The following is a 57,671-nucleotide window of genomic DNA, read 5'->3' as shown; positions in this document are numbered from 1 at the left end:
TAAACAACCGGATGTTAAATGGTTCACCGGCGCAAAACTCAACATCACAGAAAATTGTCTTGACAGGCACCTGGGCACGCTGGGCCACCAGCCGGCCATTATCTGGGAACCGAATGATCCCGACGAAAGACATCGTATTCTCACCTACCGCGAGCTGTACACCAAGGTATGCCAGTTTGCGAACGTGCTGAAGAATAACGGCGTGAAAAAGGGAGACCGTGTATGCATCTACATGGGCATGATACCGGAACTGGCCATTGCCGTACTGGCCTGCGCCCGTATTGGCGCTATCCACTCCGTGGTATTTGGCGGTTTCAGCGCCCAATCCATTGCAGACCGCATACAGGACGCACAGGCCACACTGGTGATCACGTGCGACGGGGCTTTCCGCGGCTCAAAAGACATCCCTTTAAAATCAGTAATAGATGATGCGCTGATGGCCTGCCCCAGCGTAAAGAAAGTAATAGTATGCACCCGCACCCGCACGCCCGTAAGCATGCTGAAAGGCCGCGATGTATGGTGGGAAGACGAGATCAAACAGGTGGAGACCATGGGCAACCCCCCGGTGCCGGCTGAAGAAATGGATGCGGAAGATATGCTCTTCATTCTCTACACTTCAGGCTCTACCGGCAAGCCCAAAGGCGTGGTACATACCTGCGCGGGCTACATGGTATATGCCAACTATACTTTTATCAATACTTTCCAGTACAAACCCGGCCAGGTGTATTTCTGCACGGCAGACATTGGCTGGATCACCGGCCACAGCTATATTGTATACGGCCCGCTGAGCGCCGGCGCCACCACGCTGATGTTTGAAGGCGTACCCACCTACCCTGACGCAGGCCGGTTCTGGGACATTGTAGACAAGTTCAGGGTGAACGTTCTTTATACCGCTCCCACGGCCATCCGCAGCCTGATGGGCTTTGGGCTGGGACCGGTGAACCATAAAGATCTCAGCTCACTCACCACCCTCGGCACTGTGGGCGAGCCCATTAACGAAGAGGCCTGGCATTGGTACAAAGACCAGATCGGGAAAGGGCATTGCCCCATTACAGATACCTGGTGGCAAACGGAAACGGGTGGCATCATGATTGCCCCCATTGCCGGCGTCACACCTGAAAAGCCGGGCTACGCCACATTGCCGCTGCCTGGCATTCAGCCCGTACTGGTAGACGAGAACGGGAAAGAAATTGAAGGCAACGGCGTTAACGGTAACCTCTGCATCAAGTTCCCGTGGCCGGGCATGATACGCACCACGTATGGCGATCATGAGCGCTGCCGCACTACCTACTTTGCCACTTTTGAAAATCTCTATTTCACGGGAGACGGTTGCCTCCGCGATGAAGACGGCTACTACCGCATTACCGGCCGCGTAGATGATGTATTGAACGTAAGCGGCCACCGCATTGGCACCGCCGAAGTGGAAAATGCCATCAACATGCACGCCGGCGTGGTGGAAAGCGCTGTAGTAGGCTACCCGCACGAGATCAAGGGCCAGGGCATTTATGCTTTCGTGATTTCCGAAATGCATGTGAAAGACCCGGACCTTACTAAAAAGGACATTATGCAAACCGTGGCGCGCATCATTGGCCCTATTGCCAAACCTGACAAGATCCAGTTTGTAAGCGGACTGCCAAAAACACGCTCCGGCAAGATCATGCGCCGCATTCTGCGCAAAATTGCCGAAGGCGAGCTGGACAACCTGGGAGATACCTCTACCCTGCTTGACCCTGCCGTAGTGGAAGAGATCAAGAGAGGCAAACTATAATATCAACATTTACAATACCCGGAAAAGGGAACTGCATTACTGTGCAGTTCCCTTTTTTATTTGCGGGAACGCGGAGAAGCTGCTATTCGTCTCGCAAAACCTTCACATGATGTAAATAATTTTCTGCGCCGCCTCACGCATTATTTCTTTACATCATGGCACAAAAAATACCGCTCTGCAGCCTGCTGGTCCTGGCCGGTACCGCTGTGCAGGGCCAGCAGATAACGGGTATTGTTCGCAACCATCAGCAGCAGCCGCTTGCGGCCGCTACGGTGGTGCTTTTGCGTACAGACAGCAGTATTGCCGGCACCGTGCGCAGCAACGTTTCAGGGCTGTTCTCATTTGACGGCGTGGCAGCCGGCCGTTACCTGTTACAGGCCAGCCACCTCGGTTACGGAATTTTTTGCTGCGCGCCGGCCGTATCTCCTTCCGCCCAGAACATCATCATTACCCTGCAGCCGCTTGCGCAGCAGCTGGAAGAAGTAGAAGTGCAGTCACAGCGGCCGCCGCCCGTTGAGCGCCGGCTAGACGGGCTGGTATACAACCCGGCCTCGGATGTTGTAGCCGCCGGCAGCAATGCGCAAGACCTGTTGCAGCGGGTACCTTTCATTACCGTTAACCAGGACGGTGAGGTGCTGCTCCACGGCAACAACGTACGTGTGTTCATCAATAACAAGCCTGCGGAATTTTATTCCACCAATGTGCCTGATCTGCTGCGCCAGCTCACAGCCGCAGATATTGCCCGCATTGAGGTGATCACCCACCCTTCCGCCCGCTACGATGCGGAAGGCGCGTCTGCCGTGCTGCAGATATGGCTGAAACGCAACCGCCTGCGCGGCCTCACCGGCACGCTGAACGCCAACGCGCACCGGCTGGAAACGGGTTACACACTGAAACTGAACTACCGCCTCAGCAAAATATATGGTGCTGCGGAAGTACTCCAGGGCTTCTACAATTCGTACAACAATGAAACGTCTGAACGGCACGGGCTGAATACGTTCGCCAACCGGCAGTATACAGACAACACCTCACGCGGGAGGACCAACTTTTTTACACTCGAGGGGGGCTGGGAGCCGGACAGCACACAATCTCTCGATGTACTGTTACGCCTGGGCATATTCCCCGTGAAACGCCGGAATGAGCTGGAGGCGCAGCAGCTAGAGCAAGGCGATGTCAGCCGCGCCTACAGCCGTACTACCTGGCGGGAAGCACACTACCGCTACTACCTGGCCAGCCTTACGTACACCCGGCGTTTCAGCAGGGACCGGGAGCTGTCTGTTATTGCGGGCGCCAACAACCGCGTTAACCGTAGCGGATACACCATGCAGCAGGTGGAAAACGCACAACAGAACTACAGGGAAAAGAACATAAATGCGGGTTCCAACTATGACCTTATGCTGCAAACAGATTACGTTCATCCCTTTTCTTCTTCCGCCAAACTCGAAACCGGTCTCAAATACATAGCGCGGGCGGTAAATTCAGATTACGAACTGTATGCTTTCAACAACAACACCGGGTATCAGCATGACAGTGCCCGTTCGCAACTTTTTGATTTCCTGCAAAATGTGGCCGCGGTGTATGCCAGCTACGAGCAGGGCCTGGGCAAATGGAAAATAAGGGCGGGGCTGCGGTATGAATACACACAGTTGAAAGCCCAAAGGCAGGCCCATGCCGTAGCCTTGCAGCCTTACGGCACACTGGTGCCCAACCTGCTGGTGTACCGGGATATTTCATCTAAAGTATCCACCACGCTCAGCTACGCCCGGCGTATCAGGCGGCCAGATCCTTACCACCTTACGCCTGCGGCCGATTACAGTGATTCGCTGAATATCACTGAAGGCAACCCGGACCTTGTGCCCGAGTTGCTCCACCATGTGGAAGCAGGTTTTTCCGCCCTCTTTGACAATAACAGTTCATTGAACCTGGCGCTCTATTATGACCATGCGGATAACAGCATACAAAGCACCCGTGTTATGCATGCGAACGGCATCATCTACAACAGCTACGCCAACCTTGCCGGCCAACGTAAAGCAGGGGCATCGCTCAATGCGAACATGAACATAGGTCAGTATTTCAAACTGAATACCAACCTCGTTTATAATTACATGGAGTTCCGCTCATCACATACGTTCACCTACAACTACATGGAAGCATCTGCTACGGCCACCCGGCAGTTGCCAAAAGGTTTTGGGGCAGAAGGCAATATTCGCTACTCCACGCGGTACCCGTTTTTATATGGCTACGTGGGCAACTGGTTAACCTATTACCTGGGTGTAAATAAAAAATTGGCCGATGGGAAATATGCGGTCAGTATTCGTTTTCAGAATTTCCTCAATCCCTACAACGTATCGGAAGGGTTCTTTTTTGGCGAGTCTTATACTGAAAATTTCACCCGCAGGTTCCGGAACCCTTTTGTGAGGGCAGGGTTCAGCTACAAGTTCGGGAAGGCCTACAACAACCGGCCCCAGCGGGAGCGGCGGAATGCGGAGGGTTTGTGACCATCACGGGCGGATCACCACCGGGGTACCTACCTTCACTACTTCGTACAACTCGTTCACGTCTGCGTTCTTCAGGCTCACGCAGCCCAGCGTCCAGTTAATACGCTGGTCTACATAATTGTCACGGATGCCGGAACTGTACTCTACGCCGTGAATGCCAATACCGCCGCCAATGTCTGCCCCTTTGCGAATGAGGCCGCTGCTCTGGCGCTGGTGGAATTTCTGGTAAGATTCATCATTGGGGTAGTTGAGGTGCAGGAAGCGGCTCCAGCGGTTGTCGAACCGCTTGGAAAGGATGCGGAAAGTGCCGTTGGGCGTACGGCGGTCTCCCTGCACAAACTTGTCTGAAATATCGCGGTTGCCAAATACTACCTTGTATATCTTGATGAGCGTTACATCCTCATAGAGATACAAACGGTAGTCGCTTTTATCTATGAGCAAAAAAACCTTGTCTGCATCAATCCGGGAAGGGTTCAGCCTTACGGTGTACAGATCGTTGTAATTGTGCTCAAATGCCAACAGCGGTAATAACAGGATCAAACAGCAATAGCGCCACATGTAACACAGGTGATTTTCGACTAGATAAACGGCGGCGGAAACGTGAATATTGTGTTAAAAAAAGAAAGGAGCGCAATTTATCTGCGCCCCTTTCCCGATATGCTGTTGAATGTTTTTAATACCCGAATATTTCTTCCAGGCTTACCTTCTGCACATCGCCGTATTTCTTCAGATCATCCAGGTTTACCTTTTTCTCGGAAGCCAGGATGCAGTATGAATACGGTTTTCCGGCAATATTCTCCGCATGCAGCTTCTTCACGTCACTGAAGCTGAGCTTGTCTATGCTTTCATACACGCTTTTGCGGATGTCTTCATCCAGCCCCAGCTTTTTTGCACTGAGGTAGCTGAAAATAATACCGTCTTGCGTGATGCGTTCTGTTTCTATATCCTTTTTCATGCTGCTGCGCGCGGTCTCGAACGCTTTTTCGGATTCCGGGATAACGGTGAGCAGCTCGTTCATGCCGGCAATGGCCTCATTCATTTTATCTGCCTGGCTGCCTACGTAAGCCAGTACGGCATAACGGTCTGTTCTTTTATTGGGCGCGGCATAATACGCATAGGTAGAATAAGCCAGTGCTTTGGATTCCCGTATGGTCTGGAATACGATGGAACCCATACCACCGCCAAAATAGTTATTGAAAAGGTTCACCACCGCCGTGCTGGCCGGGTCATACACGTTGCCGTTCCGTACCCAGTTCACTTCCGCCTGCACCATGTCATAGTCTGCAAAATAAACCTTGCTGGCCGTTTGCTGCACTTTCTCAAACTGCTTCCCTTTTTCAACCGGCTTGAAAGCGGCCGGCTGGCGGTGCAGTTGCTGAATGTGTGCAGTAGCGCTTTCCAGCGCTTCGGGACCGTAGTAGATCACCGTATGCTGGTAACCGGGCAGTGAATGCAGCAGGTCTACCAGCTCGGTTGCGGTTATGGCGTTCAGCTCATCGTTGCTCAACTGATTATTAAACGGATTCTGGGGGCCGTATGTTGCATAGGAACGCAGGCCGCTCATGATCTGGCCTTTGTTCAGCTTGCTGTCTGCACGGGCCTTTTGCAGCCTGTTTTTCATGCCGGCCAGCACCTCCTCGTTCGCCTTGCAGTTATTGATCAGGTGATCAAACAGCTCCACCGCCTTGTCAAAATTCTCCTGCAGGCCGGAAATGGAAATGGTGGTTTCTTCCGAGGCTACAGATACGTTGAAGCTGCAGGCAATATTGTAGAATTGCTTGCTGATCTCTTCGGAAGAGTATTTGTCCGTACCCAGGTATTGCAGGTACTGCGCCGCCAGGGATAATTTTTTATTGCCCCAGTTGCCCATATTGAAACGGTAATACAGCCGGAACAGGCCATTGTCTTTATTCTGCACGTACAGCAGGTCTGCGTTACCCACCTTGCCTTTGCGGATGTCTTTATCATAGTCCAGCCACTGTGGTTTTACCGCTGTTTCCGGCATGTCCGCAACGGTTTTCAGGAAAGGGGACTGGGCGTTGCGGTTCACTTCCACAGGGGTAATGGGCGGTTTTTCCACTTTCACAATGTTCTTGTCTTCTCCTTTCCTTTTGTAGAGCAGCACGTAGTTATTAACAAGATATTTATTCGCAAAATCCACAATATCTTTTTTGCTCACCTTGCTCATATCTTCAATATACGCCACATCGTACAGCCAGTTGTTGCCCTTGTGCTTGATGAAGCCGTCCATCAGGCTGTTGGCACGGTTGCCGTTGCTTTCCAGGCCCTGTACCTCATACAGCTTGAAGTTGTTGACAATGGCTGTGATCAGGCCTTCATCAAACTGGCCTTTGCGCAGAATGTCAAGCTGTGCCAGCAGCAGGTCCTTCACCTCGTCCAGCGACTGGCCTTGCCTGGCCCTGCCGCTGAGGGCAAATACGGTATAGTCTTTCCATGGCAGCAAGCTGGCGCCCGCGCCCAGTACTTTCTGCTGCTTGTTCAGGTTCAGGTCCAGCAAACCCGCCTTGCCGTTGGAAAGCACCTGGGATACCACGGTCAGTATCACGGCATTTTTGGTGTCCAGCGCACCCGGCATACGAAAAGCGATGTTCACGTTCTCCGCATCGGGCCCAAACACTTCTTTTACAATAGGGGCTTTAATGGGCGCCTCCACGGGGGCCTTGTATTCATTCACCGCCCGGGACCTCATATAGCTGAACTGTTCGTCTATGCGTTTGATCACATAATCCGGGTCAAAATCTCCCGCAAATACAATGGCCATGTTGTTGGGCACATAATATTCATTATAGAACTGGCGGATGGCCTTCAGCGAGGGGTTTTTCAGGTGTTCCACCGTGCCGATGGTAGACTGCTGGCCGTAGTTATGCGTGGGGAAGAGGGTGGCCAGCATGGTTTCATACATTTTACGGCCATCATTGTCCAGCCCGCGGTTCTTTTCTTCGTACACCGCCTCCAGCTCCGTGTGGAAAATGCGGAACACGGGGTCTTTAAAGCGCTCCGCCTGTACGGCCAGGAACTTGTCTACCGCGGTAGAGGGGATATCTTCTTCATATACGGTTTCCTCCACCCAGGTGTGAGCGTTGGTACCCTGCGCGCCCATGCCGGTCATCATCTTGTCGTACTCATTGGCGATGGCGTATTTGGCGGCCAGGCCAGACACGCTGTCTATCTGCCGGTAAATGGCCTTGCGCCTGTCTGTATCGGTGGTTTGATTGTAGGTATCGTACAGCTGCTCAATATTGTCCAGGTAGGGTTTTTCCCTGGCCCAGTCAAGCGAGCCGTATTGCTGCGTGCCCTTGAACAGGAGGTGCTCCAGGTAGTGGGCCAGGCCCGTATGGTCTTTAGGATCGCTGTTGCTGCCGGCGCGTACACCAACAAGCGTCTGGATACGCGGGTCTTTTTTGTTGACGCTCAGGATAACGGTCAGGCCATTTTTAAGGGTATAAAAGCGGGCCTGCATGGGGTCTCCGGTTACGTAACGGTAAGTATACCCGCCGGAGGTGGCTTCTTTCCAGGCATGTTTGTTTTGAGCGGATGCCGGCAGCCAACCTGCCAGCAAAAGGCATAGAAACAGGTTAATTACTCTCATACAGTTGGTTTAAAATTTTTGTGTTTCCAAATATAAATATGTCCCGGCGATATTCCGGGGGAAACCATGAAATTTTGCAACAGGAGAGGATTAACGGCCGAAATCAGCGATGCAGCAGATTGGTGGCAATAATCCGGGTACTGGCCACGGGTATTTGCGGGGTCACGAAGGAAGAATCCGTTTTGATGTAGAGTACGTGGTAATGGTTGGTTACGTAGAGGTTATGATCCCCCCGGTAAGACTGGAAAAGGCTGTCAGGCATAAACACCAGGGCTTCCGTAGCCTCTGGGGCAGGCAATTTGGGGCTGCTGCCGGGTATGGCCAGGTCTGCGGCGGGCTCATTTGCGCTCAGGGGGCTCGGGCTATCAGGTAGTTTTATTCCGCTTGCATGCATCAACACAATTCCACTCACAACAACAAGAAAAGTTAGGATGGATCGCATACTTCTAATGATTTGTGGTATAGTTTTAAATAGGATAAGAACAGCATGATCTATTACCCGGTGTTCTGGAATTAATACTTTTTGCTATATAAATGTCTGTAAATGTAAGACTAGAATCCGTTAAACCGAAATCCGATTGAAAAAGGGTATTGCTCCAGCCCGTAATCATGCAGGGGCGTAAGGGCAAAATTGCTGAACAGTTTGATAGGCCCATACCCCAGTTCTCCCGTTAGGCCAAAGCGCCATTTGTTCAGGTTAAAGTCATCAGACCGCCGCACTTTGCCCCTTTCTTCACTGATCTGCTTGGTACGCGCTTTCAAAAGGTAACCGCCAGACACGCCCAGGCTAAGCTCAAAGGAGCGGCCGGGCCGGGCCGGGTTGGAATTGAAATTCAGCATCAGCGGAATGGTGAGGTATTGGGCCAGCAGCTTGTTTTTGGAGAACTCCACAGAATCACGGACAATAGTGGTGGGGTACCCCGGTACATAAGAAATGCTGCGGGCGTAGCGGTAGTTATTGATCTCCAGCCCCAGGGCGTAGATCAGGTTGAGCTTATGTTTGTGCAGGTTGAGGCGCTGCATCAACACCCAGATGTTGAAGTTGATAGACTTGCCGGTGATCAGCTTGAACTCTGACGGCGTGAGCGGGGCGCTGGCCATGCGGGGCGCCAGCTTGTTGAGCGCCATGCCGGAATAATCGTAGCTGGGGTCAAATACATCGCCGTAAAACTGGTTAGCGGGAATGTTATTGGCGTACAGGGAGCTCACCATGGCGCCGGAGTAGTTACTCCTGTCCCGGAAGTTATTGAAGCCCACATCCAGCACCAGCCATTTGGTATGGAGGTTCTTTTTGAGCTTCTGCCGGGCATAAGCAGTATCCTGATAAGCCTTGAACACGCTCTTCCCTTCCGCATTTTTCCCTTTCAGGATGATCAGGCCCTTGATCTGGATGGTGTCTATAGCAGCCTGCTGCGCAAAAGCGCCTATAGACAGGAAGACGGCCAGGAAGGTGAGTAAAAATCTTTGCTTCATATTCTTATATGACTATGCCTGTTATTTATTTCTTTTTCTTGAAAACAGCCTGGCCACGTTGGTTACTTTATCAAGCACCTTGCTTTCTATGCCATTGCCGGTTACCGACATGATAAGCTCGCCGGGCGGCGGGGCGGTAGCCAGCGCTACATCCCGTTGCGGCTCTAACGAAGGCGGGCGGTTGGCAACTGCCGGGGCGTTGGTCTCCGGCATTTTTTTCGGGACGGCGGCCAGCTCTGCCGGCGGCTCAGGTTTAGCCCTATGCTCGGTAACTATGCCGGCCAGGGCAACAGGCGGCTGTTGTTGGGCCGTTTCCTTTTCAACAGAGGGGGTGTTTGCGGCCAGCGTAGTTTCCTGCTGCGGGCGTTCGGGTGTTGCTTCCGCGGCGGGGGGCGTTTGCTGCGCCAGCGCCCGGGTGGCTGCACGGTCTGCTGACTGCCGGGCAGCGGGTACCCGCGCCGGGGCGGGATGGGTCACATCCTTACCGGCAGGCGCGGCCTGTGCCAGATCTTTCCCTGCAGATGCGGCGGATTGCCCGGCTGGCCCGGTGGCTACATCCTGGGCGGCAGGCTGCTGCTGTTGTTGCGGCGCATTCTGCTCTCCGGCCTGCGGCGTGGGTGTTACAACGGCCACGGGCGGCTGGTTAACGGGCCTGTCAGTACCTGGCAGCAGGAAAAAGACAGCGCCGGCCACCACGGCTGCGGCTGCCGCCCACCAATAGGCGGGGCGCATACGCCGTACAGTAGTGGTATGGCGGTACAGGGCGGCCTTATGCTCAAAACGGATATTCAGGTCTGGCTGCAGGCGGGTAGCCTTCCAGATCTCCAGCTCTTTCTGCACAGCAGGGTGTGCTGCCGCAAATTGTTCTACGGCCGCAGTTTCTTCCCCGCTCAGCTCACCGTCTATATAACTCAGCAGGAACGGTTCGTAGTTCTGCAGGTTCACGGTGCTGCTGCGGTAGAGGGAGGCCCTGGCGTCAAACACCAGCTCCTTTTCCGGCACCAGCCGTGTAGCCATCAACAGCTCCAGCTCCTGCCGGAGATGCGGATGCGCGTCCAGGAAAGCTTCCAGCGCAGCTATTTCAGCCGCGTTCAGCTCCCCGTCTACATAACTGTAGAGAAACTCCTCGTAGTTCGATATGTGAATGTCTGTTGACATAATTTACTGATTTTGAATACCCTTCCTGTTAAATCACGTTCTCCATCTTGACCAGGTATTCCTTCAGGTGGGCCCTTGCCCTGTGCAGGTAAACCTTCACCTGGGAAGGGTTCAGCTGCATGATCTCCCCTATCTCGTCGTAACTGTACCCTTCATAGTCTTTCAGCAGTATCAGCGACTTCTGTACGTCACTCAGCCTGTTGAGGGCCCTTTCTATCACGCTGCGGGCATTATGCACTTTTTGCTCCGACACCCGCGCCTCTTCTTTAAATTCTTCTACCAGGCTCACTCTTTTCACCTTCCGCACATGATCTATCATATTATGGTAAGCTACCGTAAAAAGGTAGCTTTTGGCCTTCTCAAAAGGCACATCAGTACAATGTTTCCATAATATTTCAAACGCATTCTGTACCACATCCCTGGCATCCTCCGTATGTTCAAGATTTTTGACAATAAACCGGAAGAGATTGTCGCTATACAGATCCACGCATTTGTTGTACTCCTTTTCCGTCATCCGGCGATAGGTGTTTTGAAGTGCTAATTTCCGACATTTTAATGAAAGTAGCTGCTATTGGCCTGTCTGTACAGGGAAACGGCAGCATTTATCACCAGCTCATTGACAATATCTTCGAAGCACGCCTGGTACCCAGGGCCGGGCTACAGGGGCTAAACCCGCAACCGGCCGCCGGTATCACCGGAAAACCGAGCGTACAGTACTTTTTCGTCATTAATCTACCGTCTATGATAATTGTATGACGCAAACCGGCAGATAAATGTTACACATCGGTCAAACTTTTTACAAATAGCCCGGTTCCCGGCCCGGCCCATCCCAATCCTCGATACTTTTAATACCCTAACTTTGTTATATACAGCAAAATACGCCTGACATGAATCAGAACTTCGTTAAACGATTACAAGAGGAGCTGGATGAGATCAAAACCGCCGGCCTGTACAAAAGCGAGCGGATCATCACCTCCGGGCAGGGAGCTGAAATTGAGGTGGGCGGTAAAACCGTGATCAACCTTTGCGCCAATAACTACCTGGGCCTCTCCTCCCACCCCGAGGTAGTGGCCGCCGCCAAAGCAACCATTGATACGCATGGTTATGGCATGAGCAGCGTACGTTTCATATGCGGCACGCAAGACATACACCGGGAGCTGGAAGAGAAAATATCGAAGTTCCTCGGCACGGAAGACACCATTCTTTACGCGGCCGCATTTGACGCCAATGGCGGGGTATTTGAGCCCCTCTTCGGCGAGCAGGACGCCATTATTTCCGATGCCCTCAACCACGCTTCCATTATAGACGGGGTGCGCCTTTGCAAGGCGCAGCGCTTCCGCTATGAACATAACAACATGGCAGACCTGGAGGCAAAGCTGCAGGAAGCGGCCGGCGCCCGCAGCCGCATTATTGTAACAGACGGCTCTTTCAGCATGGACGGCACTATTGCCCAACTGGACAAGATCTGCAACCTGGCAGACCGGTACGATGCCATTGTGATGAGCGATGAAAGCCATTCTTCCGGCTTTCTGGGCAAAACCGGCAGGGGCACGCATGAGTACCGCGGCGTAATGGGGCGGGTAGACATCATCACCGGCACGCTGGGCAAGGCCCTCGGCGGTGCTTCCGGCGGTTTCACCAGCGGCAGCAAGGCTACCATAGACATGCTCCGCCAGCGCAGCCGCCCCTACCTGTTCTCCAATTCCGTGGCGCCCAGCATTGTAGGAGCTTCCATAGCCGTGCTTGACATGCTCAGTGAAACCACCGAGCTGCGTGACAAACTGGAGTTCAATACCCGCTACTTCCGCGAAAAAATGACCGCCGCAGGTTTCGACATCAAACCCGGAGACCATCCCATTGTACCCGTGATGCTCTACGATGCCAAGCTCAGCCAGCAATTTGCAGACAAGCTGCTGCAGGAAGGCATTTACGTGATTGGGTTCTTCTACCCCGTGGTGCCCAAGGGCCAGGCCCGCATCCGCGTGCAGCTCAGCGCCGCGCACAACCAGCACCACCTGGACAAGGCCATTACCGCCTTCACCAAAATAGGCAAGGAGCTGGGCGTGCTCAAAACAACCGCATCCGCATAAACGAAAAATATAATCTGAAAAAGGAGCCGCTTTCCGGAGGGCTCCTTTTTTTATTGCTTACTTTTGCACATCAATTCAAAATATACGCAGATGAAAACGTTAGGTCTGTTGCTGCTGACAGCCACTATCTGGTTCAGCGCCTGTACTCCCAACAATGTGAAAGAAGCCAGGGAATGGGAAAAATATTTTACCAAACACAAGCTGGAAGGCTGCTTCATGCTGTTCAACAACGGTCCCGGCACCTTCAGGGTGTACAATATTGACAGGGCCAAAGAACGTTTCCTTCCCGCATCTACCTTCAAGATTTTCAATTCCCTGGTAGGCCTGCAGACCGGCATTATCAGCGATACCAATATGGTGATCCGCTGGGACAGCGTAACCCGCTCCCGGCCCGAATGGAACCAGGACCTGGCCATGAACCAGGCTTTCCGCCTCTCTTCCGTGCCCTATTTCCAGGAAGTGGCCCGCCGCATTGGCCGGGATACCATGCAGCGCTGGCTGGATTCTGTACAATATGGCAACCATAAGATGGGTAAAATAGACAGCTTCTGGCTTGACAACTCCCTGCAAATATCTCCCGATGAACAATTGGGCCTTGTAAAACAGCTGTATTTCAACCAGTTACCTTTCCAGCGCCGCGTGCAGGAACTGGTGGCAGGGTTGATGATGCAGGAAAACACCACTAAATACAAACTGGCCTATAAAACCGGCTGGGGCGTTGCCGGTAAAAAACAGATAGCCTGGATGGCCGGCTGGATAGAAGAAAACCTGCACCCCAGCTTCTTTGTACTGAATTTTGAAACGGAAGATGCCAGCCTGGACATACCCGCCGTACGGCAGGAGATCATGCGGGCCATATTGACCGAAGAGGGCTTTTTTAAAGGAGAAAAGTAACACCGGCTGTTAAAAAACTGGTAAAACCTTTTGCTGCCTGCTTGTAATACGTTACAAAAAATTTATTTTTGACTGCTACCCCGGCTCAGACCGGGGTGCGCCGTTTTAGCCATGTTAAGATTCCAACACACTGAATACCTCTGGGCCTTTGTGCTGCTGATAGCGCTGGTACTGGCCTTTGCCTGGGTTACCTGGTGGAAACGCCGGTCTATCCGCCGTATGGGAGACCCCGCCATGGTGGAAAAACTTTTTAGCGGCTACTCCCGCCGCCTGTTCACCCTCAAGTTCCTGCTGCTCTTTGTGGCCTTCTTTTTTGGGGTGATAGGCCTCGCCAACCTGCAAAAAGGCAGCCGCGTGGAAAAGATCACCCGGAAAGGGGTAGACGTGATCATTGCGCTGGACGTTAGTAAAAGCATGCTGGCAACAGACGTGAAGCCGGACCGGCTTACCCGCGCCAAACAAGTAGTAACGCGGCTGATGGAAAAACTGGATAACGACCGTGTTGGCCTGGTAGTATTTGCCGGCAATGCCTATCTGCAAATGCCCCTCACCGTAGATTATTCGGCGGCCCGGATGTACCTGGGCAGCATCACGCCAGACCTCATTCCCCGCCAGGGCACGGAAATCAACGAAGCCATCAGGGTGAGTGATGAAGCCTTTAACCGCAAGGAACGCAAACATAAAGCCCTCATTATCATTTCAGACGGGGAAGACCATAATGAAGGAGCCATCTCCGAAGCCAAAAAAGCCCTGGAGAACGGGGTGGTGATCAACACCATCGGTATTGGTTCCCCCACCGGCTCTCCCCTGCCAGACACGGAAAGCGGCGGCGTGAAAAAAGATAAAGACGGCAAGGTAGTGATCTCCAAGCTCAATGAAGACGCCCTCAAATCGCTCGCCGCTACCGGTAAAGGCCTGTACCTGCACCTCATGAACAATACGGACGAAGTGGTGGAATCCCTGTCTGACAAGATCCACAAAATGGAACAGAAAGAGTTTGGCGAAAACGTATTTACGGACTATAACAGCTATTTTCAGTACTTCCTGGCTATTTGCCTGCTGCTGGTACTGCTGGAGTTTTTTGTGCCCGAAGGCAGGAAAAAAACCACAGACGCAGATGCGCTGCCAGGACTTAAAACCGTTAAAGCCTCATGAAGCAACGCATTTTTCCCATAGCCGCCATTTTGCTGCTGTGCTGCACCGCCGGCTCCGCCAGTGCGCAGGAAGGCACCAGCAAACTGATACGCCAGGGCAACTCCCAGTACAAAAAGCAGCAGTATGCCGATGCGGAGGCCAGCTACAAAAAAGCCCTGGAGCGCAACAACCGCTCCGTAGAAGGCAATTACAACCTCGGCAATTCCTTCTATGAACAAAAACGTTTTGATGCCGCCCGCCAGCAATACGCCAATACGGCCAAGCTGAGCCCGCGGAAAGACATAAAGGCTGATGCCAGCTACAATATCGGCAACACCTTTATGGAAGACAAAAAATGGCAGGAAAGCATACAGAACTATAAAACCGCACTGAAGGCCAACCCGGCAGACGAGCAGGCGCGCTATAATCTGGCCTATGCACAGGCCATGCTGAAAAAGCAGCAGCAGCAGAACAGCGGCGGAGATGATAACAAGAAGAACAAGGATAAAAAAGATAAAAAGGACAAACAAGACCAGCAGGATAAGCAGAACCAGCAAGACAAAAAAGACGGCGATCAGCAGCAGGACCAGCAACAGAAAGACCAGGATAAAGAACAACAGCAACAACCGCAGCCCAAACCCAGCAAGCTGTCTCAAGACGAGGCCAAACGCCTGCTGCAGGCACTGGCCCAGCAAGAGAAAAAACTGCAGGAAGACAAGATGAAAAAGGTGAAAGCTACTCCGGGCATGGTGGAAAAAGACTGGTAAACCTCTCTACAAACATAAAGCCGCCTGTTCAGTCATACAGGCGGCCTTTCCTAACTTTTCTTACTTTTTCTTACTTTCCTTTCCTAACTCCTAACTAAAAACGCGTCTGTTAAACGCGTCAAAAACATGGTTTCCGTTTAAACGAAGTGTAAAATTAACACCCATTTGCTGCTCCCGTTTGGACAAAGGGACGAATAACTGGTATTATTTGAACATTGTTTCTCTGAACTCTTGCGGGGAAGCGGCGGCGTGGTGGCGGAAAAACCGGCTGAAATAGGCCGGGTCTTCAAACCCCAGTTCATAACAGATCTCCTTTACGCTGCGGTGGCTGAAAGCCAGTTGCCGCTTGGCCTCCAGCACCAGCCGGTCATGCACCATATCCGTTACCGTTTTGCCAATGGCATCCCGTGTAATTTCATTCAGCCGCTTGGGCGTGAGGGCAAAGTGCGCTGCATAAAAAGCAGCCTGGTGCTCTTTGCGGAAATGTATTTCCACCAGGCGCCTCAGCTGGATAATACGCGCGTCATGATTGAGAAAATCCGGGGAATTGGCCGCATTATGTTTCTTTTCCCGCTCCGCCAGCAGCAAAAAAGCATTGAGGTAATGTTTGATAACGCTGCTGCCGCTGCTTTCAAACTGGGCCGCCAGCTCCTGCTTCATCAGCCGGATAATGAGGGCAAAACTGTCTGCCGCGGCAAGGCTGACCCGTATAGGCGCATACTCCTGGGAATCGTCAAACAGGGTGGTAAAATCGTACAGGGTTTCCCGGTCGTGTTTATTGGTGAAGTAGAATTTTTCTGTAAAAGTGATACTGAAACCGAAAAAGCCCTTCTTGGGCAACTGGTGTACCTGGCCCGGCCTGAGCAGGAAAATGCTGTTGTCCGTCATCTGGTAGGTTACAAAATCTACAATATGCTCCCCTTTAGCCCTGGTAAACCACAGTATCTGGAAATCGTGGTGGCGGTGGGGCAGGCCTGCCAACTCCGTATCAAAGTTTTCTACTTCGAATACGCTGAACTGGCCGTTCAAGGGTAGTTGCTGATAGGGTATGGTATCCACGGTTCAGTTATAAAATAATTACATATAGTTCGGTTACAAACAAACTGTTACGCATAAAGCTAGGCAATAAAAAGCCAGCTTCGGTTACCGTTCATATAAAATATCAAAATCAGATAAAGAGCGAACGCGGATTTATTTCCTAATTTTGTTTTTACATCTATATAAAAAAATTCATGCAATTCTATTGCCCTTCGCTGACTGAATATAAACGCCTGGCCACTCTGGAGGTAAAAGTGGGAGACCTGACCATTGGTAATTTTGACCCAGTGCGCATTCAAACCATGACCACTACAGACACGATGGACACGGCCGGCACAGTGGCCCAGGCCATCCGCTGTATAGAGGCCGGCGCAGAACTGGTGCGCATAACCGCGCCCAGCAAAAACGAAGCGGAGAACCTGCTGCCCATCAAAAACGAACTGCACCGCAGGGGCTACACCACCCCGCTGGTGGCGGATATCCACTTTACCCCCAACGCCGCGGAAGTAGCCGCCCGTATTGTTGAAAAAGTAAGGATCAACCCCGGCAACTATATTGATAAAAAGAAATTCGAATTACTGGAATATACCGACGCGGAATACCAGGAAGAGATTGACCGCATCCGGGACCGCTTTACCCCGCTGGTCAAAATCTGCAAGGAATATGGTACCGCCATGCGCATTGGCACCAACCATGGCTCCCTGAGCGACCGTATTATGAGCCGTTATGGAGACACGCCCATGGGCATGGTGGAAAGCGCCATGGAATTTTTGAGGGTGGCGGAAGACCTGCAGTTCCGGAACATTGTGCTAAGCATGAAATCCAGCAACCCGCAGGTAATGGTGCAGGCCTACCGCCTGCTGGTCAATACCATGCAACAGGAGCTGGGCCACTGCTACCCCCTGCACCTCGGCGTAACTGAAGCCGGAGATGGGGAAGATGGCCGCATCAAATCCGCCATAGGCATTGGCACACTGCTGGAAGACGGTGTGGGCGATACCATCCGCGTATCTCTTACGGAAGACCCCGAGTTTGAGCTGCCGGTATGCCGTGACATTGTGAAACGCTATACCCACCGCATTTCCCACCCGCCTGTTCTGCCCATGCCGGAATCAGACAAACTGCCTTACACGCCTTTTGACTACAAACGCCGTGAAACAGTGCCTTTGAACAACATTGGCGGCAAACAGGTGCCCGCCGTGGTGGCAGATTTCAGCCACCTGCCCGTAATAGGGCATCAGGACCTGCAGGCCATCGGGTACAGTTACGATGCGGCCACGGACAAGTGGAATATTGGCGATGCGGCGGCTGACTACATCTTTACCGGCAACCACCTGCTGAACTTTGCCCTGCCGGGCACGCTGCGGGTAATAGTGCAGTACCATACCTGGCTGCATACGGAAGACCAGGAAAAATACCATCCTTATTTTGACATAGCCGGCTACCTGGCCGCGGCAGAACAAGGCCGTACCAGCCCGCACCTCAATTTTGTAGCCGCCAATGCGGACGAGCTGGGCACGCCCGGCTTCAATGCCTTCCTGGAAGCGTTGGCGGCGGGCAGCCCCGTTGTGCCGGTCGTGTACTCCAACTCCCCTCACGCCATGGCCGCTGTAAGAAGGGCGCTGGCGGAGCTGATGGTGCAGCGCCTCACCCAGGCGGTGATACTCCGCTGCAACAGCACTGCGCAACATACCGCTGATGAAGGCCTGGTACACTTTGCCATTGAAACCGGCGCCCTGCTGCTGGACGGTTTCGGGGATGGCCTCTGGTTAGCTGGCTCCGAAAATCCCGGGCACCTGAACAACGTGGCCTTTGGTATTCTGCAAGCCACCCGCACCCGCATTTCCAAAACAGAATATATCTCCTGCCCTTCCTGCGGCCGCACCCTGTTTGACCTGCAGGAAACCACGGCCCGCATACGCGCGGTCACCAACCACCTGAAAGGGGTCAAAATTGCCATTATGGGCTGTATCGTAAACGGCCCGGGCGAAATGGCCGATGCCGATTTCGGGTATGTAGGCAGCGGTGTGGGGAAAATTACCCTCTACCGCGGCAAGGAAGTGGTGAAAAGAGGCCTCAGCAGCGATGTGGCCGTTACCGAGCTCATCAACCTCATCCGCGACAACGGCATGTGGGTAGACGCCAGGTAGTTAACCGCCCGGCACAACAAAGGCGCCACGGAGGCGCCTTTGTCAAAACGTAACTAGGGGGTTAACTTAACAGTGTGTACCTTAACTTTTGTGACTCGAATTGTTTTTTGGGGTTAAATGCATTTCTTAAGCATAACACAAATGTACTACCCACCAGAGGGTATATCAAGCGTAGTTTTACGCAACTTTCCACGTGGTTTCCCTGTAAATCAATGGCCTGTTTTGAACAATTGTTCCTCTTTGGTATTATGCTTGTGACACATACACTAAAAAGGACCATCATGAAATATCAAACTGCCGTTATCTGCTGCGCCTTGCTGATGGCCGCCTGTGGCCCCAATACTTCCCGCACTTCTTTTAACAGTGAAGAGCAGCCGGATTCTGCCGGGAACATGACCTCCATTGAGGTAAAACCATTGCAGGGATATTTTGTAAAAAACACGGTGGTGCAAGGGGATAGTGTTACCTGCTGGGTGATCAATTCCCCTCAACAGCAGGATAGCATACTGGCCCCGGCCAAAACCATGACCAATACAATAGATACGCTTGATTTTGCCAACAACATCATTACCGCTGTGGTGCTGCGGCCCTCCGAGCTTACGCAAGACATTCAGCTCTCTTCCGGTATGGTTACGGAAAACGAGGTGCATCTGCATTTTGCCATACGGGCAGATACGCCCAAGCGCACGTTTACCGCTGCCGCCCTCTGGATGGGCGCGGTGCCCAGGAAGCCGGGCATCAGGACCATTAAATTTTACAGCGGCGATCAACTGATCAGGAGCGTGCCGGTAACGGAATAACAAACCCTTATAAAAAAAGGGCCTACCCTGTGGTACGCCCTTTTCAACTATTCAATCAGGTTACATATCATACTCCAGGTTGGGGCGAAGCCATCTTTCAGCTTCTTCCAGCGTCCAGCCTTTTCTTTGGGCATAATCTTCCGCCTGGTCTTTTTCTATTTTACCCAGGCCAAAGTATTTTGCCTGCGGGTTGGCAAAATACCACCCGCTTACACTGGCCGCCGGGTACATGGCCAGCGATTCCGTAAGCGTAATGCCGGTAGACGCTGTAGCGTTCAGCAGATCAAACAGCTTGTACTTTTCGGTATGCTCCGGGCAGGCGGGATAGCCGGGCGCCGGGCGTATTCCCAAATATTCTTCCTTGATCAACTGGTCATTGCTGAGATGCTCGTCTGTAGCATATGCCCAGAACTCCTTCCGCACCCGCTCGTGCAACAGTTCCGTAAAAGCTTCTGCCAGGCGGTCTGCCAGGGCTTTGAGCATAATGCTGCTATAATCATCGTGGTCTTTTCTGAATTTTTCCAGCCACTGCTCTATGCCTTCGCCCGCAGTAACGGCAAACCCGCCAATGTAGTCCTGCTTGCCGAAAGTGGCCGGGGCAATAAAGTCTGACAGGCAGATGTTGGGCTGGCCGGGCGCTTTTTTGACCTGCTGCCGCAAAAACTCCAGGGGCACCTCCGCGCCGTCAGGAGCGGTAACGGTAACAGTGTCCATGCCGTTAGACGTGGCGGGGAACATCCCTATTACCGCACGGGCGCGTAGCCATTTTTCATCAATAATGCGCTTCAACATGGCCTGTGCGTCGTTGTAAAGGCGGGTAGCCTCTTTGCCTACCACCTCATCGCTCAATATCTGCGGGAATTTGCCGTGCAGCTCCCAGGCAATGAAGAAAGGTTGCCAGTCTATGTACTCCGCAATTTCACCCAGGTCGTAGTTGTCAAATACGTGTGTACCCGGCTGTTTGGGTTTTACAGGCTGAAACGTCTCCCAGTTGACGGGCACTTTGTTTTGCCGCGCGTCTGCCAGGCGGAGATACTGCTTTACGGGTTTCTTATTCCGGAAGGCCTCATTCAGCTTCACATACTCATCTTTTACGCCTGCCAGGAAGTTCTTATGCAGGGCCTTGTTCAGCAGGCTACCGGTAACGGTTACACTGCGCGATGCGTCCAGCACATGCACTACACCATTTTCATACTCCGGCGCAATTTTAACGGCGGTATGCGTACGGGAAGTAGTGGCGCCGCCTATGAGCAGGGGGATATCAAATTGCTGCCGTTTCATTTCGCGGGCTATGTGCACCATTTCATCGAGGCTGGGGGTAATGAGGCCGCTGAGACCTATTACGTCTACCTCGTGCTCACGGGCCGCCTGCAATATTTTTTCTGCGGGTACCATTACGCCCAGGTCAATAATATCATACCCGTTACAACCCAGCACCACGCCTACAATATTTTTGCCGATATCGTGCACATCTCCCTTCACGGTGGCCAGCAGGATCTTACCGGCAGATTTTATTTCCCCGCCGTTTTGCGCTACCAGCAGCTTTTTTTCTTCTTCAATATAAGGTGTGAGAATGGCTACGGACTTTTTCATCACCCTGGCGCTTTTCACTACCTGGGGGAGGAACATTTTACCGCTGCCAAAAAGATCGCCCACTATGTTCATCCCGGCCATGAGCGGGCCTTCAATCACTTCCAGCGGCCGGGGGTACTTCTGGCGCGCTTCTTCAGTATCTCCATCAATATAATCCGTGATACCGTTCACCAGCGCATGGCTCAACCTTTCTTCCACGGTGCCTTTGCGCCAGGCTTCATCCTTTTCCACCGTTTTCCCTTTTGCCTTTACCGTTTCGGCAAAGTTTACCAGGCGCTCCGTGGCGTCTGGCCTGCGGTTGAGAACAGCGTCTTCACAAAGCTCACGAAGTTGCGGCTCTATTTCGTCATAGATCTGGATCATGCCGGCATTTACAATGCCCATGTCCAGCCCTGCCTTGATGGCATGCAACAGGAACACGGAGTGCATTGCTTCCCGCACCACATCGTTACCGCGGAAAGAGAAAGACACGTTACTGACCCCGCCGCTGATCTTTACCAGCGGCATGAGCTGCTTGATCTGGCGGCAGGCCTCAATGAACTCTACCGCGTAGTTGTTGTGCTCTTCAATGCCGGTGGCGATGGCAAAAATGTTCGGGTCAAATATGATATCCTGCGGGTCGAAACCTACTTTTTCCGTCAGTATTTTATATGCCCGGTGGCAGAAGCTCACCCGTTTTTCCAACGTATCTGCCTGGCCGGTTTCATCAAAGGCCATTACCACCACGGATGCGCCGAAGCTCTGGCAGATGACGGCATGTTCTATGAATTTCTCCTCTCCTTCCTTGAGGCTGATAGAGTTGACGATACACTTGCCCTGCAGACATTTGAGACCCGCTTCGATCACGCTGAACTTGCTGGAGTCTATCATCACGGGTATACGGGAAATGTCTGGCTCGGAAGCAAGCAGGTTGAGGAAGGTGGTCATGGCCTTTTCGCCGTCCAGCAGCGCATCGTCCATATTCACGTCCAGTACCTGTGCGCCGCTCTCCACCTGCTGGCGGGCTACGGAAAGCGCTTCTTCGTACAGTCCTTCGCGTACAAGCCTTGCAAACTTTTTGGACCCCGTAACGTTGGTACGTTCTCCTACGTTGATAAAGTTGGTCTCCGGCCTTACCACCAGCGGCTCAAGACCGCTCAGCCTGAGGTAAGGCTTAATGATGTTGGTAGTGTTCATGCTGTGTGACTCCTGTGGTTCTTATGCCAGTGCGGTTTCCACCACCGGTAAGGGACGCGGGGCGATGGATTTCACATGATCGGCAATGTGGCGGATGTGGTCCGGCGTGGTACCACAGCAGCCGCCAACAATGTTTACAAAACCCTCTCGGGCAAAATCTTCAAGAATGTGCGCTGTCTCGTGGGGTTGCTCATCATATTCTCCGAATGTGTTGGGCAGGCCCGCATTGGGGTAACAGCTCACGTAACAGTTGGCTATTTGTGACAGCTCTTCTATGTAAGGCCGCATCTGGTTGCCGCCCAGCGCGCAGTTCAGGCCTATGGAAAAAGGCTTGGCGTGCATTACTGAAATGTAAAAGGCCTCCAGCGTCTGGCCGCTCAGGGTCCTGCCCGAAGCGTCCGTAATAGTGCCGGATATCATAACAGGCAATTCAGGTTTGCCCGTATCGCGGAAGTATTTCTTAATGGCAAAAATGGCGCCCTTGCAGTTCAGCGTATCAAAAATGGTCTCGATCAGCAGGATGTCTGCACCTGCTTCCGCCAGGGCTTTTACCTGGTCATAATAAGCAGCCACCACCTCATCGAACGTAACAGAGCGGAAGCCAGGATTATTCACGTCTGGCGAAATAGACAGGGTTTTGTTGAGCGGGCCAATGGCGCCGGCTACAAACCGCGGCTTTTCAGGGTTGCGGCGGGTATAGTCATCTGCCGCCTTGCAGGCTATTTTTACCGAAGCCGTATTCATTTCATTAGCCAGCTCCTGCATGTCATAGTCTGCCTGCGCAATAACCGTGCTGCTGAAAGTATTGGTCTCAATAATATCCGCCCCGGCCTCCAGGTACTCCCGGTGAATGGCTTCAATTATATCCGGCTGGGTGATAGACAACAGATCGCTGTTGCCTTTCACATCTGTATGATAGTTTTTGAAACGTTCTCCTCTGTAATCGGATTCCTGGAGTTTGTAGCGCTGGATCATGGTGCCCATAGCACCGTCAATTATCAGGATGCGCTCACCGGCGCACTGTTGTAATGATTTCATGGCAATAACGTTTATTAGTTACGGTTTACAATGAAACCCGGGGCCGAACAATAAACAAATCTACCCTCGGGCATTTGCAAAGATAGAAAAGTCCTTACTAATAAACTAAAAGCCTTTATTTATGCCGGGGACATTCCTCGCAGTTTTATAATTATCTTATTATCAATTCGTTATAATAAATCTCAAAAAAATCCACAGAATTATTTGCAATTACTCTACAAATCCTATTATATTTGTAGAGTATTACAACAAAGTCAAAACCAAAAACCAACCGTTTAACTTTTTATAACTATGCTTTTAAAGGAGATGCACCCGGACCCGGATAACCAGCAGCCCGCTTTTTCCTACCACCATGGCGCTGCCGCCGGATGTTATTGTATGTGTAGCTGACTTTCTTCACTTGCCAGACAAACACATTTACACTCACCGGAAAATGAAAGAACATGAACATCAGGGATGACATTGGACAATTGAGCCTTCGACTGGCCAAACTGGGCCTTCAGGCGGTAAACATGGAGAACTCACTGGCTGACGATACGTTCAGGGTGGTCTACATTAATAAGAACGCCGGCAAGCGCAGCATCTTCTCCAAGGGAAAGAATAAAAAAACTTCCTCATAGCTGTAGTTGACATAATGCAACAATTGCGTATTCATAACGTGGAATAGTTACCAGAGACAGGTGTTTTCGAACACCTGTATTTTTTTATGCCATAACTGCTCACATTTCTGCTTTTCACTTGTCTGCGTAAGCCAGGCTGCACACGCTCACCATTACGCCTTCCGCCTGCTGAACGGTTCGGGCACAGGCTTCTATGGTAGCGCCGGTGGTCAGCACGTCATCTACCAGCAACACATGCTGGCCCATTACTTCCTGCGGCCGCTCCAGCGTAAAGGCGGTGGCCACGTTTTCCCATCTTTCAGGGCGTGCCTGCCGCGTTTGTGTAGTAACGGCGGCGGCCCGGGCAAGCGCCTGCGGCAACACGGGGTTACCGAGTACCCCCGCAATGCCTGCTGCCAGCAACGCGGCCTGATTGTAACCGCGGTGCCGTTGTTTCACCAGGTTCAGCGGTACGGGCACTATGCGGGTGATGTGCTGCCACCAGTTACTTTGCTGCAATTGCAGGCCCAATTGCCTGCCCAGGTACAGGGCAATATCTTTCCGGCCGCGGTATTTGAACTGGTGTACCAGCCGCTGCAGGGGCGCGTGGCGGCCAAAGTAATACCCCGCGGTGGCGTGCTGCAGGCGTACGCGGCCCCAGAATATTCTTTCAACAGGGTTTTGAGGCAGGAGCTGGAAACCGGTAGCCGGCAAGCGGCTGGCGCAGCGGAGGCAGAGCACTTCTTCCCGGCGGGTGAGGTCTTGCCCGCAACACTCGCAGGTGCGCGGGTACAGGAGGTGTAACAATGGATGCAGCATGTGTTGGTCCTTTGTGTTATCAGAATAACAGGCGGTACACTTCTTCCACTCTTCCAAGCGGAACCACTTCAATGTTGAATTTACTGAAATCGAGCCCTTTCTTGTGATATTTGGAGATAAATATTTTTTCGAAACCCAGCTTCTCCGCTTCCGCTATGCGCTGCTCTATCCGGTTCACTGCCCTTATTTCACCGCTGAGGCCTACTTCCCCGGCAAAACAGTTTTTATGGGAGATCCCTATGTCTTCATAAGAAGAGAGCAGGGCGCAAAGCACGGCCAGGTCTATAGAAGGGTCTTCTACCTTGATGCCGCCCGCAATGTTGAGGAACACATCTTTTACCCCGAAATGGAAGCCGCCCCGTTTTTCCAGTACAGCCAGCAGCAGTTGCAGCCTGCGCAGGTCAAAGCCGGTGGCGGTACGCTGCGGTGTGCCGTACACAGACTGGGTAACGAGCGCCTGTACTTCTACCAGCATGGGCCGCATGCCTTCAATAGTGGCGGCAATAGCTACGCCGCTCAACATATCGTCCCGCTGAGAGATCAGTATTTCTGAAGGATTGCTTACCTGGCGCAGCCCCTGCCCCGTCATTTCATAAATGCCCAGCTCCGCGGTAGAGCCAAAGCGGTTCTTGATAGTGCGGAGTATACGGTAGGCGTAATGCTGGTCTCCTTCAAACTGCAGCACGGTGTCAACCATATGCTCCAGCACTTTCGGGCCTGCTATGGAACCGTCTTTCGTGATATGGCCTATAAGAAAAACAGGCGTGTTGCTTTCTTTGGCGAAGCGCTGCATTTCCGCAGCCGTTTCGCGGATCTGCGAAACACTGCCCGGCGCCGATTCTATCAGGGGAGATTGCAGGGTTTGAATGGAATCTACTATGACCAGTTGCGGCTCCAGCTTTTTTATTTCCTGGAAAATGGCCTGCGTAGATGTTTCGGTGAGTAAATAAAACTGGTCGTTCCGGATCTTCAGCCGGTCTGCCCGCATTTTGATCTGCTGTTCACTTTCTTCCCCGCTGATGTACAGGGTTTTAATATCCTTCAGCATCAAGGCGTTCTGCAGGAAAAGCGTGGACTTGCCAATGCCGGGCTCACCACCCACCAATACCAGCGAACCGGCCACTATACCGCCGCCCAGTACGCGGTTCAACTCTCCGTCTGGTGTGAGCCAGCGCTTTTCTTCTATGCCTTCCACCGCATCCAGGTGTACTACTTTGGGTGCGCGCGGCTGATCTGCTTTGGTGCTTTTCCACTCCTGCCGGTGCAAAGGCAACTCTTTCTGAACTTTTTCTTCTACAAAAGTGTTCCATTGATTACAAGCAGGACATTTACCCGTCCATTTGGCTGACTCATATCCACAATTCTGACAGAAAAAAGCTGTTTTGATTTTACTCATGCAACAAAGTAAGAGGAAAAAAAGGAGATCTGATTTTTGGTGCGGAAAAAGATGAGCACCGATTCAAAAGCAGAAAAAAAATGCTGTACGGAATCTATTAAATGAGAAAAGAGCCAACGGAGGATTCCGCTGACTCTTTCTACTTACTAACCCATTAAATTCAGGACTAAATTACTAAATGGGATGAGAATAAAAAAGTTTATTTAAAGGATGTTAATAACTTTTAAAGTGTTAATTCCTTTGGCAGTCAGTCGGCTGGAACCCCCTATTGTAGCCTGTTTCGCCTGTAGATAATTTCTTATAAAAAGCTGTAAATTATTGATAGCTAAGGGTGGCAGGGCGAGTATTCATATATCAAATTCTCTATATATTATATATACACTAAATGTATAAAAACAGGTGGAAAAGCACCCTTTTCCGGTCAAAGTGTCAGTGTTAATTTTTTACTGCTGACAAAAAATATGTGTAACCGGTCGGTTTCGTTCAAAAAATGTTAAATCGGTCAAATGGTAGGAGATTTGATAATGAATAGGGGTAATTTTATGTCAACAATCTAAAACAACAATAAGAGATGACTCCAGGAATTATGATCGTATCCCTCATTTTTGTGGGGATCAGTGCGCTGGTCAGCCTCCGGCTGCGGAGCAAGTTTAAGGAATACAGCCAGGTGCCGCTTTCCTCCGGGCTTACAGGCAAGGAAGTGGCAGAGAAGATGTTAAAGGATAATGGTATATATGATGTAAAAGTAATATCTGCCCAGGGGTTCCTGAGCGATCACTACAACCCGGCAGACAAAACCGTGAACCTGAGCCCGGACGTTTACAACGGGGCCACAGTAGCGGCCGCGGCGGTGGCGGCCCACGAGTGCGGGCACGCCGTGCAGCATGCCACCAGCTACGCCTGGCTGAACTTCCGGTCTAAAATGGTGCCGGCCGTACAGATTAGCTCCTCGCTGGTGCAGATTGTGCTGATAGCGGGCATTTTGCTGATCAATGTATTCCCTAACCTGCTGCTGGGCGGTATTATATTATTCGGCGTAACCACTCTTTTTGCCGTAGTGACCCTGCCTGTGGAGTTTGATGCCTCCAAAAGGGCGCTGGCCTGGCTGGATAGTACGGGCATGACTTACAAGGCGGAACACGACAAGGCGAAAGACGCCCTTTGGTGGGCCGCTATGACCTATGTGGTAGCCGCGGTGTCCTCCATCGTTATATTATTACAATATCTAATGATATATCTGGGCGCGCGTGACCGTAACTAAGTTGCAAAAGATACTGTAAGGGCCGGGCTTCCGGCCCTTTTTTATGCCTCAGGGCCTTTAAAACCGGCCGTTGAACTATCTGTTGATAACTCTTTGTCAAATTTTTTATTGTAAATCAACAGGTTACAAAGGTATCTTTCAAAAAAGCCCCCTAAATTGATGGTTTTATTCATTTTCCATCTTAGCTTTGCACTCCCAAACAGGGCGATATTTAATTATCATTTTATTAAAGCGATGAATACTTTAAGTTTTAAAACAAAATCTGCGAACGACGCTTACGTAAAGCGCGACTGGTACATAGTGGATGCCACCAACTTGACCGTAGGCAGAATGAGCGCCAGGATTGCAGCCATACTGAGAGGTAAGAACAAACCTTACTACACCCCTCATACTGACTGTGGCGACAATATCATTGTGATCAACGCCGAAAAGGTTGTTTTCACCGGCAACAAGCTGAACGACAAGGAATACCAGACCTATTCCGGTTACCCCGGTGGCCAGAAAGGTGAAACTGCCAAAGACCTGCTGAAACGTCGCCCTGAAGTGGTGATTGAGAGGGCTGTTAAAGGCATGCTGCCTAAAAACCGCCTGGGCCGTGCGATGTACAAAAAGCTTTTTGTTTACGCTGGTGCAGAACATCCGCATGCTGCTCAGAAACCGCAGTCTTTAACTTTCTAATCACACCTGAATAATGGAAAAACAAAAAAATACTATCGGTCGTCGTAAGGAAGCAGTTGCCCGCGTATACGTGAGCAAAGGTACCGGCACCATTCTGGTGAACGACAAGGATTATAAAACATATTTTTCGCTGATCTACCTGCAGAACCAGGTGGAGGCGCCTTTCAAGACCATTGACGCGCTGGATAAATTCGATGTAAAAGTGAATGCACAGGGTGGTGGTATCAAAGGCCAGGCAGAAGCGGTAAGACTGGGTATTGCGCGCGCACTGTGCGAGATCAACCCCGAATTCCGCCCCGCACTGAAAGCGGCCGGCCTGCTGAAACGTGATCCCAGGGCTGTTGAACGTAAGAAACCGGGTAAAGCCAAAGCAAGAAGGAGCTTCCAGTTCTCTAAACGTTAATGATTGCAGCATTCAATTCTTGACCATCAATTTGATTAAAACAACATGGAAAATAATACTTCATTACAGCAGCAGTTACTGGAAGCCGGTGTACACTTCGGTCACCTGAAGAAAAAGTGGAACCCGAAGATGCTGCCTTATATTTTCGCAGAAAAGAAAGGTATTCACATCATAGACCTGAACAAAACCGTTGAAGGCCTGCAGGAAACAGCCGCTGCGCTGAAATCCATTGCCAAGAGCGGTAAAAAGATCATGTTCGTGGCTACCAAAAAGCAGGCGAAAGAAATTGTGGCCGATGCTGCAAAACGCGTGAACATGCCTTACGTAACGGAAAGATGGCTGGGCGGTATGCTGACCAACTTTGCCACTATCCGCAAGAGCGTGAAGAAAATGCAGAGCATTGAAAAAATGCTGGCAGACGGCACTTTCGACAACATTACCAAAAAAGAGCGCCTGACGCTCTCCCGCGATAAGGACAAAATGGAAAAAGTGCTGGGCGGTATCTCCCAACTGGCTCGTGTTCCGGCTGCCCTGTTCATCGTAGACATCAGCCACGAGCACATTGCACTGGCTGAAGCAAAACGCCTGGGTGTTTCTACCTTCGGTATGGTAGATACCAACTCCGATCCTACCAAAGTTGACTTTGCTATTCCTGCGAACGACGACGCTACTAAATCCATTGCCATCATTGTTAGCTACATAGCCGCAGCTATTGCTGAAGGCCTGGCTGAGAGGGCAGTAGAGAAAACGGATGAAGTGGAAGAAGAAGAAGCAGACAATAAAGTACGCAAATTTGAGCTGGACGGTGGCGATGACCGTGGTGAAAGAGGCCGCAGGCCTGGTGGTCCCGGTGGCAGAAGCGCAGGCCCTGGCGGTCAGCGCGGTCCTGGTGGCCCCGGTGGCAACCGTGGTGGTGGTAACCGCGGCGGCGGACCTGGCAGAAGCGGTGGTAACCGTCCCGGCGGCAACCGTCCGGGTGGTGGCAGCCGTCCCGGTGGCGGTGGATTCCGTCCCTCCGGCGCTGGCAAACCTGGTCCTGCCAGATAATCTGATAATCATACAGTCAGAATAGTGAATCGTGAATGATACCTGTCGTTCACGATTCACATTAATAATTCTCCCGTAATTACATTTTAACTCTATAAACTGATTATATATCATGGCAACAATTACAGCCGCGGACGTAAATAAACTCCGTCAGCAAACCGGAGCTGGTATGATGGATTGCAGAAAGGCGCTGGTGGAAACAGACGGTGATTTCGAAAAAGCAGTGGACTACCTGCGCAAGAAAGGCCAGAAAGTAGCCGCCCTGCGTTCAGACCGTGAAACCAAAGAAGGCGTTGTGATCGCCAAAACCACCGCAGACGCCAAAGCCGGCGTAGTGGTGTTACTGAGCTGCGAAACAGACTTTGTGGCAAAAAATGAGGATTTTGTGAAGTTTGCCCAATCTATTGCAGACCTGGCCCTGGCCAACAACATCCAAACCGTTGAAGAACTGAACGCGGCCCCGCTGGATGGCGCCACTGTTGCGGATAAAGTAAACGACCAGGTAGCTAAAATCGGCGAAAAGATCACCCTGAGCAAATTTGAAAGGGTGGAGGCCGCCGCCGTAACCGCCTACATCCACGGTAATTACCGCATGGGCGTACTGGTTGGCTTCAGCAAACCTGTTAGTGAAGAAACCGGTAAAGATATTGCCATGCAGATAGCAGCCATGAACCCGATTGCTGTAGATGCAGACGGCGTTCCCGATGAGCTGGTGGCCCGCGAGAAAGAAATTGCAATTGAGCAGATCAAGGCTGAAGGCAAACCCGCTGAAATGGCCGAAAAAATTGCCGCCGGCAAGATCAACAAGTTCTTCAAAGAAAGCACCCTGCTGCAGCAGGCCTTCGTAAAAGACGGTAACAAGTCTGTTGCGGACCACCTGAAATCTGTAGACGGGGAGCTGAAAGTAACCACTTTCAAACGCGTAGCATTAGGATAAACCTGGTAAACAATATCAAAGGAGAGAACGAAAAATTCTCTCCTTTTTTTTGCATAGACATTTCTAGGAAGCAATATTGGGAACGGATTTGTATATTTGGCCGTCTATCCCAATAACAAATCTTACAATAATTATAGCTGACATGTTGCCAAAGTACAAAAGAATTTTGCTCAAGCTGAGTGGTGAGTCTCTGATGGGAGATAGTAATTATGGAATTGATCCGAAAGTGATAACGCAGTATGCACAGGATATTAAAGCCGTAACCGACCTGGGGGTACAGGTGGCCGTCGTAATTGGCGGCGGTAACATTTACCGGGGCATGAATGAGGCGGAAACCGGCATTGAACGGGCCCAGGGCGACTACATGGGCATGCTGGCCACCGTTATTAACGGTATGGCCATGCAAAGCGGCCTGGAGCGGGCCGGTATGTACACCCGGTTGCAATCAGCCATCAAGATGGAGCAAATTGCGGAGCCTTACATCCGGCGCAGGGCCATCAGGCACCTTGAAAAGGGCCGTGTGGTGATATTTGGCGCCGGCACCGGCAACCCCTATTTTACAACAGATACCGCAGCCTCCCTGCGGGCCATCGAGATACAGGCCGACGTTATTCTCAAGGGCACCCGTGTAGATGGCATCTACACTGCTGACCCCGAGAAAGACCCTGCTGCCACCCGGTATGAGACCATTACCTTTGCCGAGGTGTACCAGAAATCGCTGAACGTGATGGATATGACCGCTTTCACGCTTTGCCAGGAGAATAAGTTGCCTATCATTGTGTTTGATATGAACAAAACCGGCAACCTGCTGCATGTGATCATGGGCAGGAATGTAGGTACCCTGGTAAAAGGTTAGTAGATATAACCCGGTAATTATACCAAAAAGGCCGGCTATGCGGGAGACCCCGCTGGCCGGCCTTTTTGATTGCTATGTCATACCCAAGCATCCCGGGAAGATTCCACGGCCATGCTATTTTCACGTATAGAGAACTGATAATGATGCCTGTTACGGAGGAAAATACTGCTGGTAATGCCTAAGCAACCCGTTAAGCGCAGGTTCAGGGCTTGGATGGCCTGCCGCGGCTGCCTGGCCTTCGCCGGCGTGCACCGGTGCAAAGGAGCCGGTCTCATTTTTTTCCTGGCGGATCGCTGCCTGTGCGTAAAATGCCGCTGAAGAGAACCGGTATGCTTCCGGCTGGCGGCAAAGGCCTCCCGCCACAGGCGCCTCATGCATCTGCTGCAGTTTTTCGGCGGCGGCCTGCGCAATACTGACAGGCAGGGCATCTGCATGGCGCTCCCAGAACTGGAACTGCCGGTCCCGAAGAGGGCTTCTGTAGGTCTCCAGCTCCCGGCGGTTAATGGCTTTGAGCCGGTGCTTGATTTGATGGGCAGTGAATTTGAGCAGCATTTGCCGGAGATTTTTCAGCTCCCAGGCTGGCTGCCGCTGCCAGAGCAGGTGAAACTCACCAGGCAGTATTACAAAACCATATAACCAGATACGTTTGTTCTCCACCATAAAAGCCAGGCTGTCCACCACGATCTGTTTATGAATGTCTTCTTCCAGGAGGTGTCTCCCCTTCACGCAGTATGCAGAAAAAAATTCCATTTACAGATATTAAAACGGTTACTCAGCTTCCCTGTTTACAGGCGCGCTATGCCTGGCCTGCCCAATGCAGGAGCGGGCAAGGGAACAGTTTGTTTGTTGTTTGTTTTTCCTGGTAAAAGTGAAGAGGCTGCCGGTGGTGGATGGCCGTGGTCAGACTTATTGTACCTCAAAGGAATGTCTGTTCCGTTGCTGTTTCAAGGCATCCATTCCGCCAGGTCAAAATCAACCAAAACCTGCAGCATATACGCTTATCCGTGATCAGCAACGAAAACCGGCCACCTCTCACCGGCAAACCTCTTCCGGGAACAGTTAGCAGTTATGACAAGGCTGTTGTAAAACGGCCCCTGAAGTGCGAAGCGGGGCCACGTACAACTCTTGCCTCCCGCATAAACCGTCACCTTCTAATCAAAACAAAAAGTCTTGCGGATGTAAGTAAAGACCGGGGCGCTTCCCCACGTGAAACCCAAAATTCGGCGGAAAGAGAAGCTCACCCATAATTGTTGTTTCGCCCCGGTCAATTAGTTCACACCTGGTAGCTGGATGGAGGGAGACCCTTTGTTTGCCCTCCACTGTTTGGTAACAGGAGGCACAACGAGGTCTGCCACATGGAAGCACACAGGCACTTGCAGGTTTTATAAAAACAGTGATTTTTTGAACCATGAGTACGCCGGAACACAGATCCGCCACCTCTCCTTTCTTGCTCATCAAAGCAAGGAGAAGAACATCCATGCAGTTTGCTGGCATTCTGCCGCCTCTCATCACCGTTCTGTTTTTATCCGCCGGCAGCATCCGCTCATTTGCATTGGGGCATAGCATTGCCCATGCCAGAAGTACTCCATTTTTTCCCGGCAAAAATCATTCATGCCATTCCAACTGTTTTTCACCCTTTATAGGGACAGTGATTTGCCCGTAAGATCCGTTGCATCTAACCCGGAGCCCCGACGTGAAAAGGTACCCGGCTCTTTATAAAAATGGGCGGAAAGGCGCATTAATATGCGGCTCAAACCCTTATCCGGCCTATAATCCGGCGGAAAATCCCCGATGACGTGAGTTCCTGACAGTTGCCCTTTCAGGCAATTTATTGATCTTTCTTTTTTCACTGGTCTGGTTTTAGATTAACATACTCTTCCTTGCTGGTAATAACTATACAATTACCGGCAACTATACTAAAATGAATCCTTGAAATAGCGCCCGCATTTATGCGGACCCGCCTGCTTCCACCAGCGGAGATCTGGTGTTTTTGTTGAAAAACATCCTGCCCATATTCATACTTGTGGGTTAAACAAATAATTTTGACAGGTGCAAAATAGCATAGCCATGCGAATTAACAATCGTTCATTTTGTTCATTCTGAAGAAGGTGTTAACACCTCATCAAGGGCCACCTATCCCCTACATCTCATATTCGAATGTGACATAGTTCTCTCCGTCACTCCGCACGGTAATGTTCCCTTCCATCTTTTCAATAAAATCCCGGCAGATGATCAACGCCAGCCCAGCTCCACGGCCGGTCTCACTCACCAGCTTGCCCGGCACGCGGTGGTTGAAAATGTACGGCATGTCCATAGCATGAATGCCCGTTCCTTCGTTGGTAACTGTAACGAGCACACGCTGTTTACGCGTAACAGCGGAAACAATAACACGGCTGCCCCGCCGCGAATACTTAACCGCATTGTGCAGCAGGTTCCGGTTCACGAACTGTAGCATTTCATGGTCTGCTTTTACTGTCAATCCATCCTCCACCTCCATTTCCAGCACTATCCCTTTGTCCCTGATATCTGCCTCCAGCGGCTCCAGCGCCTCATCCAGCAATTCTTTTACATTATAGACCGAAGGCACGTAGTCAAAGCCGGTCAATTGTGACTTGATCCACTGCAATACCGTTTCAAACAGCTGAAGGGTCTCATTGGCGGTAGCAGCAATGCTGAAGGCCATATCCCGGAAGTGCTCCGGCGGAATGTCACTTCTTCTGAAAAGATCGGTGATATTGATGATCTGGCTGAGCGGCAGCCGGAAATCATGGGCCAGTATGCTCAGCAGCTTGTTCTTGAAATCATCATGGTGCTGCAGCTCCCGGTGTTTTTGCAACAGCAGCTGGTTGACCTCCTTGTACCGCCTGTCCCGCAACACCGACCTCCGCTGCACCCGCAAGAAGGCTACCAGCAAGCACCCCAGCAATATCACCACCACAATAAAAAACCATATCACCAGGTTGCGGTTGGTAATTTGCAGTTGCCCCGTGGCCAGCGACTGTTGTTGCAGGGCATTGTTGAGGTGCAGGGCCCTGGTCTCCTTTTCCTGTATGAAAGATTCCATATAATCCAGCTCTCCTTTGGCCCGCAATTCCGGCTGTTGCCCGGCAATTTCACACATCAGGTCTGCGAAGTGAAAGGCCCGCGCCGGCTCCGTTTTTTTATAATGGCGGTACAGCGAGGTAACGGGCGCCATCACCAGCCGCTTGTACCCGCCGCGGATGGCGGCTTCCAGCATCCTTTCGCGGTACACGATGGAGTCTTTCCTTTGAGCGTAGGAAGCATACAGGTCCAGCTGGGCGTTGCCATACACGGCAAGATAGGTAAGCCCGAGCGGCAGGGCGGCCTGTACCAACGAGTTGATATCGTCCATGGCCTGCTGCAACTGCCCGTTCTGCATTCTTTCATGTGCCAGGAAAAGCCCGGTGTAAGTAACCATGCGGCCATCGTGGTAACGGGTGGCTATATCATGCGCCTTGTGCAAGGCCCAGCGGGCAGAGTCCTGCCGGAGACTGTCACGCGAGAACACCACATAATAGGTGCTCAGCACGGGCACCCAAAGGGAATCCCGCAGCAGCCTGCTCCCTACGGAAACTGCCTCCTGCAGGTAGGGTATGGAAAGCTGGCTTTGGCCCTGGTAATGATAATAAGCGCCGATATTGGCCAGCGCCTGGCTGATGCCGGCAGAATCTGCCAGGTTGCGGTAACGTTGCAGGCTTTCCAGGTAAAAGCGGTAGGCAAGGTTGTTATTGTTCTGGAAGGTAAAGCAGGCGCCCAGGTTCATGTACGCATCTGCCAGCCCTTTGGGATACTTGAGCCTTCCAGACAGGAGGCGGGCGGCTTCGGCGTAATGGCGACTGCTGTCAAGGTGCTGCACCAGGTACAGCGAGCTGATGCGGTTCAGCGTATTGGCATACTGCAGGCTGTCTTGCCCGTACCCTGGCAATTCCGCCTGCAGGGCGCGGATCACGTTTTGCTGGGCGCCCGCCCTGGGGCAGCAGCAAAGCAGGTATATGCATAGAAGGGGACCTGTTGTCCAAAGGAGGCGGGGGCGGGAGTTATTTGTCATGTTAGGATGATGTATCAGGCTGAATAACCGGTGGTCAAAATCGGGGACAACATGCCCGCATTGCCCATGCCGCTCTCATTCCGGGCGGCATGGCCTCAATTTGAGGGCTATTTCCCGGATATTTTGTTAATCACTTGCAAAAGAACAGGACTGTTCAAAAAATGAACGGAAGAGGTTTAAACCTCCTGAAAATGAACAAAATGAACAGCAAACGATCAGTTGCAGTGTAGTAATTTACAGCTAATTCGTTGGAAAATGAATGCCCCCTGGTCATTCACCAGCCCGTTTTCTCCCATGTGTAATGTTCGTGCAGCATCCATGACCCGGAGACAACGGTCCCTTCAAATGCGTTTTTTAACCAAAACCCCCTCATATGGAAAACTTGCAAGCTCAGCATTATGGCTGCCAGGAACTGGACTCTACCGTTGCCAAAGACATTAACGGCGGATTCCTTGGCCTTAGTATCACTAACGTGGATGGAAGAATCACCGTAGGCGCTCAACTGGACACTAACGCCCTGCTTTCCTCCGTACCCGGCTTACCCGGTACCGGCGGCGGCGGCCTGCCCGGTCTCGGTGGCCTCAGCAACTTACTGGCGCCCGTTAACAACCTGCTCAACGGGCTGTTAGGCGGTCTGCTCCGCCTGTAACCACCAGGTATTTGAAGGCGTTCTCCCGGGAACGCTTTCCTTCTTACAGCGGCTGTCTGAAAAGACAGGCGCTTTTTTATTGCCCCTGCCCCCCGTATTTTTGTGGCAAACGCTACACATTCCATGAGAATTGTCACCTATAACGTAAATGGCCTCCGCTCGGCCATGACCAAAGGATTTACAGACTGGCTCAGCACCGACCCCGCAGACGTGATCTGCCTGCAGGAGATAAAGGCCCACCGGGAAAACGTGGACTTCGCGCAATTCGATAAACTGGGTTATCAGCATTTCTGGTACCCCGCCCAGAAAAAAGGGTATAGCGGCGTGGCCATTCTCACCAAAATAAACCCTGACCATGTGCAATATGGCAACGGCTATATGCAAAGCGATGCCGAAGGAAGGGTAATACGGGCTGATTTCGGGAACATCACCCTCATCAATGCCTATTTCCCCTCCGGCACCACCGGCAACGAAAGACAGGCCTATAAATACCAGTGGCTGGATGAATTTTACGGCTACCTCCAGCTGCTCCGCGAAACCAGGCCCAACCTGGTAGTGGCAGGTGATTATAACATTGCCCATAAACCCATAGACATTCACAACCCGGTCAGCAATAAAGACTCCTCCGGTTTTCTGCCGGAAGAAAGGGCCTGGATGACCAGACTTTTCGAAAGCGGTTTTGCAGATACCTTCCGTCATTTTCACCCGGAACCGGACCAGTATAGCTGGTGGAGCTTCCGTGCTAATGCCCGCAACAATAACAAAGGCTGGCGCATAGACTATATCAACGTGACCAGTCCGCTGCAAAACCGCCTCGCAGATGCAAACATCTGGCAGCAGGTGAAACATTCGGACCATTGCCCGGTATACCTTCAATTGAAAGAGATATGATCATATACAACGTTACCGTAAAAGTGTCCGTAGCCATTAAAGACAGCTGGCTGGAATGGATGAAACAGGTACACATACCTGCCATTATGGAAACCGGCCTGTTTCACGACTACCGCATCTGCCGCCTCCTGGAGCAGGATGATACGGACGGGCCTACCTACGCCGTGCAGTACTGGACGGATACCCTGGAGAACTATTACACCTACCTGCAGGAGCATGCACCCCGTTTCAGGCAGCAGACTTTTGAAATGTTCGGAGATCAGTTTGTAGCTTTCCGGACCGTTATGCAGGTGGTTTAAACGGAGAACTTATCCACAGGAAATTCACTGTTTTCAAGGGCTTGCCGGTTTGGTACAATAGTTGGTAAGGATAGGCGTTTTATGGCAAGATGTATTAGAACTCAATACAGTAGCTGTTTTCAGCCGAAAAACAACGCGCTGCCGAACAACGGGTTTTTTAGTCCAATCAGCTATAAACGTTACCAGTAGGGTTTTTCAGCCGACAAAAAAAAGTTTTAAAAATTTGGTAATCTTGTAAAACGCGCTATATTTGCTCACATCAAACATTTTCTCACTAGTTAAATCTTAACTAACTATGAACAAAGCCGAATTGATCGACAAACTCGCCAAAGACGCTGGCGTTACCAAAACCCAAGCTAACGATGCTTTGGACTCTTTCACTAAAGCTGTTGCCGATACCCTGAAAAAAGGTGGTAAAGTAACTTTGGTAGGTTTCGGTACCTTCTCTGTTTCTAAACGTGCTGCCCGTAACGGTAGAAACCCCCAGACTGGCCAGATCATCAAGATCAAAGCTAAAAAAGTAGCTAAATTCAAAGCTGGTAAAGCCCTGTCTGACAAACTCTAGGAGTTGGCGACCCAACTTATTTAAGCAAGGAACATTATTTGTTTCTTGCTTTTTTTATTTTTGCAGTCCGCGGGGCTTCCTTCCAGGGCGTTCCCCGGTAGTATCATTCATCAATTAAACTATAAAAATCATGGGTAGAGGAGATATCAAAACCAAGAAGGGTAAGATCTCTAACGGATCATTCGGTAAAAGCCGCCCGGCTAAAGCCAAGAAAACAACTGCCCCCAAGGCAGAAAAAAAGGCTTAACCAATGGCAAGCCTTTTATAACGGTAACCCGGCTGTCTGCATGCAAACAACCGGGTTGCTTTTTTTATGCTCTCAGGGCGCCAGGCGCTCTATTTTCCATTCATTCCCGGCCTGCAGGGTATAGCGCAACCTGTCATGCAGCCGGCTGCTGCGGCCCTGCCAGAACTCCATTACCTGCGGCTGTACAATGTAACCGCCCCAATGCTCCGGCCGCTGCGGCGCCTGCGGCCCGCCTTCCAGCTCCCTCACCCGCTCTTCCAGCACTTCCCGGCCGGCAATCACTTTGCTCTGCGGCGAGGCTATGGCCCCTATTCTGCTGCCCGCCGGCCTTGAATTGAAGTACTCGTCGCTCACCGCGGCAGGGGCTTTTATAACGGCGCCCTCTATACGAACCTGGCGTTCCAGTTCCCGCCAGAAAAACAGCAGGCTGGCCAGCGGGTTTTCCGCCAGCTCCTTCCCCTTCCGGCTTTCATAATTGGTAAAGAAAAGAAAACCCTGCTCATTAAAGCTTTTCAGCAGTACAATACGCGCGGAGGGCTTGCCGTCCGGCGTGCTGGTAGCAAGCGTCATGGCGTTGGGCTCCTCTACCTGGCTTTTTATCACTTCCTCCCACCACCGCTCAAACTGCTGCAGCGGGCTGGCCGCAACCTCCCGCTCATGCAGGGTAGCCAGCCGGTAATCTTGCCGCAGGTCTGCTATCTTTTGATTGATCATCTGTTATCTTTTTTGCGAAATTACGCTTTTATACACCCCCTGATGCTGACCAGTATCTCTATAAGTGGTAATTTACACCTGTTTTAAATGTGGCCTCATGAAGTTATATTACGGTTTATCTGCCTTCCTGGCACTCCTCTTTGCCTGCCAATCTCCCGGCCAGCGGCAACCGGCCGCCGGGCAGCAGGATGACAGTACAGGCGCCTCCGCCACACCGCCAGCCCCCTCCGTGTATTACAAGCGGCTGAAAGGCGCCCTGGCCGGGCAACCGGTAACCATGCACCTTATCAGAACAGGGCCTGCCGCATTTGATGCCTGGTATGCGTATGACAAACAAGGCATTCCCATCCAGCTTTTTCATAACGTGACAGACAGCACACAGCTCAGCTTCACAGAATACACCACCCCTGACGAAGACAATACCTTCAAAGGCATACTTTCCGCAAACGACACCTATAAAGGCACGTGGGCCGGCAAAAACCGCTCCTATGACTTTGAGCTGAGGGAAGATACCACCGGGGCCGTATTGTTCCAGGTGTTTACCAGCGCGGACTCCGTAAGGCTGCTGCCCACGCATCCCAAATCTCCCCTGGGGCTGGCCGTGTGCAGCATGGTATGGCCCGTTGGCGGGGCAGACGGGCCCTCCCTGGCCCTGATCAAGAAAGCCCTCACCCCGCTTGGTGCCCCGGAGGAACCGGAGAAAATTGTGCGGCAGCCCATAGATACGTTCCTGCGGGATTATAAAGCCGTGCGGGACGATGTGGACACCAGCGAGCTGAACAAGGGTACCGGCGCTTCCTGGAACTGGGATGCGCAAACCGAAACCCGCGTGGTGTGGAACACCTGGCCCCTGCTGGTATTGGAGCATGCGGACTATAGCTTCACCGGCGGCGCCCACGGCAACTACGGCAGCAATTACACCGTGCTGGACCTGGCGCGGCAAAAAGTACTGCAGGTGTCAGACGTGTTCAAGCCGGGCAGCGGGCCCGCTCTCGGCGCCGCACTGGAAAAGGCCTTCCGCAAAAAATACGCGGTACCGGCCAAAGACCCGCTCAACAAACGGTATCTCTTTGAACCGCATATTCAGCCCAACAATAATTTCTATATCACAGACAAAGGCGCTGTATTCAATTATATGCCTTACGAAATAGCGGCCTATGCGGTGGGGCAGATCACCTTGTTCGTGCCCTTTGAAGAAGTGAAAAATTATGTGAACGAAGCGTACCTGAAATAATATGAGCATCAAAGATTCGCAAATACATAACCAGCGGTTCCGGGAAGTATATGACCGGCTCAACGAACGCCAGCGGGAAGCGGTAGACAATACCGAAGGCCCCGTGATGGTAATTGCCGGCCCAGGTACCGGTAAAACGCAGATCCTGGCCTCCCGCATCGGCAAGATACTGATGGATACAGACTTTCTGCCGCACAACATCCTCTGCCTCACCTATACGGATGCAGGCACGGTGGCCATGCGCAGGCGCCTTACAGACTTTATCGGCCCGGATGCCTACCGGGTCAACATCCATACCTTTCATTCGTTCTGTAACGATGTGATCCAGGACAACCTGTCTCTCTTCGATAAAAATGTGCTGGACCCGATCTCGGACCTTGAAAAGATAGAGCTGCTGAAAAAGCTGATAGACGGGTTTTCGAAAGACAATCCGCTCAAACGCTACCGCGGAGACGTGTATTTCGACATGCGCAACCTGGCCAACCTGTTCTCTACCATGAAGCGGGAGGGGTGGACGGTGCCTTTCATCCGCGAAAAAGTGGAAATCTACGTAGCCGGCCTCCCGGAGCACGAAGACTACATTTACAAGAGGGCCAGCGGCCGGTTTAAAAAAGGAGACCTGAAAGAAGACAAGCTGAACGCCGAACGGGAAAAAATGACGCGCCTGCTGGCTGCCGTAGAGCAGTTTGATATCTTCCAGCAAATGATGCTCAAGGCCAACCGCTACGATTTTGATGACATGATCAACTGGGTGATCAGGGCATTCGAGGAAAACCCCAACCTGCTGCTGGATTACAAGGAACGCTTCCAATATATACTGGTAGACGAATACCAGGATACCAGCGGCACGCAAAACCGGCTGATAGAGCTGCTCACCAGTGGGGAAGAGAAGCCGAACGTATTTGTGGTGGGAGACGATGACCAGTCTATTTACCGCTTCCAGGGCGCCAACATCGAGAACATGGAAGAGTTTGCCCGGAAGTTCTCTGATGATCTGCGGGCGGTGGTGCTCACGCAAAACTACCGTTCCGTGCAGAACGTGCTGGACATTTCCATGACCCTCATTGAAAAGAACGAGGGCTCCCGCCTGGTAGACAAGTTGCCCGGCCTCAGCAAACAGCTTACCGCCTCTAATGAAAAGCTGGCCCGGCTGGATATTCCGCCCGAAATACGCCGGTATAACACCCCGCGGGACGAGATGGCCGCCATTACCACGGAAGTAGAGGAAATTCTCCGCAAAGGGGTACAGCCCGGCAAAGTGGCGGTGATATACAAAGAGAACAAATACGGGGAAGAGCTGGCACAGTACTTCCGGCTGAAAGGCCTGCCCTTTTACTCCAAGCGCAATCTCAACCTCTTCGAAATTCCCTTTGCCCGCAAAGTGATCCACATGATGCGGTACATTGCCTGCGAGCTGGAAACCCCTTACAGCGGAGACGACCTGCTGTTTGAGATCCTGCATTATGATTTTTACAAAGTGCCGCCCATAGAGGCGGCCCGTATCAGCATACAGGTGGCGGAAAAAGGGTATAGCGAAAAAACCTCCATCCGCCAGTTCCTCCAGGAGTGGAACAAAACCCGCAACCCAACGCTGTTTTCCCTGGCGCCGGACCCTGAGGCCATGCGCCTCGGCAAGTTGCTGGAAAAGTGGATCGGCGATGCGCATAACGTGACCCTGCAACAGCTGTTTTCCAATATTGTGAGCGAAGGCGGCATATTGACCTACATCATGGCCTCACCAGAAAAGATATGGCTGATGCGGGTGCTGCAGGCCCTGTTCGATTTTGTGAAAGACGAGACCCACCGCAACCCTGACCTGAACATTATCACGCTGATGGATACGGTAGACCTGATGGAAGACAACGGCCTCTCCATTCCGCTGGTACAGGTATCTGGCAACGAAAAAGGCGTCAACCTGCTTACCGCCCACGGCGCCAAAGGGCTGGAGTTCGAATACGTGTTCATGGCCGGCACCAACCGCCACCTTTGGGAAAACAAAAAGAAAAACAACGCCGGCTTCAGTTTCCCGGAAACCGTATTTACCACGGCTTCCTTGTCTACAGACGAGCAGGAGCTGCGGCGCCTCTTCTACGTGGCCATTACCCGGGCTGAAAAATACCTCTACATCAGCTACCCGGAGTTCAGGCAGGATGGCAAACCGGTAGAACCAAGCATGTTCATCACTGAAATACTGGAATCACACATACTGCCGCAGCATAAAGTGGAACTGCCTGACGAAACGCTGTTTGAATTTGAGGCCCTCCAGTACGGCAAGGAGCTGGCGCCGGAAATTGAGAAGGTAGACCAGTTGTTTATAGATACGCTGCTGAACGGCTTTACCATGAACGTAACAGCGCTGAACAATTACCTCCGCTGCCCCCTTGCTTTTTATTACCAGAACCTGGTACGCGTGCCTGTTGGCCGCTCGGAAAGCACGGAGTTTGGCTCCGCCGTGCACTTTGCCCTGGAAAAGCTCTTCCAGAAAATGCAGGAGCGCAACGCCTTCCCTTCCAAAGAAGAATTTATCAAGGATTTTCGCTACAGCATGCTCCGCAACCGGGAATGTTTTACCAAAGAAGCCTTTGCCCGCAGAATGGAGTACGGGCAAGACATCCTGGACGCCTATTACGACCGGTACATTAACGAATGGAACACCGTGGTGAGCATAGAGCGCAACATCCGCAATGTGGTGGTGAACGGCGTGCCCATCAAGGGGAAAATAGACAAACTGGAATTTAACGGCAACGAGGTGAATGTGGTGGACTATAAAACGGGCGATTATGAGAAAACGAAAAAGACCCTCCGCAAGTTTGAACCGCCAGACGCCCGCAACCCCGATGGGGGTGACTACTGGCGGCAGGCCGTATTCTATAAAATTTTGTTAGATAATTACAAACAGAAGAACTGGCAGGTAGTTAGCACGGAATTTGATTTTGTGGAGCCGAACCGGCAAAAGCAATACTTCAGGGAAAAAATTAATATCCGCCCGGAAGACATCACCACCGTTACCCGGCAGCTCACAGATACCTGGATCAAGGTGCAGAACAAGGAATTTTATACCGGCTGCGGGAAAGAAGACTGCAAGTGGTGCAATTTTGTGAAAGACAACAAGCTGGAGGTGGCGCTACATTCGCTGGTGGAAGAGGAGGAAGAGGAAGAATAATGATCAACAAAGAGTAAGTTTGCAAATCATTTAATATTACAGGATAGGAAACATGAATCAGAATTTCCGGGGCTGGCTAGGCTCCCTGTTCGTTTTGGCTTTGTGCAGCGTTTTTACCCAATGTGCAAATATAGTTCCGCCCGGCGGCGGCTCCCGGGACACCCTGCCGCCCAGGCTGCTGCACGTGGCGCCGAAAGACTCATCCCTGAACTTCAATGCCCAGCGCATCGTTTTCCAGTTCAATGAATACGTGGAGCTGGACAATGTGATAGAAAAGCTCATCGTTTCCCCCACCCTGAAGCGCACCCCCACCATCACGGCCAAGCTGCGTACCATTACGATGGTGGTAAAAGATTCCCTGCAGCCCAACACCACCTATACGTTCAACTTTGGCGATGCCGTGAAGGACGTGAACGAACGTAATCCCATAGAAGATTTTCAGTACGTGGTATCTACCGGCAACTATCTTGACTCCCTGCAGATCACCGGCAAACTGCTGGTGGCGGAAACCGGCAAGCCGGATAGTAACGTGGCCGTAATGCTCTACTCCAAAATGGAAGACTCTGTGGTATCTAAAGAAAAACCGCTTTACCTGGCCAAAACCAGGGGAGACGGCTCTTACCGCTTCAAGAACCTGAAGCCGGGCACCTATCGCATTTTTGCCCTCAAGGAAGAAGATAAAGACTTTCAATACACCCAGCGTACGGAAATGATCGCCTTTGCAGACAGCGTGCTGCACCTGGACGCCAACATGGAAGACGTGAACATGGCCCTTTTCAAGGAGATAGACACTGTACGCCACCTGGAAGAGGAGGAGGCTCCGGCCGAGCCGCCCCCCCCCGCTCCGGGCAAAAAGGCCCCCAAACCCCGGCTGCAGGTAACGGCAGGGCTTAACGGCGGGCAGCAGGAACTGGGCGATTCCCTCACCCTCAGTTTCAATTTCCCTATCAAAAGGCTGGATTCCGCCCAAATAGAACTGCTGGAAGATACCCTGCGCAAACGTGTGCCTTTTACCCTGCACATGGCAGATACCACGGCCAAAGCCTTCAAAATGGTGTATAACTGGAAACCCGGCATGCCTTACGAGCTGATCCTCCCCAAGGGGTTTGCCGCAGACACCTCCGGCCTGGAAACGGCCAAGGCAGATACCGTCACCTTTACCGCCAAAAGCCTGGACGATTACGGGACCATTAAAATAGCCCTCTCCGTTGGGGACAGCGCCCACCTGGTACTGCCCAAAGACACCGGCTACCAGTTTGTAGTACAGCTGGTTTCCAGCAAAGAGGTCAAATATTCAGGCGTAATTGTAGACGGCAAGTGGGAACGCGGCCTCATTCAGCCCGGGGAGTACGAGATCCGGGTGCTGGTAGATGAGAACCGGAACGGTAAATGGGATACCGGCGTTTATTACGGCACGCCCAAAAAACAGCCGGAAAAGGTATTTGCCTACAAGGAATCCATCAACATTAAAAAGAACTGGACGGTGCCTACCACGGTAAAACTATAGCCCGGGTTCCGTAATTTTGCTATATGATCTTTTCCTCCGCATTGATTGAAAATGCTGTAAACGAATTTGCCAGGCTGCCGGGTGTTGGGAAAAAAACAGCATTGCGGCTGGTGCTGCACCTGCTCAAGCAAGACACGGCACAGGTGGAGCTGTTTTCCGAAACCATTGCCCGCATGCGCCGGCAGATCAAATTTTGCCAGCACTGCCATAATGTGTCTGACAGTGAGACCTGCACCATTTGCGCCAACCCTGCCCGCCAGGGAGGCATCGTGTGCGTGGTGGAAAGCATCCGCGATGTGATCGCCATTGAGAACACCCAGCAGTTCAACGGCGTGTACCATGTGCTGGGAGGCATTATTTCCCCTATTGACGGCATCGGGCCAGACCAGCTGAACATCCACTCCCTGGTGGAAAGGGTGCAGCAGCAGGGCATCAGCGAAGTAATTATGGCGCTCAGCCCTACCATTGAGGGAGATACCACCATCTATTACCTGTCAAAAAAACTGAAAGACCTGCCGGTAAAGATCACCACCATTGCCCGCGGTATTGCCTTTGGCGGCGAGCTGGAGTATGCGGACGAGATGACCCTGGCCCGCTCGCTTACCAACCGCCTGCCGCTGGAGAATTACCTGCAACAGGGGAAATAATTTAGATTATCTTTATAGCAGAGTCTGCTTTTCTGTATCCAAAAAAACCTCGGTCATGTTAAAATTAATGCTGCTGTCCCTGCTCTTCTCCGTGTCTTTCGCCAACATCTACGACTTTAAGGTAGATGCGCTGGAGGGCGGCAAGATAGATTTCTCCAAATACAAGGGAAAGAAGATCCTGATCGTCAACACGGCCTCCAAGTGCGGCAATACCCCGCAATATGCCGAACTGGAAAAACTGTACAAAAAGTATAAGAACAAGCTGGTGATCATCGGTTTCCCGGCCAACAACTTTGGCGGGCAGGAGCCGGGCTCCAACGCGGAAATAAAAGCCTTCTGCTCCAAGGAATACGCCGTAACCTTTCCCATGACCACCAAGGTTTCCGTAAAGGGTACGGACATTCACCCCATTTACCAGTGGCTGATTGCCGAGAGCAAAAACAAGCAGCTGTCGCCTGAAGAAGTGACCTGGAATTTCCAGAAGTACCTGCTGGACGAAAAGGGCGAGCTGGTGGCCGTATTCAAGCCCAAAACAATGCCTTTTGCACCGGAAGTGATTGCGGCCATTGAAAAATAAAACCACATGAGCAAACATCTACTGACCAGATCCGCAGCCGTTTGCTGCGCACTACTCTTATTGTCTGCCGCCTGCCAGAAGTACAACCCCGCCGAGCTGGTGAATTGTGAAAAAGCGGCTATGAACGTACATATGAACGGCCAATCAACTTCGCTGAAAATAAAAAGCTCCACGCTGCTGCGTACAGAAAGCCTCTCCCGGAGCTTCAAGTTGCTGAGCCTGGAAGCATATATAGACACCATGAAAGTGGTCATGAATATTGCAGACGGCCCTTACCCCACCGCCGGGCTGGCTAATGACAGCCTGCAGTTGAAAACTTACTCCTACTCCCGCAAAGCCGGAGCAGACACGTCCGGCCGCGTAGTGCTGGGCATTAAAGACAGGTTTTACGTAACAGACAGCGCCGCCGTTACCATCACGGAAGTAGACGTGGCGGCCCGCACCATTACCGGCACCTACTATATACAGACCGTCAACCCCGTACGGGAGGCCAATGGCGCATTTACCAAGGTGTGTTACCTTTCCATCAAATAATATGAAGTATTTTTACGCCCATGAATTTCTCAGCTATCATTGGGCAGGATGCCGCACGGCAGCAATTGCTGCAATCCGTAGCGCATAACCGCCTCAGCCACGCCATGATCATGCTGGCGCCGGAAGGCGCCGGAGGGTTGCCCATGGGCCTGGCCTTTGCGCAATACCTGGTATGTGAGGACCGCCAGCCGCAAAACGCCTGCGGTCAATGCTCCGCCTGTAAAAAAGCGGCGCAGTACATACACCCGGACATTCATTTTTCTTATCCTGTAATACCCCGCAAGCCGGGAGACAAACCCATCAGTACAGATTATGTAGCGGAGTGGCGGGAGTTTATAGCCCAGCAGCCCTACGGCAATGCGTATGACTGGCTGCAGTTCATAGGCGCGGAAAACAAGCAGGGCAATATTACGGCCAATGAGTGCCAGGACATTATCCATAAGCTCAGCCTCAAGAGTTTCGAAAGCCCGTATAAAATACTGCTGATGTGGATGCCCGAATACCTGGGCAATGAAGGCAACCGGCTGCTGAAGCTCATTGAAGAACCGCCCGCCAATACGGTTTTCATACTGGTGGCGGAAAACCAGGAGCAAATACTGGCCACTATCCTTTCCCGCACCCAGCTGATCAAAATCCCTCCCCTTACCAAAAATGAGGTGATTGCGGCCCTGGTGGAACGCAATGAGGCCCCGGAGCAGCGTGCCCGGCAAATTGCCACCATTGCTTCAGGCAACTACCGGGAGGCTTTGCAACTTTTGCAACATAATGACAATGATTATCATGAAATGTTGCGCTCCTGGTTGAATTGCATTTTTACGCAAAACCGCAAAGGCCTGCAAGACTGGGTGGAACACATTTCCAGCCCCAAAGTAGGCCGGGAGAACCAGAAACAGTTCCTGCGCTACTTCATTAACGTGCTGGAACACAGCCTGCGCCTGCAGTATATGGACAAAAGCCAGCTTGCCTTTGCTGATGAAGAAGTGGATTTTGCTGAAAAATTGCAAAAACTGGCCAACCTGGGGCAAATGCAGCAGTTAAGCGAGGAGCTGGACAATGCCTACTACCACATAGAGCGTAACGCTAACGGCAAAATCCTCTTTCATGCCCTGTCTATCAGGTTGCAACATATCTTCAAAGGGAAGCCGCTGCCTGTTTAGCTGTCAACTAATTCCCTTACCTTTGTGCCTTATTTCCCTGTACGGCCTTTGAATGCTGGAAGTAAATATGTACTTTTAGTGACCTGTGCATGCAGGGATAAACATTTTTTAATATAATAAACATATAAAATATGGCTTGTGCCGGATGTGGTACGGGTGCGGATGGGAAGCCGGCGGGATGCAAGAGTAATGGAGGCTGCAGCAGCGGTGGATGTAATAGGCTGAATGTGTTCGACTGGCTGTCCAATATACCCTTGAGTGATAGTTTAGCACCATTTGACATCATAGAAGTAAGTTTCAATAACGGTAGTCGCAAGGATTTTTTCCGCAATTCAACCAAACAGCTCTTCGAGAAAGGCGAAATGGTGGCTGTGGAAGGGATCAGCGGCTTTGACGTAGGTATGGTGAACCTTACCGGGGAACTGGTAAAGTTACAGATGAAGAAACGCCGGGTGGAAGACACCCCCGAAGTGAAGAAGCTGCTCAGGCGTGCTTCCACTGAGGATATGAACCGTATGGCGGACAATAAGAACCGTGAAAAGGAAGCGCTGATAAAGGCCCGGGCCATTGCCCGCAGCCTTGGGCTGGAAATGAAGCTGGCCGAAGTGGAAATTCAGGCGGATGGCCGTAAAGCCACCTTCTTTTATACGGCGGATGACCGGGTAGACTTCCGGGAGCTGATCAAGGTGTATGCCTCGGAATTTCGGGTGAAGGTGGAAATGCGCCAGATCGGCGCCCGCCAGGAAGCCGGCAAGGTAGGCGGTATTGGCAGCTGCGGCCGCGAACTGTGCTGCTCTACCTGGCTCACTGATTTCAAGTCGGTAAACACCACCGCCGCCCGCTACCAGAACCTTTCCATTAACCAGGCAAAACTCTCCGGGCAGTGCGGCCGCCTCAAATGCTGCCTGAACTACGAGCTGGACACTTACCTGGACGCGTTGAAAGATTTCCCTGACGATTGCGATGTAATTGAAACTGCAAGCGGCAATGCAACTTTGCAGAAACGGGACATTTTCAAGAACCTGATGTGGTACTCCTACGACAACAGCAATAAACAATACCCCCTCACCATTGCCCGCGTAAAGGAAATACGGCAGTTGAACCGGCAGGGTGTCAAACCTGAAGAGCTGAAGGCGGTAGAAGTAGTGAGCACCAAGCCAAATAAAGAAGCAGACCTCGGCTTTGCAGACGTGGTAGGCCAGATCAGCCTCCGCTCACTGGAAAAAGCCTCCCAGAAACGCAAACAGAAATCGCGCGATAAACAGAAGGAACAGCAGAAAGAGAAACAAAAAGGCGGTGCGCCCCAACAAGGTGGCCGGTCCCAGCGCGACCAGCGGCCCAAAAACGAGGCCCGCGCAGAGCAGAAACCGGGAGAGCAAAAGCCGAAAGGCGAAGGCCGCCAGCGAAGCAACGAGCCTCGTGGAGAACAAAAACCCAGGCAGGAGCAAAGGCCCCGTAACGAACAGCGGGGAGAACAGAAAGCCCGCGAGCCCAAAGGAGAAGCCCACCAACGCAGCAATGAGCAGCGCGGGGAGCAGAAACCCAGGCCGGAGCAAAAACCCCGCGAAGGCGGCGGAAAACCGCAGCAATCCGGCGGCCACAGCGGCCAGCACCACAAAAACCGCAACAGGCCTCCCCGTAAACCAGACAACAAACCTGATAACAAACAATAAAAAAGGTTACAGAACGTATTATATACGTATTATATAATGGTAGAGACGCACATGGTGGCGTCTCTGCTTTTATTGTCCCGCAATGATCGGATTTCCTCCCCGATATAGCACCTCCTGTGTTCTTGAAAACCGCAGCCCGGCGGAGCAGCTGGTCATTTTATGGCTGGCGCTCGAAAAAACCGGCTGGAATATCAGCACTGTCCATCCAGACGGCCTCTTTGCTTTTACCCGCTTCAGCCTCCGCTCCTGGAACGAGCAGGTAAGCATTACGCCCGGCCCGGAAAACATCCGCCTCAACAGCGTGTCTACCGGCGCACAGATATTTGATTTTGGCCGCAATCGTCAAAACATCCGCCGCCTGCAACAAGCCATTGCCGAAGTAAATGCAGGCTACAGCCCTGAACAGCTGGCGGTTATTTATGCCGAGCGGCAACACCTTACCGGCAATAAAACAGGCACTGTACACCTCACGCCTGAACGGCAGGGCTTTCTGAGCATTTTCAAACCGGCCAGGGGTTATTTCATCACTCCCATCCTCATTCTGCTCAACATCCTGACTTACCTGGTGCTTACCAACAAATGGCTGTTTGCCGGTGGCACCTGGTGGGCGCCAGATGTAAACGTACTGGAACAGGCGGGCGCCAACTTCAAACCCCTCACACTCTTTGGGCAGCCCTGGCGTTTGCTCACCGCGGGTTTCCTGCATGCAGATGTATTGCACCTCTTTTTTAACATGTACGGGATCATGATCGGCGGTACTTACATGGAACCATTGCTGGGCAAGTGGCGCTTTCTGGCCGTATACCTGCTTTGCCTGCTGGGCGCCAGTATGGCCAGTCTCTGGTGGTATGACATTACGCCTACGCTGGGAGCCTCGGGTGCCGTGTTCGGTCTTTTTGGCTTCATATTGGCCCTGCTACTGCACCGCCTGGTAGAACCGCATGAGCGCCGGGCATTGCTCATCAGCATTGGCATCTACCTGGCTTTCAGCCTGTCTTCCATTTTTTTCCAGACCAATTTTGACCATGGCGCGCACATTGGCGGCCTGCTCATGGGCCTGCTGCTGGGGCAACTGCTTTTTAAAGGGCTTCCCGCTCCCGCCACTGCTAAAAACACCCTGCCTGCTACCACGCTGGCGGTAGCCCTGCTGGCTGCAGCATATTTTATGCTGCCGCGCGATGTGAACGTATACATCAAAAAGCTGCAGCAGCTGGACGAGAACTTCATCCTCTCCTACGGTGTCTACAATTCCCGCACGGAGGCCGAAAAAGAGAAGTGGCTGAAAAACTATAGCATGTATTATATGGATGAGAACCTCCGTATTATGGATGAAATAGACCGGCTCTCCCTGGGCATAGACTCCCGGAAAAGGAACACGCTGCTACGCAGGCTGGTGCTTACGCAAAAAAAGGTATTCGATTATAACTACCGCACCCTGGCGGAAGGCAAGAACAGCTATGACCAGCAGATACTGGAAGCCCTGCGGGAACTGGCTGAAATGCAAAAGGAGTTGGGGCAGTAAGCTGGATGCATGCGGGCACTCCGCCAAAAGTACCAGGCATTGCACCTCCAGGCAGAACGGCTATCCCCTACTTCTCTTCTTCAAAATACAGCTTGTAATAACTCAAGCTCCTTTCTTCATCATACCCCCGCTCTATCATCTCCCGGTTGCCGTGAATGTAAACATGGAAGTTCCGGTCCAGCTTCAGGATGCTTTTAAATACCCGTTGTTGCTTCTTGACGGCATGGGTGGAAATGTCAAATTCGTCCGGTACATCCAGCCGGTACTCGTCCCGGAAATGGTCCCGGTAATTGCGGAAAGCATCTACCGCATTGGGGTGGCCCAGCACTTCTTCCGCAAATTCATCCGCCTGGAATTGCTCCTTTTCCTTAAAGTAGGCGGCAGATTTATTGAGCAGCTCTATCTGGTCTACCCGGTTCATCTCGAACTCTTCCGGCAGCTTTTTTTGTATGAACTGCTGGCAGAGGCTCACCATGGTTTCCGTTTGGTGGTAGCTGTCTTCGCGCCGTTGCACCTGCAGGAAAGCATCTTTCCAGTACACGGCCTCATTCTGCTTGCTGATACTGTCTACAATGCTCACCTTGTATCCTTCCTCCTGCTCCACGTTAAACACCAGGCAGCCCTTGTCCAGCTTGTTGATGTTGATACCGTCATCGTAATTCACTTCATAATTGTCGTTGCTCAGGAACACCTTCAGGTAGGTATCCCGGTTCTCTGACTTGAAAATACCGATGGCCTCTACTTCATCCCCATCTACCTGGCATTTGGAAAAGTGGACAATGTACAGCTCTCCGCCCTTTATTTTGGGATGAGTAGAGTGTTTGTAGAGATGTTTGGCAATGTTGACAGACTGCTCCTGGAAGTTGGCCGGGTCTTCAAAAATGAGGCTGCAATATTTATACACCTCGTTGAGGTGGATGTCTGCTTCGTGATAAAACCGGAAATACTCCGCATTATTGATAAATGGCTGAATGAAGTAACTCAGCAGCAGGTGGCCGATGGTTTCATCTTTCAGCTCCAGCGGCTGCTGGGACAACACCAGGGGGTCTTCGTTGGTGGCATTGCCCACTTTGTGAATGGTGAGCCTTTCCAGGTCTTTGATATCTGATACGTGAATCATACGGGCTGCAAATTAGGCGCATTTGGAGTTTTCCGCTAAAAAAAATTAATTTAATACAATGAAATACTTTTTCACTGCGTTCGTTTCCCTGGCAACCTGTACCGCAGGCGCCCAGGAGTCCCTCTATACCGCCCGGGACCTCACCGCGGAAAACATGTTTTCCCAGAACATAGAAGGCCCCAACTTTGACCGGGACGGCAACCTGTACGTGGTGAATTTCCAGAAAGACGGCACTATTGGCAAGATCAACACGCAGAACGGCAGCGGGGAAGTGTTTGTGACCCTGCCGGAGGGCAGCATTGCCAACAGTATACAGTTTCACCGCAACGGCCACATGCTGCTGGCTGATTTCAAGGGCCACAACGTGCTGCAGGTAAACATGCGCACGCGGGCAGTCAGCGTATACGTGCACCATCCTTTTTTCAACCAGCCTAACGACCTGTGCATCAATAAAAAAGGGCAGCTTTTTGCCTCTGACCCCAACTGGAAGAACGGCACTGGCCAGCTCTGGCGTATAGACAAGCCGGGCAAGGCGGTGCTGCTGGCCAACCAGATGGGCACTACCAACGGCATAGCCCTGAGCCCCGATGAAAGAACGCTGTACGTAAACGAAAGCGTGCAGCGCAGGATCTGGAAATTTGATGTAAACGCCCGCGGCCATATTTCCAACAAAACGCTTTTTGCCGAGTTCCCTGATTTCGGGTTTGACGGCATGAAGTGTGACAAGGCCGGCAACCTGTACGTAACCCGCTATGGTAAAGGCACCATTGTAGTGCTTTCGCCGGAAGGGAAGCAGCTCCGCGAAATACCGCTGAAGGGTAAAGCCTGCAGCAACCTGGTATTTGGCGGGGAAGACGGTAAAACGGTGTATGTTACCCTGCAAGACAGAAAGTGCCTGGAAACCTTCCGGGTAGAAATACCGGGGAAAGATTTTTGACAGGCCTCAAAAAATACAAAGGCCCCGGCGGTATTCCGGAGCCTTTGTAACGTGCCGGGCGCTCTGCCCGTATTGGATATCCTCCCTCCGGGAGGTATGCTGTTTTCTAACTGTTCTCAGGTATTCAACCCACCACAAACACTGATCACCTGCCCCGTTACATAGGCGCCCATGTCTGAGGCCAGGAAGAGGCATACGTTGGCAATATCTTCCGGGGAGCCGAATTTGCCGAGAGGGATCTGGTCAAGATAAGCCTTGGCGCCTTCCCCGTCTTTCAGGTAATGCGTCATGTCTGTTTCAACAAAGCCGGGCGCCACAGCGTTTACGCGGATGTTGCGGCTGCCTATTTCCTGCGCTATGGATTTGGAAAACCCTATGATGCCGGCCTTGGAAGCGGCATAGCTGCTTTGGCCCGCGTTGCCCTTGATACCTATGATGGAGCTCATATTAATGATGCTGCCGCTTTTGGCCTTCATCATGGGGCGCATTACCAGCTTGGTCATGTTGAACACGCTTTTCAGGTTCACGTCCATCACCTCGTCCCACTGCTCTTCACTGAGGCGGAGCAACAGGTTATCTTTCGAAATGCCTGCATTGTTTACGCAAATATCTACCGTACCAAACTCTTTCACCACATCGTTCACCAGTGCTTCGCAATCAGCAAATACGCCGGCATTGCTTTTATAGGCTTTTGCTTTTACGCCTTTGGCCGTCAGTTTTGCCTCCAGGGCCCGGGCTTTTTCATCAGAGCTTACATAGGTGAATGCAACATGTGCGCCCGCCTCTGCAAATTTCAGTGCAATGGCCTCACCAATTCCGCGGCTGGCGCCTGTTACGATGGCTACTTTGTTGTCGAGTAATTTCATTTTCTATCAAATAGGTTTTTAGCTTTAGTTGGATGAACGAAGGTAATAGAATTTAGACCATTGTTCAGTGTTTTTCAACAAACCGGAGGATCTCCTCCAGTACGTTCCGCTCGTTGCTGAGCCGTGGTACCTTGTGCTGGCCGCCCAGTTTGCCCTTGCTTTTCAGCCATTCTGTAAAGGTGCCCGGCGGCATAATATGCACAATGGGGCTGCGCAGGGCAATATCCTTGTGCCGCTTGGCTTCGTAGTCTGAGTTGATGGCTTTAAGCGTAGTATCCAGCACGGCGGTAAACTGCTCCAGGCTGGCCGGCGGCGCTTCAAATTCTATCAGCCATTCATGCCCGCCGTTGCCCTGCTCGCTGAAATAGATAGGGGCCGCCGTATAGTCGTTCACCACGGCGCCGGTCTCTTCACAGGCTTTTGCAATAGCCTTGTCTGTATTGTCTACTATCAGCTCCTCTCCGAAGGCGTTGATAAAAGACCGGGTACGGCCGCTCACGCGGATGCGGTAAGGGGAAAGGGACACAAACTGTACCGTGTCTCCCACCAAATACCGCCAGAGGCCGCCGTTGGTGCTGATAATGAGCGCGTAGTTTTTGCCCGTTTCCACTTCGTGCAGTTGCAGCGTGCGCGGAAATTCTTTCCCGTACTCTTCCATGGGCATGAACTCGTAAAAAATACCATGGTTGAGGAAAAGCAGCAGGCCTTCTTCCCCTATTACGTCTTGCGCGGCAAAAAAGCCCTCCGAGGCGTTGTAAGATTCCAGGTAATTCATGCCCGGCTTGCGGATCAGGCGCCTGAACTGCTCGCGGTAAGGTGTAAAGCTCACCCCGCCGTGCATGTATACTTCCAGGTTGGGCCAAACATCCGCCAGGTTGTCTGTGCCGGTCAGTTCAAATATACGTTTGATGAGTACAATGGTCCAGGTGGGTACGCCGGCTATGGAGGTCACGTTTTCATGGATCACGGCGTTGGCCATGCGTTCTATTTTTTCTTCCCACTCGTCCATAAGGGCAATGGAAAGGTCTGGCGTACGGATCATATTGCCGTAAAAAGGCATGTTCTGCAGCATTACGGCGCTCAGGTCGCCATAATAACTGTCACTGTCCGGGCTCAGTTTGTTCACCTGGTGGCTGCCCCCTATTACGAGGGATTTGCCGGTGAGCACGTCAGAGTCCGGAAAGTTGTTGTAATACAGGGAAAATACATCGCGGCCAGCGCGGTAATGGTTGTCATCCAGGCTCTCTACGGAAACCGGGATGAACTTGCTTTTATCTGCCGTGGTACCGCTGGACTTGGCAAACCATTTAATAGGCGTGTTCCAGATCACGTTCTGTTCCCCTTCCATGGTACGCTGGATGTAGGGTTTGATAGACTCGTAATTATGAACGGGCACCCTTTGTTTGAACTCGTCTACTTTAAAAATATTGGAAAACCCGAATTGTTTACCAAATTCCGTGTATTGCGCGGCACTCAGCAGGTTCTGGAACACCTGCTGCTGTACCTGCAGCGGGTATTGCATAAAGTGCTCAATGCGGCCCATACGGATTCTGGCCAATTGGGAAAGCGCTGGACTTAAAATCTTCATACCAGGTTTTAACTAGGGTTGTGATAGCTGTTATTGTTTTGCCGCTTCGTCAAGGTAATCTTTCCTGCGAAGAATAAAATTCTGGCCAAGATACACTTTTCTCACCTGTTCATCTTCCGCCAGTTCTTCTGCAGTGCCGGCTTTGAGTATTTTGCCTTCAAATAACAAATAGGCCCTGTCCGTGATGGAAAGGGTTTCCTGTACGTTGTGGTCTGTGATCAGGATGCCGATGTTTCTGTACTTAAGCTTGGCTACTATGGCCTGAATATCTTCTACGGCAATGGGGTCTATCCCTGCAAAAGGCTCATCCAGCAGGATGAACTTGGGGTCTACCGCCAGGGCCCTGGCAATTTCCGTTCTGCGGCGTTCCCCGCCGCTCAGTACATCGCCGGGGCTTTTGCGCACGTGCTGCAGCCTGAACTCGCTGAGCAGCTGCTCCAGCTTGTCTTTTTGTTCGGCCTTGCCCAGTTTGGTCATTTCCAGCACCGCCGCTATATTGTCTTCCACGCTGAGTTTGCGGAATACGCTGGCTTCCTGTGGCAGGTAGCCAATGCCCATCTGGGCCCGCTTGTACATGGGCAGCTTGGTAATGTTCTGTTCGTTCAGGAACACCTCCCCCTCATCGGGCTTGATCAGGCCCACCACCATGTAGAACGTGGTGGTTTTACCCGCCCCGTTGGGCCCCAGGAGGCCCACTATCTCTCCCTGCGTTACCTCTACAGACACGTGGTTGACCACCGTCCGGGACCGGTAACGCTTTACCAGTTGCTGCGTATGTATTCTTAATGCCATAGGTTGAAACTTAGCAAAAATAATAAAATCGGCGAATGGACAACGGTTTGGGCGTTTTATATAAATATTTTAACGAATTGGATGCTATTAGATAATTAATGGGGGATATGCTATTTTTGCGAGGTTTTTTCAAGCAACATCCCAAGATATATGAAAGTTACGGAACATATTAATCAGGCCAAGGATACCCTGATCTCCTTTGAGATATTACCCCCGCTCAAAGGCAAAAGCATTGAGTCCATATATGACCACCTGGACCCGCTCATGGAGTTCAAGCCGTCTTACATCAATGTGACCTATCACCGTAGCGAGCATATGTTTAAAAAACGGGCAGATGGTTCGTTCGACAAGGTGGAAATTCGCAAACGCCCCGGCACAGTGGGTATTTGTGCCGCCATTATGAACCATTACTCCATAGACGCGGTGCCGCACCTCATTTGTGGCGGTTTCAGCAAGGAAGAAACAGAAAACGCCCTCATAGACCTTAGTTTTCTGGGTATAGACAACGTGCTGGTGCTGCGGGGAGACGCTCCCAAAAACGAAACTTTTTTTGAGGCCCACCCCAACGGCCACCGTTACGCGCTGGAGCTGCTCAACCAGGTAGTACACATGAACAACGGCATTTACCTGGAAGAAGACCTCCAGGGCGGCCTTAAAACAAAGTTCTGCATTGGCGTGGCGGGTTACCCGGAAAAACACTTTGAGGCGCCCAACCTGCAAACAGACCTGGGTTACCTCAAGCGCAAAGTAGAAGGAGGGGCCGACTATATTGTGACCCAGATGTTCTTTGATAACAAAAAGTTCTTCGACTTTGTGAACCGCTGCCGGGAGGCGGGCATTACCGTGCCCATCATTCCGGGCCTGAAGCCGCTGACCACCAAAAAACAACTGACCGTGCTGCCCCGCACCTTTCATGTAGATATGCCTGACGAGCTGGCCGAGGAAGCCCTCAAATGCAAAACGGACAAAGAAGTGGAGGTCGTGGGCACGGAATGGCTCATTCAGCAGTCCAAAGAACTGAAGGCCGCAGGTGTACCGGTGTTACACTACTACACCCTGGGCAAGCCCCACGTGATCCATAAAGTGGTAAGCACTATCAGATAAAAAGAACAGCCGCTGCGTGGATACGCGGCGGCTCTTTTCCCTATAACTGTCACACCTTTTGTTTAAAAACTTATGTGAGAATGTATTGCTGCTAGTAAGACGCCGGCAAATGCATTTACCCCTATTGCACAAAAAAGAAAAGGGAGACCCGCCGGTGGCGGTCTCCCTGTATCAAAAAAACTTCCTTAAAACACTCAATAATCTTCCCGGTTGAACAGGAAGCCCAGGCTAACGCCCAGATAACGGTTCTTACTTTGGGTGTACTCGTTGCGGTCAATGTCCATCATGCCCATGCTGTAATTGGCGCCCAGCATAATACCATTATTAAACTCGTAGGCCAGCGTAAAGTTGGCACCCGCATCCCAGGGGTACATACGCACCACGGAAATATTGTCATTGGCCTCCCTGCTGAACTGAACGGACTTTGAGGTTCGCGTAATGTTCTGCCCGTTTTTCACAATGTTATAATGGTAGCGGCCTTTCAGCCCACGCGCCACATAGGGCCCAAGGCCCGCCCTGACGCTGCCTGGGCCTACCGCCAGCTTATATACGAAGTTAAAGGGTATTTCCAGGTAATTGAGTTGCAGCCGCGCGCCCTTGGGAATATACAGCGCGTCCAGCAGTTCGGCCTTC

At 51.8% G+C, this 57,671-nt stretch carries 51 protein-coding genes (2 of these 51 running past the window's edge); 32 read left to right on the top strand and 19 right to left on the bottom strand.

What is annotated here, in order from left to right:
• Both acs and D3A97_RS08180 read left to right on the top strand, forming a co-directional pair.
• A protein-coding gene (gene acs, locus D3A97_RS08185; protein ID WP_119077884.1) for an acetate--CoA ligase crosses the window boundary here: on the top strand, window positions 1–1,768 show its 3' portion. It extends 146 nt beyond the left edge of the window; only the last 1,768 of its 1,914 coding nucleotides appear in the window; its start codon lies beyond the left edge, outside the window; it ends in the stop codon at window positions 1,766–1,768.
• Window positions 1,769–1,923: 155 nt separating this feature from the next.
• Window positions 1,924–4,266 carry a TonB-dependent receptor domain-containing protein gene (locus D3A97_RS08180; protein ID WP_119077883.1) on the top strand — a complete coding sequence of 781 codons (2,343 nt, stop codon included), beginning with the start codon at window positions 1,924–1,926 and terminating at the stop codon, window positions 4,264–4,266.
• A 3-nt stretch (window positions 4,267–4,269) separates the two neighbouring features.
• On the opposite strand, the gene D3A97_RS08175 is transcribed toward D3A97_RS08180, so the two are convergent.
• The 6 genes from D3A97_RS08175 to D3A97_RS08150 form a co-directional block, all read right to left on the bottom strand.
• Window positions 4,270–4,824, bottom strand: coding sequence for a L,D-transpeptidase family protein (locus tag D3A97_RS08175; RefSeq protein ID WP_119077882.1), 555 nt, complete (start codon window positions 4,822–4,824; stop codon window positions 4,270–4,272).
• Window positions 4,825–4,939: 115 nt separating this feature from the next.
• Window positions 4,940–7,876 (bottom strand): M16 family metallopeptidase, encoded by a 2,937-nt coding sequence (locus D3A97_RS08170; RefSeq protein WP_119077881.1) that lies wholly within the window; start codon window positions 7,874–7,876, stop codon window positions 4,940–4,942.
• A gap of 103 nt (window positions 7,877–7,979) precedes the next feature.
• Window positions 7,980–8,318, bottom strand: coding sequence for a hypothetical protein (locus D3A97_RS08165; protein ID WP_157986416.1), 339 nt, complete (start codon window positions 8,316–8,318; stop codon window positions 7,980–7,982).
• Between the two features lie 110 nt (window positions 8,319–8,428).
• Window positions 8,429–9,349, bottom strand: a complete 921-nt coding sequence (locus D3A97_RS08160) for an outer membrane beta-barrel protein (protein WP_119077879.1) — start codon at window positions 9,347–9,349, stop codon at window positions 8,429–8,431.
• 21 nt (window positions 9,350–9,370) lie between these two features.
• The gene (locus D3A97_RS08155) at window positions 9,371–10,507 is read right to left on the bottom strand and encodes an anti-sigma factor family protein (protein WP_119077878.1); all 1,137 of its coding nucleotides are present in this window, start codon (window positions 10,505–10,507) and stop codon (window positions 9,371–9,373) included.
• A 28-nt stretch (window positions 10,508–10,535) separates the two neighbouring features.
• Window positions 10,536–11,021, bottom strand: a complete 486-nt coding sequence (locus D3A97_RS08150) for an RNA polymerase sigma factor (RefSeq protein WP_119077877.1) — start codon at window positions 11,019–11,021, stop codon at window positions 10,536–10,538.
• A 41-nt stretch (window positions 11,022–11,062) separates the two neighbouring features.
• On the opposite strand from D3A97_RS08150, the gene D3A97_RS25025 reads away from it, so the two are divergent.
• The 5 genes from D3A97_RS25025 to D3A97_RS08125 all read left to right on the top strand — a co-directional run bounded on the left by D3A97_RS25025 (window position 11,063) and on the right by D3A97_RS08125 (window position 15,392).
• Window positions 11,063–11,263 carry a hypothetical protein gene (locus D3A97_RS25025; RefSeq protein ID WP_119077876.1) on the top strand — a complete coding sequence of 67 codons (201 nt, stop codon included), beginning with the start codon at window positions 11,063–11,065 and terminating at the stop codon, window positions 11,261–11,263.
• A 131-nt stretch (window positions 11,264–11,394) separates the two neighbouring features.
• Window positions 11,395–12,597, top strand: coding sequence for a glycine C-acetyltransferase (kbl, locus tag D3A97_RS08140; RefSeq protein WP_119077875.1), 1,203 nt, complete (start codon window positions 11,395–11,397; stop codon window positions 12,595–12,597).
• 90 nt (window positions 12,598–12,687) lie between these two features.
• On the top strand, window positions 12,688–13,491 hold the full coding sequence (blaOXA, locus tag D3A97_RS08135; RefSeq protein ID WP_119078483.1) for a class D beta-lactamase: 804 nt from the start codon (window positions 12,688–12,690) through the stop codon (window positions 13,489–13,491).
• A 111-nt stretch (window positions 13,492–13,602) separates the two neighbouring features.
• The gene (locus D3A97_RS08130) at window positions 13,603–14,646 is read left to right on the top strand and encodes a VWA domain-containing protein (protein ID WP_119077874.1); all 1,044 of its coding nucleotides are present in this window, start codon (window positions 13,603–13,605) and stop codon (window positions 14,644–14,646) included.
• Window positions 14,643–15,392, top strand: a complete 750-nt coding sequence (locus D3A97_RS08125) for a tetratricopeptide repeat protein (protein WP_119077873.1) — start codon at window positions 14,643–14,645, stop codon at window positions 15,390–15,392. The genes D3A97_RS08130 and D3A97_RS08125 overlap by 4 nt, the downstream gene beginning before the upstream one ends.
• Before the next feature lie 204 nt (window positions 15,393–15,596).
• Here D3A97_RS08125 and D3A97_RS08120 read toward each other — a convergent pair whose 3' ends face one another.
• Window positions 15,597–16,451 (bottom strand): helix-turn-helix domain-containing protein, encoded by an 855-nt coding sequence (locus D3A97_RS08120; protein WP_119077872.1) that lies wholly within the window; start codon window positions 16,449–16,451, stop codon window positions 15,597–15,599.
• Between the two features lie 173 nt (window positions 16,452–16,624).
• Here D3A97_RS08120 and ispG point away from each other — a divergent pair, with 173 nt between their 5' ends.
• The gene (ispG, locus tag D3A97_RS08115) at window positions 16,625–18,580 is read left to right on the top strand and encodes a (E)-4-hydroxy-3-methylbut-2-enyl-diphosphate synthase (protein ID WP_119077871.1); all 1,956 of its coding nucleotides are present in this window, start codon (window positions 16,625–16,627) and stop codon (window positions 18,578–18,580) included.
• Window positions 18,581–18,861: 281 nt separating this feature from the next.
• The gene (locus D3A97_RS08110) at window positions 18,862–19,380 is read left to right on the top strand and encodes a hypothetical protein (RefSeq protein WP_119077870.1); all 519 of its coding nucleotides are present in this window, start codon (window positions 18,862–18,864) and stop codon (window positions 19,378–19,380) included.
• A 60-nt stretch (window positions 19,381–19,440) separates the two neighbouring features.
• Here the strand turns inward: D3A97_RS08110 and metH are convergent, their stop codons facing one another.
• Window positions 19,441–22,149, bottom strand: coding sequence for a methionine synthase (metH, locus tag D3A97_RS08105; RefSeq protein WP_119077869.1), 2,709 nt, complete (start codon window positions 22,147–22,149; stop codon window positions 19,441–19,443).
• 21 nt (window positions 22,150–22,170) lie between these two features.
• A complete protein-coding gene (locus tag D3A97_RS25420; protein WP_119077868.1) occupies window positions 22,171–23,187 on the bottom strand; it encodes a homocysteine S-methyltransferase family protein in 1,017 nt (338 codons plus the stop codon).
• A 443-nt stretch (window positions 23,188–23,630) separates the two neighbouring features.
• Between D3A97_RS25420 and D3A97_RS24795 the strand changes: the two genes are divergently transcribed.
• Window positions 23,631–23,807, top strand: coding sequence for a hypothetical protein (locus tag D3A97_RS24795; protein WP_157986415.1), 177 nt, complete (start codon window positions 23,631–23,633; stop codon window positions 23,805–23,807).
• A gap of 114 nt (window positions 23,808–23,921) precedes the next feature.
• Here the strand turns inward: D3A97_RS24795 and D3A97_RS08095 are convergent, their stop codons facing one another.
• Together D3A97_RS08095 and radA are read right to left on the bottom strand one after the other, a co-directional pair.
• Complete coding sequence (locus D3A97_RS08095) at window positions 23,922–24,605, bottom strand: ComF family protein (protein WP_119077867.1); 684 nt, start codon at window positions 24,603–24,605, stop codon at window positions 23,922–23,924.
• Window positions 24,606–24,624: 19 nt separating this feature from the next.
• Window positions 24,625–26,001, bottom strand: a complete 1,377-nt coding sequence (gene radA / locus D3A97_RS08090; RefSeq protein WP_119077866.1) for a DNA repair protein RadA — start codon at window positions 25,999–26,001, stop codon at window positions 24,625–24,627.
• A 571-nt stretch (window positions 26,002–26,572) separates the two neighbouring features.
• Here radA and D3A97_RS08085 point away from each other — a divergent pair.
• The 6 genes from D3A97_RS08085 (at window position 26,573) to pyrH (ending at window position 31,183) form a co-directional block, all read left to right on the top strand.
• Window positions 26,573–27,262, top strand: a complete 690-nt coding sequence (locus tag D3A97_RS08085) for a zinc metallopeptidase (protein WP_119077865.1) — start codon at window positions 26,573–26,575, stop codon at window positions 27,260–27,262.
• A 159-nt stretch (window positions 27,263–27,421) separates the two neighbouring features.
• A complete protein-coding gene (rplM, locus tag D3A97_RS08080; protein WP_432206036.1) occupies window positions 27,422–27,940 on the top strand; it encodes a 50S ribosomal protein L13 in 519 nt (172 codons plus the stop codon).
• A gap of 13 nt (window positions 27,941–27,953) precedes the next feature.
• Window positions 27,954–28,343, top strand: a complete 390-nt coding sequence (gene rpsI, locus D3A97_RS08075; RefSeq protein WP_119077863.1) for a 30S ribosomal protein S9 — start codon at window positions 27,954–27,956, stop codon at window positions 28,341–28,343.
• 45 nt (window positions 28,344–28,388) lie between these two features.
• Window positions 28,389–29,390: a 30S ribosomal protein S2 gene (rpsB, locus tag D3A97_RS08070; protein ID WP_119077862.1), complete on the top strand. Its 1,002-nt coding sequence runs from the start codon at window positions 28,389–28,391 to the stop codon at window positions 29,388–29,390.
• Between the two features lie 112 nt (window positions 29,391–29,502).
• Window positions 29,503–30,327, top strand: coding sequence for a translation elongation factor Ts (gene tsf / locus D3A97_RS08065; protein WP_119077861.1), 825 nt, complete (start codon window positions 29,503–29,505; stop codon window positions 30,325–30,327).
• Between the two features lie 142 nt (window positions 30,328–30,469).
• Entirely contained in the window at window positions 30,470–31,183 is a 714-nt protein-coding gene (pyrH, locus tag D3A97_RS08060) for a UMP kinase (protein WP_119077860.1), read from the top strand.
• 150 nt (window positions 31,184–31,333) lie between these two features.
• On the opposite strand, the gene D3A97_RS08055 is transcribed toward pyrH, so the two are convergent.
• Window positions 31,334–31,933, bottom strand: a complete 600-nt coding sequence (locus tag D3A97_RS08055) for a hypothetical protein (RefSeq protein ID WP_119077859.1) — start codon at window positions 31,931–31,933, stop codon at window positions 31,334–31,336.
• A gap of 1,390 nt (window positions 31,934–33,323) precedes the next feature.
• Window positions 33,324–35,252 (bottom strand): ATP-binding protein, encoded by a 1,929-nt coding sequence (locus D3A97_RS08045; protein ID WP_119077857.1) that lies wholly within the window; start codon window positions 35,250–35,252, stop codon window positions 33,324–33,326.
• A 373-nt stretch (window positions 35,253–35,625) separates the two neighbouring features.
• Here D3A97_RS08045 and D3A97_RS08040 point away from each other — a divergent pair, with 373 nt between their 5' ends.
• From D3A97_RS08040 to D3A97_RS08020, 5 genes are all read left to right on the top strand, one after another.
• Window positions 35,626–35,901 (top strand): hypothetical protein, encoded by a 276-nt coding sequence (locus D3A97_RS08040; RefSeq protein WP_119077856.1) that lies wholly within the window; start codon window positions 35,626–35,628, stop codon window positions 35,899–35,901.
• Window positions 35,902–36,024: 123 nt separating this feature from the next.
• A complete protein-coding gene (locus tag D3A97_RS08035; protein ID WP_119077855.1) occupies window positions 36,025–36,792 on the top strand; it encodes an exodeoxyribonuclease III in 768 nt (255 codons plus the stop codon).
• Window positions 36,789–37,091, top strand: coding sequence for a DUF4286 family protein (locus D3A97_RS08030; protein WP_119077854.1), 303 nt, complete (start codon window positions 36,789–36,791; stop codon window positions 37,089–37,091). Before D3A97_RS08035 ends, D3A97_RS08030 begins: the two co-directional genes overlap by 4 nt.
• 295 nt (window positions 37,092–37,386) lie before the next feature.
• The gene (locus tag D3A97_RS08025) at window positions 37,387–37,656 is read left to right on the top strand and encodes an HU family DNA-binding protein (protein ID WP_074241463.1); all 270 of its coding nucleotides are present in this window, start codon (window positions 37,387–37,389) and stop codon (window positions 37,654–37,656) included.
• A gap of 130 nt (window positions 37,657–37,786) precedes the next feature.
• Window positions 37,787–37,903: a 30S ribosomal protein THX gene (locus tag D3A97_RS08020; protein ID WP_119077853.1), complete on the top strand. Its 117-nt coding sequence runs from the start codon at window positions 37,787–37,789 to the stop codon at window positions 37,901–37,903.
• A gap of 72 nt (window positions 37,904–37,975) precedes the next feature.
• Here D3A97_RS08020 and pdxH read toward each other — a convergent pair whose 3' ends face one another.
• Window positions 37,976–38,617, bottom strand: a complete 642-nt coding sequence (pdxH, locus tag D3A97_RS08015) for a pyridoxamine 5'-phosphate oxidase (RefSeq protein WP_198673894.1) — start codon at window positions 38,615–38,617, stop codon at window positions 37,976–37,978.
• 97 nt (window positions 38,618–38,714) lie between these two features.
• Here pdxH and D3A97_RS08010 point away from each other — a divergent pair, with 97 nt between their 5' ends.
• From D3A97_RS08010 to D3A97_RS07970, 9 genes are all read left to right on the top strand, one after another.
• On the top strand, window positions 38,715–39,851 hold the full coding sequence (locus D3A97_RS08010; protein ID WP_119077852.1) for a DUF3298 and DUF4163 domain-containing protein: 1,137 nt from the start codon (window positions 38,715–38,717) through the stop codon (window positions 39,849–39,851).
• 1 nt (window position 39,852) lies between these two features.
• Window positions 39,853–43,014, top strand: coding sequence for an ATP-dependent helicase (locus D3A97_RS08005; protein ID WP_119077851.1), 3,162 nt, complete (start codon window positions 39,853–39,855; stop codon window positions 43,012–43,014).
• Window positions 43,015–43,066: 52 nt separating this feature from the next.
• Complete coding sequence (locus tag D3A97_RS08000) at window positions 43,067–44,521, top strand: Ig-like domain-containing domain (protein ID WP_119077850.1); 1,455 nt, start codon at window positions 43,067–43,069, stop codon at window positions 44,519–44,521.
• A gap of 23 nt (window positions 44,522–44,544) precedes the next feature.
• Complete coding sequence (recR, locus tag D3A97_RS07995) at window positions 44,545–45,168, top strand: recombination mediator RecR (protein ID WP_119077849.1); 624 nt, start codon at window positions 44,545–44,547, stop codon at window positions 45,166–45,168.
• Window positions 45,169–45,223: 55 nt separating this feature from the next.
• A complete protein-coding gene (locus tag D3A97_RS07990; protein WP_119077848.1) occupies window positions 45,224–45,745 on the top strand; it encodes a glutathione peroxidase in 522 nt (173 codons plus the stop codon).
• Window positions 45,746–45,751: 6 nt separating this feature from the next.
• Window positions 45,752–46,279 carry a hypothetical protein gene (locus D3A97_RS07985; protein ID WP_157986414.1) on the top strand — a complete coding sequence of 176 codons (528 nt, stop codon included), beginning with the start codon at window positions 45,752–45,754 and terminating at the stop codon, window positions 46,277–46,279.
• Window positions 46,280–46,299: 20 nt separating this feature from the next.
• Window positions 46,300–47,436 carry a DNA polymerase III subunit gene (locus tag D3A97_RS07980; RefSeq protein WP_119077846.1) on the top strand — a complete coding sequence of 379 codons (1,137 nt, stop codon included), beginning with the start codon at window positions 46,300–46,302 and terminating at the stop codon, window positions 47,434–47,436.
• Between the two features lie 227 nt (window positions 47,437–47,663).
• Complete coding sequence (locus D3A97_RS07975; RefSeq protein ID WP_232825881.1) at window positions 47,664–49,109, top strand: regulatory iron-sulfur-containing complex subunit RicT; 1,446 nt, start codon at window positions 47,664–47,666, stop codon at window positions 49,107–49,109.
• Window positions 49,110–49,191: 82 nt separating this feature from the next.
• Entirely contained in the window at window positions 49,192–50,631 is a 1,440-nt protein-coding gene (locus tag D3A97_RS07970) for a rhomboid family intramembrane serine protease (protein WP_119077844.1), read from the top strand.
• A 67-nt stretch (window positions 50,632–50,698) separates the two neighbouring features.
• On the opposite strand, the gene D3A97_RS07965 is transcribed toward D3A97_RS07970, so the two are convergent.
• Complete coding sequence (locus D3A97_RS07965) at window positions 50,699–51,751, bottom strand: nucleoid-associated protein (protein WP_119077843.1); 1,053 nt, start codon at window positions 51,749–51,751, stop codon at window positions 50,699–50,701.
• Window positions 51,752–51,809: 58 nt separating this feature from the next.
• Between D3A97_RS07965 and D3A97_RS07960 the strand changes: the two genes are divergently transcribed.
• A complete protein-coding gene (locus D3A97_RS07960) occupies window positions 51,810–52,688 on the top strand; it encodes an SMP-30/gluconolactonase/LRE family protein (protein WP_119077842.1) in 879 nt (292 codons plus the stop codon).
• A gap of 116 nt (window positions 52,689–52,804) precedes the next feature.
• Here the strand turns inward: D3A97_RS07960 and fabG are convergent, their stop codons facing one another.
• From fabG to lptB, 3 genes are all read right to left on the bottom strand, one after another.
• The gene (fabG, locus tag D3A97_RS07955) at window positions 52,805–53,554 is read right to left on the bottom strand and encodes a 3-oxoacyl-[acyl-carrier-protein] reductase (protein WP_119077841.1); all 750 of its coding nucleotides are present in this window, start codon (window positions 53,552–53,554) and stop codon (window positions 52,805–52,807) included.
• Between the two features lie 64 nt (window positions 53,555–53,618).
• On the bottom strand, window positions 53,619–55,142 hold the full coding sequence (locus tag D3A97_RS07950; RefSeq protein WP_119077840.1) for a GH3 auxin-responsive promoter family protein: 1,524 nt from the start codon (window positions 55,140–55,142) through the stop codon (window positions 53,619–53,621).
• Between the two features lie 30 nt (window positions 55,143–55,172).
• Entirely contained in the window at window positions 55,173–55,934 is a 762-nt protein-coding gene (gene lptB, locus D3A97_RS07945; protein ID WP_119077839.1) for an LPS export ABC transporter ATP-binding protein, read from the bottom strand.
• A gap of 150 nt (window positions 55,935–56,084) precedes the next feature.
• On the opposite strand from lptB, the gene metF reads away from it, so the two are divergent.
• Window positions 56,085–57,038, top strand: a complete 954-nt coding sequence (metF, locus tag D3A97_RS07940; protein WP_119077838.1) for a methylenetetrahydrofolate reductase [NAD(P)H] — start codon at window positions 56,085–56,087, stop codon at window positions 57,036–57,038.
• 194 nt (window positions 57,039–57,232) lie between these two features.
• Here the strand turns inward: metF and D3A97_RS07935 are convergent, their stop codons facing one another.
• Window positions 57,233–57,671 carry the 3' portion of an outer membrane beta-barrel protein gene (locus D3A97_RS07935; RefSeq protein ID WP_119077837.1) on the bottom strand. It continues 275 nt past the right edge of the window, so the window shows 439 of its 714 coding nt (coding positions 276–714); the start codon falls outside the window, past its right edge — the gene reads right to left on this strand; its stop codon occupies window positions 57,233–57,235.

It is taken from the genome of Chitinophaga alhagiae, from assembly GCF_003568665.1.
In the GTDB taxonomy this organism is placed as follows: Bacteria; Bacteroidota; Bacteroidia; order Chitinophagales; family Chitinophagaceae; genus Chitinophaga; species Chitinophaga alhagiae.
This window is presented reverse-complemented; position numbering and strand designations above follow the sequence as displayed.

What these genes read in the sequence shown, in the direction of transcription:
- D3A97_RS08180 (WP_119077883.1), top strand. Translation starts at nt 1,924, where the DNA reads ATGGCACAAAAAATACCGCTCTGCAGCCTGCTGGTCCTGGCCGGTACC.
- D3A97_RS08175 (WP_119077882.1), bottom strand. Translation starts at nt 4,824, where the DNA reads ATGTGGCGCTATTGCTGTTTGATCCTGTTATTACCGCTGTTGGCATTT.
- D3A97_RS08170 (WP_119077881.1), bottom strand. Translation starts at nt 7,876, where the DNA reads ATGAGAGTAATTAACCTGTTTCTATGCCTTTTGCTGGCAGGTTGGCTG.
- D3A97_RS08165 (WP_157986416.1), bottom strand. Translation starts at nt 8,318, where the DNA reads ATGCGATCCATCCTAACTTTTCTTGTTGTTGTGAGTGGAATTGTGTTG.
- D3A97_RS08160 (WP_119077879.1), bottom strand. Translation starts at nt 9,349, where the DNA reads ATGAAGCAAAGATTTTTACTCACCTTCCTGGCCGTCTTCCTGTCTATA.
- D3A97_RS08155 (WP_119077878.1), bottom strand. Translation starts at nt 10,507, where the DNA reads ATGTCAACAGACATTCACATATCGAACTACGAGGAGTTTCTCTACAGT.
- D3A97_RS08150 (WP_119077877.1), bottom strand. Translation starts at nt 11,021, where the DNA reads ATGACGGAAAAGGAGTACAACAAATGCGTGGATCTGTATAGCGACAAT.
- D3A97_RS25025 (WP_119077876.1), top strand. Translation starts at nt 11,063, where the DNA reads ATGAAAGTAGCTGCTATTGGCCTGTCTGTACAGGGAAACGGCAGCATT.
- kbl (WP_119077875.1), top strand. Translation starts at nt 11,395, where the DNA reads ATGAATCAGAACTTCGTTAAACGATTACAAGAGGAGCTGGATGAGATC.
- blaOXA (WP_119078483.1), top strand. Translation starts at nt 12,688, where the DNA reads ATGAAAACGTTAGGTCTGTTGCTGCTGACAGCCACTATCTGGTTCAGC.
- D3A97_RS08130 (WP_119077874.1), top strand. Translation starts at nt 13,603, where the DNA reads ATGTTAAGATTCCAACACACTGAATACCTCTGGGCCTTTGTGCTGCTG.
- D3A97_RS08125 (WP_119077873.1), top strand. Translation starts at nt 14,643, where the DNA reads ATGAAGCAACGCATTTTTCCCATAGCCGCCATTTTGCTGCTGTGCTGC.
- ispG (WP_119077871.1), top strand. Translation starts at nt 16,625, where the DNA reads ATGCAATTCTATTGCCCTTCGCTGACTGAATATAAACGCCTGGCCACT.
- D3A97_RS08110 (WP_119077870.1), top strand. Translation starts at nt 18,862, where the DNA reads ATGAAATATCAAACTGCCGTTATCTGCTGCGCCTTGCTGATGGCCGCC.
- metH (WP_119077869.1), bottom strand. Translation starts at nt 22,149, where the DNA reads ATGAACACTACCAACATCATTAAGCCTTACCTCAGGCTGAGCGGTCTT.
- D3A97_RS25420 (WP_119077868.1), bottom strand. Translation starts at nt 23,187, where the DNA reads ATGAAATCATTACAACAGTGCGCCGGTGAGCGCATCCTGATAATTGAC.
- D3A97_RS24795 (WP_157986415.1), top strand. Translation starts at nt 23,631, where the DNA reads ATGAACATCAGGGATGACATTGGACAATTGAGCCTTCGACTGGCCAAA.
- D3A97_RS08095 (WP_119077867.1), bottom strand. Translation starts at nt 24,605, where the DNA reads ATGCTGCATCCATTGTTACACCTCCTGTACCCGCGCACCTGCGAGTGT.
- radA (WP_119077866.1), bottom strand. Translation starts at nt 26,001, where the DNA reads ATGAGTAAAATCAAAACAGCTTTTTTCTGTCAGAATTGTGGATATGAG.
- D3A97_RS08085 (WP_119077865.1), top strand. Translation starts at nt 26,573, where the DNA reads ATGACTCCAGGAATTATGATCGTATCCCTCATTTTTGTGGGGATCAGT.
- rplM (WP_432206036.1), top strand. Translation starts at nt 27,422, where the DNA reads ATGGTTTTATTCATTTTCCATCTTAGCTTTGCACTCCCAAACAGGGCG.
- rpsI (WP_119077863.1), top strand. Translation starts at nt 27,954, where the DNA reads ATGGAAAAACAAAAAAATACTATCGGTCGTCGTAAGGAAGCAGTTGCC.
- rpsB (WP_119077862.1), top strand. Translation starts at nt 28,389, where the DNA reads ATGGAAAATAATACTTCATTACAGCAGCAGTTACTGGAAGCCGGTGTA.
- tsf (WP_119077861.1), top strand. Translation starts at nt 29,503, where the DNA reads ATGGCAACAATTACAGCCGCGGACGTAAATAAACTCCGTCAGCAAACC.
- pyrH (WP_119077860.1), top strand. Translation starts at nt 30,470, where the DNA reads ATGTTGCCAAAGTACAAAAGAATTTTGCTCAAGCTGAGTGGTGAGTCT.
- D3A97_RS08055 (WP_119077859.1), bottom strand. Translation starts at nt 31,933, where the DNA reads ATGGAATTTTTTTCTGCATACTGCGTGAAGGGGAGACACCTCCTGGAA.
- D3A97_RS08045 (WP_119077857.1), bottom strand. Translation starts at nt 35,252, where the DNA reads ATGACAAATAACTCCCGCCCCCGCCTCCTTTGGACAACAGGTCCCCTT.
- D3A97_RS08040 (WP_119077856.1), top strand. Translation starts at nt 35,626, where the DNA reads ATGGAAAACTTGCAAGCTCAGCATTATGGCTGCCAGGAACTGGACTCT.
- D3A97_RS08035 (WP_119077855.1), top strand. Translation starts at nt 36,025, where the DNA reads ATGAGAATTGTCACCTATAACGTAAATGGCCTCCGCTCGGCCATGACC.
- D3A97_RS08030 (WP_119077854.1), top strand. Translation starts at nt 36,789, where the DNA reads ATGATCATATACAACGTTACCGTAAAAGTGTCCGTAGCCATTAAAGAC.
- D3A97_RS08025 (WP_074241463.1), top strand. Translation starts at nt 37,387, where the DNA reads ATGAACAAAGCCGAATTGATCGACAAACTCGCCAAAGACGCTGGCGTT.
- D3A97_RS08020 (WP_119077853.1), top strand. Translation starts at nt 37,787, where the DNA reads ATGGGTAGAGGAGATATCAAAACCAAGAAGGGTAAGATCTCTAACGGA.
- pdxH (WP_198673894.1), bottom strand. Translation starts at nt 38,617, where the DNA reads ATGATCAATCAAAAGATAGCAGACCTGCGGCAAGATTACCGGCTGGCT.
- D3A97_RS08010 (WP_119077852.1), top strand. Translation starts at nt 38,715, where the DNA reads ATGAAGTTATATTACGGTTTATCTGCCTTCCTGGCACTCCTCTTTGCC.
- D3A97_RS08005 (WP_119077851.1), top strand. Translation starts at nt 39,853, where the DNA reads ATGAGCATCAAAGATTCGCAAATACATAACCAGCGGTTCCGGGAAGTA.
- D3A97_RS08000 (WP_119077850.1), top strand. Translation starts at nt 43,067, where the DNA reads ATGAATCAGAATTTCCGGGGCTGGCTAGGCTCCCTGTTCGTTTTGGCT.
- recR (WP_119077849.1), top strand. Translation starts at nt 44,545, where the DNA reads ATGATCTTTTCCTCCGCATTGATTGAAAATGCTGTAAACGAATTTGCC.
- D3A97_RS07990 (WP_119077848.1), top strand. Translation starts at nt 45,224, where the DNA reads ATGTTAAAATTAATGCTGCTGTCCCTGCTCTTCTCCGTGTCTTTCGCC.
- D3A97_RS07985 (WP_157986414.1), top strand. Translation starts at nt 45,752, where the DNA reads ATGAGCAAACATCTACTGACCAGATCCGCAGCCGTTTGCTGCGCACTA.
- D3A97_RS07980 (WP_119077846.1), top strand. Translation starts at nt 46,300, where the DNA reads ATGAATTTCTCAGCTATCATTGGGCAGGATGCCGCACGGCAGCAATTG.
- D3A97_RS07970 (WP_119077844.1), top strand. Translation starts at nt 49,192, where the DNA reads ATGATCGGATTTCCTCCCCGATATAGCACCTCCTGTGTTCTTGAAAAC.
- D3A97_RS07965 (WP_119077843.1), bottom strand. Translation starts at nt 51,751, where the DNA reads ATGATTCACGTATCAGATATCAAAGACCTGGAAAGGCTCACCATTCAC.
- D3A97_RS07960 (WP_119077842.1), top strand. Translation starts at nt 51,810, where the DNA reads ATGAAATACTTTTTCACTGCGTTCGTTTCCCTGGCAACCTGTACCGCA.
- fabG (WP_119077841.1), bottom strand. Translation starts at nt 53,554, where the DNA reads ATGAAATTACTCGACAACAAAGTAGCCATCGTAACAGGCGCCAGCCGC.
- D3A97_RS07950 (WP_119077840.1), bottom strand. Translation starts at nt 55,142, where the DNA reads ATGAAGATTTTAAGTCCAGCGCTTTCCCAATTGGCCAGAATCCGTATG.
- lptB (WP_119077839.1), bottom strand. Translation starts at nt 55,934, where the DNA reads ATGGCATTAAGAATACATACGCAGCAACTGGTAAAGCGTTACCGGTCC.
- metF (WP_119077838.1), top strand. Translation starts at nt 56,085, where the DNA reads ATGAAAGTTACGGAACATATTAATCAGGCCAAGGATACCCTGATCTCC.